Origin of the sequence: Ferrigenium kumadai (assembly GCF_018324385.1) — a bacterium.
Taxonomy (GTDB): domain Bacteria; phylum Pseudomonadota; class Gammaproteobacteria; order Burkholderiales; family Gallionellaceae; genus Gallionella; species Gallionella kumadai.
The window spans coordinates 739737-794447 of the sequence record NZ_AP019536.1 but is presented as its reverse complement, the minus strand read 5'-3'; the positions used below and the strand labels follow the sequence as shown (position 1 = coordinate 794447).

The window sequence follows — 54711 nt, the reverse complement described above, 5'->3', positions numbered from 1 at the left end:
CGCGTCGGTTAGATCAGATGCAGTCATAAGTCATTCCCTCATTCCTCGGCCAGGTGCAACCTCGGCATTTTTAACTGCCTACAGAAACCCCCGTCCAAATAAGGGTCGTATTGTGCCACGTTCGGCACAGAAAAATCCGGCGTCAAAAAAACAAAACTCCCGCACGGGCGGGAGTTTGCAGGGCGAAACGGTGCGGATTAATGCAACAGCAAGGACTGCTGCACCGACACGGCGCAAACCGACATCAGCGCGCCAGGCAACAGACCAAGCAACAGCACACCCAGGGAGTTGACGCTGATCAGCAGCGCGGTGTCCTGGCCGACGGCGATCGGGGCATGGCTCTCCGGCGCGTCGAAATACATCAGCTTGACGATGCGCAGGTAGTAGAACGCACCGATCAGCGAGAACAGTACGGCGACGACGGCCAACCACAGATGGCCCGCCTGCACCACCGCGTTCAGCACCGAGAACTTGGCGTAGAAACCCACGGTCGGCGGTACGCCCGCCATGGAGAACATCAGCAGCAGCATCATGAAAGCGAGCCATGGGCTGCGCTGGTTGAGTCCCTTGAAGTCGTTGATCGTGTCGGCCTCGAAGCCTTCGCGCGACAGCAGCATGATCATGCCGAAAGCGCCCAGAGACATCAGCACATAGATCACGGCATAGAACATGGAAGAGCCGTAGCCCTCGACGCCGCCGGAGAGCAGGCCGAGGAGCAGGAAGCCCATGTGTGCAATGGTCGAGTAGGCCAACATGCGCTTGAGGTTGGTCTGCGCGATCGCGGTGATGTTGCCGATGGCCATCGAAGCGACGGACAGGATGATCAGCATGCCGGACCAGTGCTGCACCAGCGGCTGCAGGCCTTCCACCAGGATGCGCGCGGTGAAGGCGAAGGCGGCCAGTTTGGGCGCGGAGCCGATGAACATGGTCATCGCCGTGGGCGCGCCGTGATAGACGTCCGGCACCCACATGTGGAACGGTACCACGCCGAGCTTGAATGCCAGGCCGGAGACCACGAACACCAGGCCGAACACGAGCAAGTTCTTGTCGACGACGCCGTACTGGATCGCGTTGGCCACGACGCCCAGCTCCAGCGAACCGGTCGCGCCGTACAGCATCGACATGCCGTACAGCAGCAGACCGGAAGCCAGGGCGCCCAGGATGAAGTACTTCATCGCGGCTTCGGTGGCGACGGCGGAATCGCGTTGCAACGCGACCATCGCGTACAGCGACAGCGACAACACTTCCAGGCCGAGGTAGAGGGAGACGAAGTGGTTGGCGGAGATCATCACCATCATGCCCAGCGTGGCGAACAGCGTCAGCACCATGAACTCGCCGGTGAACAGGCCGCGCACGGTGAGGTACTGGCGGGAATACACCAGCATCATGGACACCGCCAGGAAGGTCAGCAGCTTCAGCACGTCGGACATCAGGTCGTCCACGAACATGTTGTGGAAGGCGTATACAACGCCGTTCTCATGCGTGCCGACAGTGACCAGCGAGCAACCCAGCAAGGTGATCTGCACCAGCATGTAGGTGACCATCCTGCCGCTCTGCTTGATCAGCAAGTCCGCGATCAGGATCGCACTCACCATGACCAGCAAAAAGACTTCCGCGCTGGCCGGCATCAAATTCGTCATCAAATCCATGTTCATATTCACCTCAAGTCAGCGGCCTACAACGGCAGCTTGGAACGTGCCACGTGTACCAGCAGGTCGTTCACCGATACGTGCATGATTTCGCTGAACGGCAGCGGGTACAGGCCCATGCCCAGCACGGTGACCGCTAGTACCGCGAAGATCAGCTTCTCGCGCAGATTCATGTCGGTCAGTTCGGCGACATGCGGATTCGCCACTGCGCCGAAGATCACGCGCTTGTACATCCACAACGTATAGGCCGCGCCGAAGATCAGCGTGGTCGCGGCAGCGAAGGCGTACCAGAAGTTGGCCTTGACCGCGCCCAGGATCACCATGAATTCGCCGACGAAGCCGCTGGTGCCGGGCAGACCGCTGTTGGCCATGGCGAACAGCATGAAGAACGCCGCGAACACCGGCATGGTGTTGACCACGCCGCCGTAGTCGGCGATCTTGCGCGAATGCATGCGGTCATACAGCACGCCGATGCACAGGAACAGCGCGCCGGACACGAAGCCGTGCGAGATCATCTGCAGCAGCGCGCCTTCCATACCGTACGCGTTGAAAATGAAGAAGCCCAGCGTGACGAAGCCCATGTGCGAGATGGAGGAATACGCCACCAGCTTCTTCATGTCGCTCTGGGTCAGCGCCACCAGGCCGATGTACACCACCGCAATCAGCGACAGCGCGATCATCACGCCTGCCAGCTGGTGGCTGGCATCCGGCACGATGGGCATGGAGAAGCGCAGGAAACCGTAGGCACCCACCTTCAGCATGATCGCCGCCAGCACCACCGAGCCGCCGGTGGGCGCTTCAACGTGGGCGTCCGGCAACCATGTGTGCACCGGGAACATCGGCACCTTCACCGCGAAGGCGAAGAAGAACGCGATGAAGATCAGGATCTGCGCGTTCATCGGGATCGCGGTCTGATGGAAGTCCAGGATAGAGAAACTGCCACCGGACTGGTTGTACAGGTAGATCAGCGCCACCAGCATCAACAGCGAGCCGAGGAGCGTGTACAGGAAGAACTTGAGTGCCGCATACACGCGGTTCGGGCCGCCCCACACGCCGATGATCAGGAACATCGGGATCAGCATGGCTTCCCAGAATACGTAGAACAGGATGGAATCGAGCGCGGCAAACACGCCGATCATGATGCCGGACATGATCAGGAAGGACGCCATGTACTGCGCGACGCGCTTCTCGATCGACTGCCAGCCGGCCAACACCACGAGGGGCGTGAAGAACGCGGTCAGCAGGATGAACAACACCGAGATGCCGTCCACGCCGAGGTAGTAATGGATGTTGAAGCGGGTGATCCAGTCGTGCATCTCGATGAACTGCATCTGCGAGGTGTCGCGCACGAAGCCGGTGTAGAGCGGGATCGTCACCAGGAAGCCGAGCACCGAACCGACCAGTGCAAGGATGCGCGCCAGCGGGGCGTTCTTGTCGTCGCCGGTGGCCAATACCAAGACACCGAAAATGATCGGCAGCCAGATCGCAACGCTAATTACAGGTAAGCCAAAAATCATGCTGTCATTCCTTATTCAAACCAGTTGCGCACACTCAGCAGCACGAATACGCCGATGATCATGGAAAACGCGTAGTGATAAATATAGCCGGACTGGAGGCGGCGGACGACGCCGGAGAACATGCCGACCATCTTCGCCGAGCCGTTCACGATCAGGCCGTCGATCAGCTTCACGTCGCCGAACTTCCACAGGAAGCCGCTGGCGCCGCGCGCGCCGCCGGCGAAGAACCAGTCGTTGAATCGGTCGAAATAGTACTTGTTGTCCAGCACGGTGTAGATGAACTGGAACTTCTTCTGGATCATCGCGGGAATGTCCGGACGCTTCATGTAGAAGAACCAGGAGGTTGCTACACCGGCAATCGCCAGCCACAGCGGCAGGGTCAGCAGCGAATGCAGCGCCATGGCGGCCGCGCCGTGGAATTCCTCACGCATCTCGTTCATCGCGTGGTGGTGTTCGGCGGTGAAGATCGCGTTGCCGAAATAGCCGCCGTAGAGCATCGGCTCGATGGCGATGTAACCGATCAGCACGGAGGGCACCGCCAGCAGAACCAGCGGCAGCCACACCACCCACGGGGTCTCGTGCGGCTTCTGGCCGTGAGCGAGGCCATGGTGATGATCGGAGGATACTTCCTCGTCGTCGTGGTCGCCGTGGTGGTCATGATGGTTCTTGCCGAAGCGCTCCTCGCCATGGAACACCAGGAAATACATACGGAACGAATAGAACGCAGTCACGAACACGCCGGCCACAACCGCGAAGTAGGCGAAACCGGAACCCGGCAGGTTCGACAGCGCGACCGCCTCGATGATGCTGTCCTTCGAGTAGAAGCCGGAGAAGAACGGCGTGCCGATCAGCGCCAGCGAACCGATCAGCGAGGTGATCCAGGTGATCGGCATGTATTTCCTCAGGCCGCCCATGTTGCGGATGTCCTGATCGTGGTGCATCGCGATGATCACGGAACCGGCACCGAGGAACAGCAGCGCCTTGAAGAAGGCGTGCGTCATCAGGTGGAAGATCGCCACCGAGTAGGCCGATGCGCCCAGCGCGACGGTCATGTAGCCCAGCTGCGACAGCGTCGAGTAGGCGATCACGCGCTTGATGTCGTTCTGGATGATGCCGAGGAAGCCCATGAACAGCGCGGTGATCGCGCCGATGACCATGATGAAGGACAGCGCGGTCTCGGACAGTTCATAGAGCGGCGACATGCGCGCCACCATGAAGATACCGGCAGTCACCATGGTCGCGGCGTGGATCAGCGCGGAGATCGGGGTCGGGCCTTCCATCGAATCGGGCAGCCACACATGCAGCGGGAACTGCGCCGACTTGCCCATTGCGCCGATGAACAGCAGGATGCCGATCGCGGACATCAGGCTCACCGACATGCCGGGGATCGGCGCGACGTCGTTCACATGAGCGGCGGCACTGGCGAACACGGCGGCGTAATCCAGCGTGCCGAACACCATCAGCACCAAGCCGATGCCGAGCAGGAAGCCGAAGTCGCCGACGCGGTTCACCAGGAAGGCCTTGAGGTTGGCGTAGATCGCCGTCGGACGCGTGTACCAGAAACCGATCAGCAGGTAAGACACCAGGCCCACCGCTTCCCAGCCGAAGAACAGCTGCATGAAGTTGTTGGCCATCACCAGCATCAGCATAGAGAAGGTGAACAGCGAGATGTAGCTGAAGAAACGCTGATAGCCGGGATCTTCTTCCATGTAGCCGATGGTATAGATATGCACCATCAGCGACACAAAGGTCACCACCAGCATCATGGTGGCGGTGAGCTTGTCGATCAGGAATCCGACCTGGAAGCTGGTGTCGCCGGAGGTCAGCCATGTGTAGACCGGGCCGTTGAAGGTGTTGCCGGCCAGCACGTCGTTGAAGATCTCGACCGATGCGCCAAATGCCACCGCCACCATCGCGATGGTGATGCGGTGCGACCAGTCGCGGCCCAGCCATTTGCCAAACAGACCCGCGGCGATCGCGCCGAACAGCGGCGCCAGCGGAACCAGCAGATACAGACTTTGCATACTCATGCCCATTACCCCTTCAGGCTATCGAGGTCGTCAACGTTGATGGTGTTCAGGTTACGGAACAGCACCACCAGGATCGCCAGGCCGATGGCGGCCTCGGCGGCGGCCACGGTCAGGATGAAGAACACGAACACCTGCCCGGCAGCGTCATTCAGATAATGCGAGAACGCCACGAAGTTGGTGTTTACCGCCAGCAGCATCATTTCGATGGCCATCAGCAGCACGATCAGGTTCTTTCGGTTCAGGAAGATGCCGACCACGCTGATCGCAAACAGCACGGCACTGAGCACCAGATAATGGGAAAGGGTCAACATATTGTTCTTCTCGCTCCCTGGAATTAGTTTGTCGCAGAATCTTTACGTTCGGCCTTCATGGGCACGATGCGCAAACGATCCGCCTTCTTGACCGCGATCTGGTCGGGCACCACCTGCGACTTCGAGTCCTTGCGTCGACGCAGGGTCAGCGCGATCGCGGCCACCATCGCAATCAGCAGCAACACCGCAGCCAGTTCGAACGGGTACACGTAATCGGTATAGATCAGGCGGCCCAGCTCCTTGGTATTGCTGTAATCCGCCGCATGCTTGACGGCCTGGATGCCGCCGGCCGTTTCGGTGGAGCCCAGCACCCAGATCATCTCGAACGCCATCAGCCCGGCCAGCGCCGCGCCGAACGGCAGCCAGCGCCAGAAGCCTTCGCGCAGACGCACCAGGTTGATGTCCAGCATCATCACCACGAACAGGAACAGCACCATCACGGCCCCGACGTACACCAGCACCAGCGTGATAGCGAGGAACTCGGCTTCCAGCAGCAGCCAGATACCGGACGAGCTGATGAAGGCCAGCACCAGGAACAGCACAGCATGCACCGGGTTGCGCGCGGTGATCACGCGCAGCGCCGCGAATATGGTGAGCGCGGCAAAGATATAAAACACGATGGTTTCGAAATTCATCTGACGGTCCTCTTATCGGTACTTGGCATCCGCCGCACGGTCTTTGGCGATCTGCTCTTCATGCTTGTCGCCGTTCGCCAGCAGCATGGCCTTGGTGTAGTACAGGTCGCCGCGCTTCTCGCCGTGGTACTCGAGCACGCGAGTCTCGACGATGGCGTCCACTGGGCAGGATTCCTCACAGAAACCGCAGAAGATGCACTTGAACAGGTCGATGTCGTATTGCGTGGTGCGGCGCGTGCCGTCCTCGCGCTCCGCCACTTCGATCTTGATCGCCAGCGCGGGGCACACCGCTTCGCACAGCTTGCAGCCGATGCAGCGCTCTTCGCCATTGGCGTAGCGACGCTGGGCGTGCAGGCCGCGGAAGCGGAAGCTCTGCGGAGTCTTCTCTTCGGGGAACTGCACGGTGATCTTGCGCGCAAAGAAGTAGCGCCCGGTCAGGGCCATGCCCTTGACCAACTCGTACAGCAAAAACGTCTTAAAGAAATTCTTGATAGCTTGCATATTCTTCTCCTCCGCCCCTTACCAGACCCAGAGCGGCGTCTGCATCCACGCGGCAACCACGACCACCCACACGATGGTCAGCGGGATGAACACTTTCCAGCCCAGACGCATGAGCTGGTCATAGCGGTAACGCGGGAAGGTCGCGCGGAACCACAGGAACAGGAACAGGATGAAAGAAACCTTGGCCAGCAGCCAGACGAAGCTGTCCGGCAGGAACGGCACCGGCGACAGCCAGCCGCCCAGGAACATGATCGAGGTCAGGAAGGAGACCAAGATCATGTTGGCGTATTCGGCCAGGAAGAACAGCGCGAACGCCATGCCGGAATATTCCACGTGGAAGCCGGCAACGATCTCGGACTCGCCCTCGGCCATGTCGAACGGCGCGCGGTTGGTCTCGGCCACGCCGGAGATCACGTACACCAGGAACATCGGGAACAGCGGGATCAGATACCAGTTCAGCAGGCCGTAGCCGCCCTTCTGACCATTCACGATGTCGCCCAGGTTCATGCTTTGCGAGGCCAGCAGCACACACACCAGCGCGAAGCCCATGGCGATCTCGTAGGACACGATCTGCGCCGCGGAACGCACCGCGCCGAGGAAGGCGTACTTGGAGTTGGAAGCCCAGCCCGCGATGATGATGCCGTACACCGAGAGCGAAGTCAGCGCGAGGATATACAACAGGCCGGCGTTGACGTTGGACAGCACCATACCGTCGCTGAACGGCACTACCGCCCAGGCCGCCAGCGACGGGGCCAGCGCCATGATCGGCGCGAGGACGAACAAGGCCTTGTTCGAACTGCTCGGGACGATGATTTCCTTGAACAGCAGCTTCACGCCGTCGGCGATCGGTTGCAGCAAACCGAAATAACCGACGCGGTTCGGACCGATGCGCACCTGCATCCAGGCGATGACCCAGCGTTCGGCCAGTGTCAGGTATGCCACGGAGAGCATGATAGGCACCACGATGGCCAGGATCTTCACCACGGTCCAGACCGGCAACCAAGCCGGGCCGAGCAGGTCTAGTCCCGTCTGTTCCAGGATTTGCAGCAATTCCATCATGCGCGCTCCACTGTAATCGTTCCAAACATCGCACCCAGTTCCGCCGTAGTTGCATGGCCGGCCGCGACGCGCGCCACACCGACGGGCAGTCCGTCATCCGCGCGTGCCACGAGGCGCACGCTGGCGTTGCCCTGCGTCACCTTCACGGTGTCGCCCGGTTGCACGCTCAGCTTCTGCAGCTCGCTGCCGCGCATCGCCACAGTGGGTGTTGCCGCATCGCGGGTCTTTTGCAGCGAAGCGGCGCGGCGCACCAGTGCATCGGCGGAGTACAGCGGCACATCGGCCACGCGCTGCGTGCCTTGTGCTGCCCCGCCCGCTACGCCTTGCAGCGCGACATCCAGATGGTTGTCCAGCTTGCCCTGCGCGGCGATCGCTTCGTCGCGCACTGCTTCGCTGGAGTCGTAATCGAAACCCTGCACGCCGAGCAGGTTGCCCAGCACGCGCAGCACCTTCCAGGCCGGACGGGTATCGCCCAGCGGCTTGACCGCACCCTTGAAGCTTTGCGAGCGGCCTTCGGTACTCACGAAGGTGCCGGAGGTCTCGGTGAACGGAGCGATGGGCAGCAGCACGTCGGCGTATTCCGTCGCGTGATGCTTGAATGCGGACATCGCCACCACGAGATCGGCGGCCTGCATCGCGGCCATCGCCTGCTGCGGGTTGGCGCAATCCAGTTCCGGCTCGACGTTCAGCAGCACATAGGCCTTGCGCGGGGAAGCCAGCATCTGCGCGGCATTCATGCCCTTCGCGCCGGGCACGGCACCGGCGAGATAGCCGCCGACGCTGTTCGCCGCCTCGCCGAGGAAGCCGAACTTGCCGCCGCACAGCGCGGCGATCTTTTCGGCCAGCACGGCGAGTTGTGAAGCTTGCGGGTGTTGTTGCGCGAAGTTGCCGAGCAGCACCGCGACGCGTTCGCCGCTCGCCAGGCTCTTCGCGATGGCGGCAGCCTCGCTGCCGACCGTGACGTTCTCGACGCCCTGCGCGCTGCCCTGCTTCTCGGCCGCAAGCGCCTTCAGGATCTGCGCCATCACGTTGACCAGTTCGCTCGGCGCGGCGATGGCCTTGTTGGCCACCGGCATCAGCAGGTCGTCATCGCTCGAGTGCACGATATTGGCTTGCGCGCCCTTCTTGACTGCCTGGCGCACGCGGTGTGCCAGCAGCGGATGATCCTTGCGCAGGAAGCTGCCGACGACCAGCAGGCGGTCGCGAGATTCGATCTCTGCAACGGGCATGCCCAGCCACGGCGCGCCGGCCTGCTTGCCGTCCGCGCTGAAGTCGGACTGGCGCAGACGGAAATCGACGTTGCCGCTGCCCACGCCGCGCATCAGTTTCTGCAACAGATAGAGCTCTTCCAGCGTGCTGTGCGGCGTTGCCAGCGCGGCGATGTGGTCGGCCCCGGCGCCATTGGCGACCTGGCGCAGACCGTTCGCCACATACTCCAGCGCAGCTTGCCATTCGACTTCGATCCACTTGCCGTCCTGCTTGAGCATCGGCTTGGTCAGTCGCTCGGGCGAATTCAGACCTTCATAGCTGAAGCGGTCCTTGTCGGACAGCCAGCACTCGTTGATCTCTTCGTTCTCGATCGGCAGAACGCGGAACACCTTGTTGTCCCTCACGTTCACCGCCAGATTGGAACCCAAGGCGTCGTGCGGGCTGACCGAGCGGCGTCGCGACAGCTCCCAGCTGCGCGCCTTGTAGCGGAACGGCTTGCTGGTCAGCGCGCCGACCGGGCACAGGTCGATCATGTTGCCGGACAGTTCGGAATCCACCGTGCTATCCACGAACGACATGATCTCGGCGTGCTCGCCGCGGAAGGCCATGCCCAGTTCCATCACGCCGGCGATCTCCTGGCCGAAACGCACGCAGCGGGTGCACTGGATGCAGCGACTCATCTCTTCGGTAGAGATCAGCACGCCGACGTCCTTGTGTTCCACCACGCGCTTTTCTTCGTTGTAACGCGAGGCGGATCCGCCGTACCCCACCGCCACATCCTGCAGCATGCATTCGCCGCCCTGGTCGCAGATCGGGCAATCCAGAGGATGGTTGACGAGCAGGAACTCCATCACGCCCTTCTGCGCCTTGACCGCCATCTCGGAATGCGTCTTCACCTTCATGCCTTCCGCGGCCGGCGTCGCACAGGCCGGCAACGGCTTGGGCGCCTTCTCCACTTCGATCAGGCACATGCGGCAGTTGGCCGCGATGGACAGTTTCTTGTGGTAGCAGAAATGTGGGATATAGACACCGGCCTTGCGCGCCGCATCCATGACCGTGGAACCGCGCTCGGTCTCTACTGACTTGCCATCAATTTCGATATTGATCATTGCTCACCTCACCCTTACACCAAGCAGCGCTTGTGTTCGATGTGATATTCGAATTCGTCGCGGAAATGCCTGAGCATGCCCTGCACCGGCCAGACTGCGGCTTCGCCCAGCGCACAGATCGTGCGGCCGGCGATGTTCTCGCCGATGCTCAGCAACAGGTCCAGGTCTTCCGGCTTGCCCTCGCCGTGCTCGATGCGGTGCACGATTCGATACAGCCAGCCGGTGCCTTCGCGGCAGGGCGTGCACTGGCCGCAGGACTCCTCGTAGTAGAAATAGGACAGACGCTCCAGCGCTCGCACCATGCAGGTCGTCTCGTCCATCACGATCACCGCGCCGCTGCCCAGGCCGGAGCCCGCCTTGGCGATGGAGTCGTAATCCATGGTCACGTCCATCATGATCTCGCCTGGCAGCACCGGCATCGAAGAACCGCCGGGGATCACCGCCTTGAGCTTGTGGCCGTTGCGCACGCCGCCCGCCATCTTCAGCAGTTCGCTGAACGGCGTGCCCATCGGCACTTCGAAGTTGCCGGGGTTGTTCACGTGGCCGGATACCGAGAACAGCTTGGTGCCGCCGTTGTTGGGCTTGCCCAGCTCCAGGAACTTCTGTCCGCCGTTATTGATGATGTACGGGATGCTGGCGAAGGTCTCGGTGTTATTGATGGTGGTCGGCTTGCCGTACAGGCCGAAGCTCGCCGGGAACGGCGGCTTGAAGCGCGGTTGGCCTTTCTTGCCCTCGATGGATTCCAGCAGCGCGGTCTCTTCGCCGCAGATGTAGGCGCCGTAACCGAGGTGGTTATGCAGGTCGAAGCTGAAGCCCGAGCCGAAGATGTTGTCGCCGAGGTAACCGGCGGCGCGCGCCAGTTCACAGGCCTCTTCCATGCGCTCGTAGGCTTCGAATATCTCGCCGTGGATGTAGTTGTAACCGGTCTTCACCCCCATCGTGTAGGCGGCGATGGCCATGCCTTCGATCAGCAGGTGCGGGTTGTACAGCAGGATGTCCCAGTCCTTGCAGGTGCCCGGCTCGCCCTCGTCGGAATTACAGACGATGTACTTGTCGCCCTCGTAATTTTTGGGCATGAAGCTCCACTTCAGGCCTGTCGGGAAGCCCGCGCCTCCGCGTCCGCGCAACGCCGACTGCTTGACCTCGGCGATGATGGTATCGGGAGAAATCTTCTCGGTCAGCACCTTGCGCAGTGCCTGGTAACCGCCGACCTTGAGATAGTTCTCCAGCGTCCACGGCTGGTCGAAATCCATCGTGGTGTAAATGACCGGGCCTCTCATGATTTGTCCAGCTCCGCCAAAATTTGATCGATCTTTTCCTGGGTCATGCGGCTGCAGATCTTCTTGTTGTTCAGGGTAAGCAGCGGCGCATCCTTGCACGCCCCCATGCACTCGCCCTCGCGCAGGCCGAACTTGCCGTCAGCCGTGACTTCGCCCAGCTTGATGCCCAGTTTGGACTCGATATAGGCCACGGTATCCAGCGCACCGCACAGGGTGCAGGACAGGTTGGTACACACGGTGATGGTGTGCTTGCCCATCGGCTTGAGGTTGTACATGTGGTAGAAGGTCGCCACCTCGTACACCGCGATCTTCGGCATGCCGAGGTAATCTGCGACATCGGCCATGTCGCCGTTGGATATCCAGCCCTTTTCGTCCTGCACGAAACGCAAGGCGGCCATCACCGCGGACTGCTTCTGGTCCGCCGGATATTTCTTCAACTCGCGGTTGATCTGCGCTTGTATTTGTTCGGATAACATCAGCGGTCCACCTCTCCAAAAACGATGTCCTGCGTGCCGATGATGGTCACCACGTCGGCGATCATGTGGCCGCGGCACATCTCGTCCAGCGCCGCCATATGGGCAAAGCCGGGGGCGCGGATCTTCATGCGATAAGGCTTGTTCGCACCGTCGGAAACCAGGTAGATGCCGAACTCGCCCTTGGGATGCTCCACCGCGGCATAGGCCTCGCCGACCGGCATGTGCATGCCCTCGGAGAACAGCTTGAAGTGGTGGATCAGTTCTTCCATGTTCTGCTTCATCGCCTCGCGCTTGGGCGGAGAGAACTTGAGATTGCCCGACATCACCGGGCCGGGATTCTGGCGCAGCCAGGTGATGCACTGCTTGATGATGCGATTAGCCTGGCGCATCTCTTCGACGCGAACCAGGTAACGGTCGTAGGAGTCGCCGTTGGTGCCGACCGGGATGTCGAAATCGAGCTGGTCGTACACTTCGTAGGGCTGCTTCTTGCGCAAGTCCCACTCGATGCCGGAACCGCGCAGCATCGGGCCGGTGAAGCCCAGCGCCAGCGCGCGCTCCGGCGACACCACGCCGATGCCGACGGTACGCTGCTTCCAGATGCGGTTGTCGGTCAGCAGCGTCTCATATTCGTCCACGTAGGCCGGGAAGCGATTGGTGAAGTCCTCGAGGAAATCGAGCAGCGAACCCTGGCGATTCTCGTTCAGCTTCTTCACTGCTGCAGCATTGTGGATCTTGGATGCCTGGTACTGCGGCATCGTGTCCGGCAGGTCGCGGTAAACGCCGCCCGGACGGTAATATGCCGCGTGCATGCGTGCACCGGACACCGCCTCATAGGCATCGAACAGGTCTTCGCGCTCGCGGAAGGCATACAGGAACACCGTCATCGCGCCGATATCCAGCGCGTGCGCACCCAGCCACAGCAGGTGGTTCAACACGCGGGTAACCTCGTCGAACATAACCCGGATGTACTGCGCGCGCAACGGCACGTCGAGGCCGGCCAGCTTCTCGATCGCCATCACGTAGGCGTGCTCGTTGCTCATCATCGACACATAGTCGAGGCGGTCCATGTACGGCACGGATTGCAGATAGGTCTTGTGCTCGGCGAGCTTCTCGGTGCCGCGATGCAGCAGACCGATGTGTGGGTCGGCGCGCTCGATGACTTCGCCGTCCAGCTCCAGCACCAGACGCAACACGCCGTGCGCCGAGGGGTGCTGCGGCCCGAAGTTCATGGTGTAATTTTTTATCTCTGCCATGACCGTATCCTCAATTGCAACCGTAGTTTTCTTCGCGAACGATGCGCGGCGTCACTTCTCGCGGCTCGATCGACACCGGCTGGTACACCACGCGCCGCTGATCCGGGTCGTAGCGCATCTCCACATGACCGGAAAGCGGGAAATCCTTGCGGAAAGGGCTGCCGACGAAGCCATAGTCGGTCAGGAGACGGCGCAGATCGGGATGGCCGGTGAACACGATGCCGTACATATCGAAGGCCTCGCGCTCGTACCAGTTCGCGCAAGACCAGATGTCCGCAACGGATTCCAGCACGGGGAAGTCATCGTCCTCTGCGAAGATGCGCACGCGCAGGCGAACGTTGCGCGCAACGGAAAGCAGGTGGTAGACGATGGCAAAGCGCTTGCCGTCCCACGCCCCGTCACCGTAGGTGGAGTAATCCATCCCGCACAGATCGATCATCTGGTCGAAGCCGGCACCATCGCGCAAGCGAGTCAGTACATCCAGCATATCGGCAGCCTTGACCACGACGGTCAACTCTCCCAGCCTCTCGTCCACGCTGGCCAGCTTGTCACCAAACAAACCGGTCAGATCGGCACGCAACACACTCAAATCAGCAGCCATAATTCACCCTAGCGCGCGATGGTATTGGTTCGTTTGATCTTTTTCTGCAACTGAATGATGCCGTACAGCAAAGCTTCGGCAGTCGGGGGACATCCCGGCACATACACGTCCACCGGGACGATGCGGTCGCAGCCGCGCACCACAGAGTAGGAATAGTGATAGTAGCCGCCACCGTTAGCGCACGACCCCATGGAAATCACCCAGCGCGGCTCGGCCATCTGGTCGTACACCTTGCGCAGGGCCGGAGCCATCTTGTTGCACAGCGTACCCGCCACGATCATCACGTCGGACTGGCGCGGACTGGGACGAAACACGACACCGAAGCGGTCCAGGTCATAACGCGCCGCGCCGGCATGCATCATCTCAACGGCGCAACAGGCCAGACCGAAGGTCATCGGCCACAGCGAACCGGTGCGGGTGTAATTGATGACGGTATCGAGCGTCGTGGTGACGACACCCTTCTCCAGAATGCCTTCTATTCCCATTCCAGGGCCCCTTTCATCCATTCGTAGATAAAGCCAACCACGAGGATGGCCAAAAAGATCATCATGGAAACGAAACCGAAAGTACCGAGTTCCTTGAGTACGACCGCCCAGGGAAAGAGGAATGCGATTTCCAGATCGAAGAGAATGAAGAGGATGGCGACAAGGTAATAGCGCACATCGAACTTCATACGCGCATCCTCGAATGCCTCGAAGCCGCACTCGTACGGAGAAAGCTTTTCGCTATCAGGACGATTGGGAGAGACCAGCTTGCCCAATACCACAGGCACAACCCCCATTGCGATGCCGATACAGACAAACAACAGCACCGGAAAATAATTTTCCAACATTGAGCTTCTCCCCTCTCTGCTTGGCTAACTATGATTCGCGGATTGCCCGGAACCACTTTGTAATCGTTATTTAATCGTACCGGCGCACTGTGCGCCGGGCTTACTTCCTGAATCTGGTGCGGATGGGGAGACTCGAACTCCCACGCCCTTTCGGGCACAAGCACCTCAAGCTTGCGTGTCTACCAATTCCACCACAACCGCGCTACTACTGAAAAACTATCTCGGAATCTCCTTGGATTTCGAGTCATCGGCGGGATTGACCACGGGGGCAACAGGCGCTGCGGGCGCAGCAACCGGACCAACCCTATCCATCACCCCTTGCTGCTGCGCGGGATGCGAGTAGATGTAAGTCAGCGCCAAACTGGTGACAAAGAACACCGCCGCAGCCACTGCCGTGCTGCGACTCAGAAAATTAGCGGAACCGCTGGAACCGAACAGACTGCCGGCCGAACCGGAACCGAATGCGGCACCCATGTCGGCGCCTTTGCCATGCTGAATCAGCACCAGACCGATCAGCACTACCGCCGTCACCACATGCACCACCCAAACCAATGTTTCCACTCAACCGCTCCAAAAACTAAATCAAACCTGCCCGGCGCGACAAATCGCCAGGAACTCTTCCGCCACCAGGGAGGCACCGCCGATCAGACCGCCGTCGATATCCGGCATCTCGAACAACTCAGCCGCATTGTTCGCCTTAACGCTGCCGCCGTAGAGTATACACAACCCAGCCGCAGTTTGACCATCCTGAGCCGCAACCCGCTGGCGAATGAATGCATGCACCACCTGCGCCTGCGACGAGCTCGCCGTTTTCCCTGTACCGATCGCCCATACAGGCTCATATGCCACGACGGCGTTGCGCAATGCCTGCACCCCACCCAAGCCGATCACTGCATCCAGCTGCTCGGCGACCACCGCCTCGGTCACGCCGCTTTCGCGCTGCTCCAGCGTTTCGCCCACGCACAGGATGGGCGTCAAACCAGCCTGCTGCGCCGCAAGGAATTTCTCGGCAACCAGGCGACTGCTCTCGCCGTAATAGGCGCGACGCTCGGAGTGCCCGACGATCACGTAGCCGCAACCAAAATCGCACAACATCGAGGCGGAAACTTCGCCCGTGTATGCCCCCTTGTCCAACTGGTGCACATCCTGCGCACCCCACTTCACGTTGCTGCCGGACAGCTTCTGCTGAGCCTGGAACAGATAAGGAAACGGAACACAAACCGCGCAATCAACATTTGGTACCGAAGCCATCCCGTCGCGCACCGCATCCAGCAGCCCCGCGTTCTGGGCCAGCGTACCGTGCATCTTCCAATTTCCGGCAACCAATTTGCGTCGCATCGTCATCAAATCCGTAAAGCATGAAAGCGCGCAATCCTACCTGCGAAAGGATGAACGGTCAACGGAACGGGGGAGAAAACTGCACGGCCGGACAACCGGCCGTGCAGTTATGCGGCCTGGACAGAGATTTGTTCGCGCCGTGCGACGATGCGATTGTGCTCGTCCACATAGACGAGCTGGGGATGGAATTGCTGCAACTCCGCTTCGGAATATATCGCGAAGGTGGCGATGATGAGGATGTCGCCGGGATCGGCCTTGTGCGCCGCCGCCCCATTGACCGAGATCACCCCGGAGCCTCGCTCCGCGCGGATGGCGTAGGTGGTAAAACGCTCGCCGTTGGTCACGTTATAGATATCGATCTGCTGGTATTCCTTGATATCGGCCGCTTCCAGCAAGTTGTCATCGATCGCGCAGGAGCCCTCGTAATGCAGCTCGGAGTGCGTGACGCGCACCCGGTGCAACTTGGATTTAAGCATGGTTCTCTGCATGGGACACCTCTCGTTTCAATTGCGGCGTTTCAATGGGGCGCGGATTATATAACAGCCAAGCCACCCGGCAATCAGTCGGCCAGAGTGACCTCGACATTGTCGAGCAAGCGGGTGGCACCCAACCTGGCCGCAGCCAGGATCACCCACTCGCGCTGCCCCCGGCCGGCCGGCAGCAAGTCGGACTGGTTGCGCACCTCCACATAATCAACCTGCCACCCCCTTGCCACGAGGGCTGAGACCACATCTTGTTGCAAACGTTCAATATCGCGTTCACCCTGCAGGATGGCCTGGCGCATGCCCTGCAGGGTCCGCGACAGGAACACCGCCTCGGCGCGCTCAGCGTCGTTCAGGTACTGGTTGCGCGAACTCAGCGCCAAGCCATCCTGGGCCCGTACTGTCTCGCCGCCGACGATGTGAACCGGCAGGTTCAGTTCCGCGACCATGCGGCGGATGATGTGCAGCTGCTGGTAATCCTTCTTGCCGAACAGCGCCACCTTCGGCTGCACGATGTTGAGCAGCTTCAGCACCACCGTCGCCATGCCGCGAAAGTGGCCGGGGCGCGCCGCCCCGCACAGCTCGCTGGCAATAGGGGGCGGCTCGACGAACACCGACTGCCGCGCCGGGTACATCTCATCGACCGAGGGAGCGAACACCACATCGACCAACCCCTGTAGCTTGGCGCAATCCGCCTCCAGTGTGCGCGGGTATTTGTCGAAATCCTCGCTCGGCCCGAATTGCAGCGGATTCACAAAGATGCTCGCCACCACACAGTCTCCATGCTCACGCGCCATGCGCATCAGATTGAGATGCCCCTCATGCAGGTTGCCCATGGTCGGCACGAAGGCAACAGCCCTCTCTTTCGCCAAGCGCGTGCGCAATTCAGCAATGGTCGAAATAACTTGCATCAGAAACTATGCTCCTGCGACGGGAATTCGCCGGACTTTACCTCGGCGACATAACGGGAGATCGCGTCGGCGATCGAAGCCGCGCCCTGCATGTAATTCTTCACGAAACGCGCCTTCTTGCCGGGATAAATGCCCAGCATGTCGTGCAGCACCAGCACCTGGCCGGAACAGGCCCCGCCGGCGCCGATGCCGATGCTGGGGATGGTCAGCGCGGCGGTGACCTCCGCGGCCAGCGCGGCGGGCACGGCCTCCAGCACCAGCATGCCTGCGCCGGCCTCTTGCAGCGCCAACGCGTCGCGCAGCAGGCGCTGCGCAGCCTCGTCGCCCTTGCCCTGCACGCGGTAGCCGCCGAGCTGGTGCACCGATTGCGGCGTCAGACCGAGGTGTCCGCACACCGGAATGCCGCGCTCGGTGAGGAAACGTATCGTCTCCACCATCGCCGAGCCGCCCTCGATCTTCACCATCTGCGCGCCCGCTTCCATCAGTTGCGCCGCATGCACAAAGGTCTCACGCGGACTGACCTGGAATGTACCGAACGGCATGTCAGTGATGATGAATGCCTGCCCTGAGCCGCTCGCCACACAGGCGGTGTGGTAAGCCATGTCATTCAGGGTGACGGGCAAGGTGGTCTCGCGCCCCTGCAGCACCATGCCTAGCGAATCGCCCACCAGCAGCACATCCGCTCCATTGGCTTCGAGCAGCGCTGCGAAGCTGGAGTCGTAGCAGGTCAGCATGGCGATCTTCTCGCCCTTGTTGCGCATGGCTTGCAGTGCGGTCAGCGTGGTTCGCATCAGGTCCCCCGGCTAAAAAATTCGCGCGGTCCGCGCATCTGCTCGATGCGTTTCAACAGCAGTGTGAAATCCTCGTCACCATCGACGAAGTTCAGATGCTCGCTGTTCACCATCAGCACCGGCGCCGCGTCGTAATGATAGAAGAAATCGCTGTAGCTCTGCACCAGCCGCATCAGGTAGGCATCGGAGATGCTTTGCTCATAGGGCTTGGCGCGCCGCCGCACCCGTTCCACCAGCGTCTGCGGCTCGGCCTGCAGATAGATCACCAGATCCGGTGCTGGAACCTGCAATTGCAGCGAGTGGTATATCTGCTGGTACAGCGCAAACTCCTCCTCGTTCAGGTTCAGGCGGGCGAACAGCATGTCCTTGTCGAGCAGGTAGTCCGCCACGGTAGCCCCCTGGAACAGATCCATCTGCGCAAGTTCGCGCACCTCGTCGCCGCGCTGGAACAGGAAGAACAGCTGCGTCGCCAGTGCATGGCGCGCCGGGTCCTGATAGAACTTCGCGAGGAACGGATTCTCGTCCGGCTTCTCCAGCAGCGTCGAGGCGCCGAGGTGCTGCGCGAGCCGGCGCGCAAGACTGGTCTTGCCCACGCCGATCGGCCCTTCGACCACCACATAGCGATATTTATTGAGCGACATCCTGCATCCGTTCCAGTACCTGTCCCGCACACGCGTGCAACGCCTGCTCCGCGCTGCCGACGCCCGGGATGACGCAATCCGGCGCGATCTCCAGCAGCGGTTGCAGCACGAAAGCGCGCAGATGCATCTGCGGGTGCGGGATGGTCAGCCCGTGCTCATGAAGTTGAAGATCGTCGTACAGCAACACGTCCAGGTCCAGCGTGCGCGGGGCGTTGCGGAACGTGCGTTCGCGGCCGTGATCGTGCTCGATCTGCAATAGCGCCTGCAGCAACTCATGCGGCGTGAGCGCCGTCTCGATCTTCGCCACGGCATTGACGAAATCCGGCTGATCCAGATAACCGACGGGAGCGCTGCGGTACAGCGAAGATCGCTGAAGCAAGCGCGTGCCCGGCAAACGATCGAGATCGGAGAAGGCGTGCTGCAACTGGCTGCCGGGGTCTTGCAGATTGCTGCCCAGCCCGACAAAGGCGATGTGCGGCATTATGCAGACGGCTCTTCCGTTGCGGCGGCCGCCGGTTTCTTGCGCGGCTTGCGGCGGCGACGCTTCTTTTCGCCCGCACCTTCCGGCTGCAGCATCTCGGCGCGACGCTCGGTACTGGCCTCCTGGAACTCATCCCACCACAACCCCAACTCCTGATCCACTTCACCGCTGGCGCAGCGCAACAGCAGGAAGTCGTATGCGGCGCGGAAACGCGGCTGCTCCAGCAGGCGGAACGGCCGCTGCCCGGCGCGCTGTTCGAAGCGCAACTGCAACAGCCAGATCTCTTTCATTACCGCATCGTGGCGATGCGGGATCGCAAGCTGCGCGCGCTGTTTCGCCAGAACATCGTCCATCGCCGCATGCATCGCGGGGATCGGGCGCTCGCCCTGCTTCTGGTAAGACTGCCACGCAGTCAGCACTTCATGCCACAACAGCGCGGCAAACAGAAACGCGGGAGAAACCGGCTTTTCCTGACTGAGCCGCTCGTCGGTGTTGCGCAACGCCAGCATCACGAACTTCTCGCCCACGGGCTGCTCCAGGATCACATCGAGCAGCGGCAGCAGGCCGTGATGCAGATGCATCTTGCGCAGATGCTGGATGCACTCGACCGAATGGCCGGACAGCAGCATCTTCAGCACCTCGTCGAGCAAACGCGCCTCCGGCACGTTGTCGAGCAGGCCCTTCAGCTTGCCGATCGGCGCGGCCGTTGCCGGCTCCAGCTTCATGCCCAGCTTGGCTGAGAGCCGCACCGCACGCAGCATGCGCACCGGGTCTTCGCGATAACGCGTGGCCGGGTCGCCGATCATGCGCAACAACTGGTTGCGCGTATCGTCGTAGCCGCGATGGAAATCGTGGATCTCCTGGGTGGACGGATCGTAGAACAGCGCATTCGCGGTGAAATCGCGCCGCGCCGCATCCTGCTCCTGATCGCCGAACTGATTGTCGCGCAGCAGGCGGCCATGCTCGTCGGTCTCGGCATCTTCAGCCTCGATCATGCTGCGGAATGTGGATACCTCGACCACCTCTTCGCCGAACATCACATGCACCAGGCGAAAACGCCGCCCGATGATGCGCGAACGGCGGAACACGCGGCGAACCTCCTCAGGCGTGGCATCGGTCGCCACATCGAAATCCTTGGGAATGCGGTCCAGCAGCAGGTCGCGCACCGCACCGCCCACCACATACGCCTGATAGCCCGCCGCCTGTAGGCCGTCGGTGACCTTTTGCGCGCCGTAGCTGATCTGCTCGCGCGCCACGCCATGCAACCCGAACGGAATCACCTGCGCATTACCCACCGTTTTGGTCCTGGCCGGTTTGCGGAATACGCGCTTGAGGAATTTTTTAATCATGCCTTCTTCATTAGTGGGCGCCACGCCGGCGCGAAAAGAGCGCGGATTATACACCGCATCGATTTCACCGCCCCCAACGAAAAAACGCGCCTTGCGGCGCGTTTTTCATCAGGAACATGCTGGCTAACCTTTCAGGCAGGTACTCATGAACGACTTGCGCTCATCAGCTTTCAGCCCTTTGGTCTTGGCTTCGGCACTGCACGCCTTCATCTTGTTCTGCTGCGTGGCTGCAGCTGCTGGTGCGGTCGGGGCAGCAGGCGCGGCCGGTGCCGCAGGAGCTGCCACGGCGGTACCGGACTTCAGTTGATAATCCTTGGACAGGCACTTCTTCATGAACGCCTTGCGCTCATCTCCCTTCAGCGTCTTTTCCTTCGCTTCCTTGTTGCAACCCTTCATCTTGTCCTGTTGCTCCCCGGCGAAAGCCGGGGATGAAACGGCGAAAGCGAAACCCAGACCAACCAGTGCAATCAGCTTTTTCATGGAAACCTCCTTGAGTTAAGTGACGACGGCAGAACGGGACAGGCACAGCAATCCCGCAGCGCACCGTACTCCGCACCCCACAGAGGGTCAATATGCCGGATTGTCTAGATAATTCGGCCTAGGTATCCCGTCTATCCACTTGGCATAGAGCCGTTCCGCAACCTGCTGCAGACCCGGCAACTCATCCGCCATTTGCCGTTGCATCGCATCAGCAGACTGCACCGCAGGACTGGCCTTGGCGGCAAAAAGTTCGTCCGCACCGATCTCACACCAGGACGCGATCATCCCGGCAGTCATCTCGACGTGGCATTGCAGCGCAAGGTGTTTGCCGATGGCCCATGCCTGGTTGGCGCAGTGCGCGCTGGAAAGCAAGCGCACAGCGCCTTGCGGCGGGGTGAAGGTCTCGCCGTGCCAGTGGAAGACATTGAAGTGCCGCACATCGCCGAACCATGCGCGCGCGGTATCGTTGTCCGCCACCGCGACTTCGCCCCAGCCGATCTCCTTCACCGGGTTGCGCAACACCTTGCCGCCCAGCGCCTTGGACATCAGCTGCCCGCCGAGGCAATGCCCCAGCACCGGGATGTCGCGCGCCACGGCATCGCGGATCAGCGCCTCGACCGGCGCGATCCACGGCAGATCGTCGTTGACGCTCATCGGCCCGCCCATAAACGCCAGCCCGGAAAACGCCTCGACCGAATGCGGCACGGCATCGCCCGCGTCGATGGCGATCAGCTTCCAGGGAATGCGGTGAGCGTCGAGGAAGTCGGCGAGATAGCCGGGACCTTCGGCGGGGGCATGGCGGAAGATGGCGACGGGTTTCATGTCATGTAGGGGCGCGATTCATCGCGCCCTGTTTTTTGACCGCGCATGGGCGCGATGAATCGCGCCCCTACAGGGTCTTATCGCGTTCGATAAGCGCATAAGCCGAGTGGTTATGAATCGATTCAAAATTTTCCGACTCGACGATGTAGGCATCGATGCGCTTGTCCGCATTCAGCGCGGCAGCAACGTCGCGTACCATGTCCTCGACGAACTTGGGATTGTCATAGGCGCGTTCGGTGACGAATTTCTCGTCGGGACGTTTCAGCAAGCCGAACAGTTCGCAGGACGCCTGTTCTTCGGCGATGCGGATCACGTCCTCGACCCAGACGAACTCGTTGGTGCGCAAAGTGAGCGTGACATGGGAACGCTGGTTGTGCGCGCCGCGCTCGGAGATCTTCTTGGAGCAGGGACACAGGCTGGTGACCGGCACCACCACTTTCATGGTGACGCGCGCCTTCCCGTCGACGACCTCGCCGATGAAGGTCACGTCGTAGTCCAGCAAGCTCTGCACACCCGACACCGGTGCGGTCTTGTTCACGAAATACGGGAAGTTCATCTCGATGTAGCCGGACTGAGCCTCCAGGCGAACCACCATATCACGCAGGATGGTCTCGAACGACTCCACCGAAATCTCGCGCTCGTGCTCGTTGAGTATCTCGACGAAGCGCGACATGTGCGTGCCTTTGAAGTTGTGCGGCAGGTGCACGTACATGTTGAAGGTGGCGACGGTATGCTGCACGCCGACGCTCTTGTCCCTCACCTTGATCGGATGGCGGATGCCCTTGATACCGACCTTGTTGATCGCCAGGTGGCGCATATCGGCGGAGCTTTGCACGTCGGGAATAGGGTGTTTCTGGGCGTTCATGGCAGACTTTCTGAATTCTTGACTGAAGGGATTATAACCAAGCCCGACCGAATCACTCGGCCAGCCTGTTCCGGATGGCGGCGGCGATCCCTGCGGCATCCAGGCCGCAATCCGCCAGCATCTGGGCATGCTCACCCTGCTCGATGAAACTGTCCGGCAAACCGAGATGCAGCACCGGCACGGTGACGCCGTGCCGGTGCAGGCATTCCGCCACCGCGCTGCCCGCGCCGCCCTCCACGGCGTTCTCTTCCACCGTGACCAGCAGGCCATGCTCACGCGCAAGCTTCAATACCAGTTCCTCATCCAGCGGCTTGACGAAGCGCATGTTGGCCACGGTCGCATCCAGCTGCCCGGCGGCAGCCAGCGCGGGCGCCAACAGCGAACCGAACGCGAGGATGGCGACTTGCTTGCCGCTGCGGCGGAGTTCGCCCTTGCCCAGCGGCAAGGCATGCATCGACGGCTTAGTCTCCACGCCCGGGCCGCGCCCGCGTGGATAGCGCACTGCGCTCGGCGTATCCAGCTGAAAGGCGGTATAGAGCATCTGGCGGCATTCGTCTTCGTCCGCCGGCGCCATCACCGTCATGTTCGGGATGCAGCGCAGATAGGAAAGGTCGAAACTGCCCGCGTGGGTCGCGCCGTCCGCACCGACCAGTCCGCCGCGGTCTATCGCCAGCACCACCGGCAGGTTCTGGATGGCGACGTCGTGGATCAGCTGGTCGTAGGCGCGCTGCAAAAAGGTCGAGTAGATCGCCACCACCGGCTTGTAGCCGTCGCAGGCCAGCCCCGCGGCAAAAGTCAGCGCGTGCTGCTCGGCGATGCCCACGTCGAAGTAGCGTTGCGGAAATTCCTGCGCGAACTCGACCATGCCGGAGCCTTCGCACATCGCCGGCGTGATGCCGACCAGCCGCTCGTCCTGCGCCGCCATGTCGCACAGCCATGCGCCGAACACCTCGGTATAGGTAGGCTTGCCCGACTGCTGCGGGGTGATGCCGCTGGCCGGATCGAACTTGCTCACGCCGTGATACAGCGTGCAGTCCTCCTCAGCATGCGCGTAACCCTTGCCCTTCTGCGTGACGATATGCAGGAACTGCGGGCCTTCGAGCTTGCGGATGTTGCTCAGGGTATCCAGCAGAACATTGATGTCGTGACCATCGATGGGGCCGATGTAGTTGAATCCGAACTCCTCGAACAGCGTGCCCGGCGTGACCATGCCCTTGACGTGCTCCTCGGCGCGCTTGGCGAATTCCAGCACCGGCGGCATGCCCTTGAGCATCTTTTCGCTGCCGCGCCGCATCGCTGCATAGAAGCGGCCGGACATCAGCTTGGCCAGGTAGTTGTTCAGCGCGCCTACCGGCTGCGAGATCGACATGTCGTTGTCGTTGAGGATCACCAGCAGGTTGGCGTCCATCGCCCCAGCGTTGTTCAGCGCCTCGAACGCCATGCCGCCGGTCATCGCGCCGTCGCCGATGATCGCCACCGAACGCCGCGCGCTGCCTTCCAGTTTCGCAGCGACCGCCATGCCCAGCGCGGCGCTGATTGAGGTGCTCGAATGCCCGGTGCCGAAAGTATCGTAGGGACTTTCCTCACGCTTGGGGAAGCCGGCGATGCCGCCCGCCATGCGCAACCGGCTCATCGCCTCGCGCCGCCCGGTAAGGATCTTGTGCGCGTAGGTCTGGTGGCCGACGTCCCACACCAGACGGTCGTCCGGCGTATTGAATATGTAATGCAGGGCCATGGCCAGTTCGACCGTACCGAGATTGGAAGATAGGTGACCGCCGGTCTTGCTCACCGACTCGACGAGGAAGGCGCGCAGCTCTTCGGCCAGTTGCGGCAACTGTGCACGCTCCAGCTTGCGCAGCTCTTCCGGATCGTTGATGGAGGAAAGCAGCGGGAACATCAATATTTTCTCAGCACGATGAAGTCGGCCAGTTCGCGCAGACGTCGCGCCGCTTCGCCGAATTCGACCAGCGTTTCCAGCGCCTCGCGATGCAGGCGCTGTGCCATGTCGCGCGCGCCCTCGATACCGAGCAGGCTGACATAGGTGGGCTTGTCGTTGTCGGCGTCCTTGCCCGCAGTCTTGCCCAAAGTCGCCGTGTCCGCCTCGCAATCGAGCACGTCGTCCACCACCTGGAAGGCGAGGCCGATCAGCTTGCCGAAGTGGTCGAGCTTGTCGAGTTGCGGCTGGCTGATGTTGCCGCAATGAGCCCCCAGCAGGATCGCCGCGCGGATCAGTGCGCCGGTCTTGTGGATGTGCATGAATTCCAGTTCGGGCAGCGTGAGCGGCTTGCCCACGCTGGCAAGGTCGATCGCCTGGCCGCCCGCCATGCCGCGCGAGCCGGAAGCCACTGCGAGCAGCTTGACCATCTCCAGTTGTCGCGCCGCATCGCCGCTCAGGCGGTGTTCCGCGAGCAACTGGAATGCGAGGGTCTGCAAGGCGTCGCCGACCAGCAGCGCGGTCGCCTCGTCGTATTGCACATGGCAGGTCGGCTTGCCGCGGCGCAGCACATCGTCGTCCATGCACGGCATGTCGTCATGCACCAGCGAATAGGCATGGATCAGTTCGACTGCGGCAGCGGCGACATCCAGCCGTGCCTGTTCCGCCCCTGCCAGCTCGCCCGCAGCGAAGGCCAGCAGCGGGCGCACGCGCTTGCCGCCGTCCAGCACCGCATAGCGCATCGCCTCGTGCAGCCGCTGCGGCGCGACGTCCGCCTGCGGCAGCAATCCGCGCAGCACGTTTTCGAAATGGGATTGCCGGGCCGCGACCCAGCTTTGGAAATCGGTATGCATATCAGTTCGTTCCGGTCTCGCCGCTGGCGGAAAAATCCTTCAGTACGCCGTCTTCCAGCACGCGCACCTGCTGCTGCGCATCTTCCAGCCTGGAACGGCAGAAGGTCAGCAGTTCCGCGCCGCGCTTGTAGGCCGCCAGCGAATCTTCCAGCGACAGCTTGCCCGCCTCCATGTCGGAGACGATCTGCTCCAGTTCGGCCATCGCCGCCTCGAAACCCACCGTTTTCTGCGATTTACCCGCCATGTCCGTCTCTGTTTACCAAAGACGGGCATTTTACCCAACGGTTCCTGGCCGAGCCAATTTTTGTTGCCCCGCCCAAAAAATTCGGGGACAATCCCGCTCCTACTCTCGCACCGTATTCTCTAATTGCAAGGATGATGTGGGTATGTCCGATATCGCCCAAATGAACCATCTGACACCGGCTCAGGTACAACCTCCGATGAGCTGGTATTTCGATCCCAAGATGCTGGAGCTCGAGCAGCGCCTGCTGTTCGACCAGGGGCCCAAGTACGTCGGTCACGAACTGATGGTGCCCAATCTGGGCGACTATCATGTGTTGGACGGCGAGGCACAGATGCTGGTGCGCAACCCGAACGGCGTGGAGCTGTTGTCCAACATCTGCCGCCACCGGCAGGCCACGATGCTGCAGGGGCGCGGCAACGCGCAGCACATCACCTGCCCGCTGCACCGCTGGACCTACAAGACCGATGGCGAACTGCTCGGTGCGCCGCATTTCCCGCAGAACCCCTGCCTGCACCTGAACAAGACGCCGCTGCAGAACTGGAACGGCCTGCTGTTCGCGGGCAAGCGCGACATCGCGAAGGACCTCGCCAATATGGGCGTGATGAAGGATCTGAATTTCTCCGGCTACATGCTGGACCGCATCCAGGTGGACGAATACGCCTTCAACTGGAAGACCTTCATCGAGGTGTATCTGGAGGACTATCACGTCGTGCCGTTCCATCCCGGCCTCGGCAACTTCGTCGATTGCGACCAACTTCAGTGGCAATTCGGCGAACAGTACAGCGTACAGACCGTCGGCATCAGCAATGCGCTGCGCAAGGTCGGCAGCCCGGTGTACGGCAAATGGCAGGAGCAGGTGCTGCGCTACTACGGCGACAAACTGCCGAAGTACGGCGCGATCTGGCTGACCTATTACCCGAACATCACGGTCGAGTGGTATCCGGGCACGCTGGTCATCAGCACCCTCATCCCGCGCGGCCCCGAGGCCTGCACCAATGTGGTCGAGTTCTACTATCTGGAAGAGATCGCGATGTTCGAGCGCGAATACGTCGAGGCCGAACAGAAGGCCTATAACGAGACCGCGGTCGAGGATGACGTCATTTGCGTGCGCATGCATCAGGGCCGCAAAGCGCTGTACCAGCAGGGCATCGAGGAGCATGGTCCGTACCAGTCGCCCACCGAGGACGGCATGCTGCACTTCCACGAGTATCTGCGGCGCAACCTGTCTGGACACCTGAAGTAATTCCACCCTGAAGCAATCTCACTTGGGTTCACTGTGGATGCTGGCAGCCGGATTCCTGTTCGGCTGCATGGGCGTTTTCGTCAAGCTGGGCGCTGCACATTTCTCCCACGTCGAACTGGTGTTCTACCGCTCGTTCTTCGGCCTGCTGCTGGTGTACGCGATCCTGCGCCACCAGCGCGTGAGCATCGCCACTCCGCACTGGCGACCTCACCTGTGGCGCGGGCTATCCGGCTCTGTGGCGCTCGCGCTGTTCTTCTACTGCATCACCGTACTGCCGCTCGCCACCGCCGTGACGCTCAACTACACCGCGCCGCTGTTCCTCTCCATCCTCACCATGCTGGTGTTCAAGGACAAGTTCCACCTGCCGCTGACCTTCGCCATCGCACTCGGTTTCTGCGGCGTGGTGCTGTTGCTGCACCCGACGCTAGAACGCGACCAGTTGCTGCCCGGTCTCCTCGGTCTGACCTCCGGCTTCCTCGCTGGGGTCGCATACCTCAACGTCAAGCAGCTCGGCCTGAGGGGCGAACCCGCGACGCGCGTGGTGTTCTATTTCAGCCTGATCGCTACCGTCGGCAGTGGCGTGTGGATGATGTTCGACAAAGTGCATTCAGTCACGCCGCAAGGTTTCGCCATCCTGCTCGGGCTCGGCGGCAGCGGCACACTGGCGCAACTCGCGATGACGCAAGCCTACCGTGTCGGCAAGACGCTGGCAGTCGGCAGCATGGCCTACAGCACCATCGTGTTCGCCAGCCTGTTCGGCATGCTGCTGTGGAATGAAGTCCTGGCACCGAGCAGTTGGCTCGGCATGGCGCTCATCGTCGCCAGCGGTGTGCTAAGCTTGCGCCTATCACCAAAGCATCAGGAAGAATAACAATGATCACCATCGAACAGACCGCCAACCTCGTCAACGCCGCCGTCATCGGCGAATTCACCCTCGCGGATTTCAAGACCTTCGAGGAGCAATCCCTGTACAAACTGAAGTCCCCCGGCCCGCTGAACCTGCTGTTCGACCTGCGCGGCATGATCGACTACACCGTCGACGTCGCCTGGGAAGAGATCAAGTTCTTCAGCCGCGAGCACAACCACGACTTCAGCAAGATCGCCGTCGTCACCGACGACCAGTGGATCACCTGGCAAGCCTGGCTGTCGCGCCTGTTCGTGGACGCGGACGTCCGCGTATTCGCCGACTACAACGAGGCAAAAGCCTGGGCGACGGCCTGATACATTCGCAACCATGCTGTCATGATCGCCCCGCACAATCGCGGGTCGATTCATTTCAGGAGTTGCTCAGTGGAAAACCCCTCGAACTTCGCTTTGACGCTGGACATCAGTTATTCGGCTGAGGTGAAGACTGCGATCTTGCCCTTGCCGCCATTCTTTGCCACATACATGGCACTGTCTGCTGCCGTCAACAAGGCATCCGTCTCATCTGCGTGGGAGGGGAATTCGGCGACACCTATGCTCGCGGAGATATCCGAAATGGTCTTTTTTCCAAACTCGTAAGAAGCTTTCAGCGTTCCCAGCACCCGGTTCGCCACGGCCAGCGCCCTGTCGAGATCCGACTCCGGCAACATCACGACGAACTCATCCCCTCCCAGACGGGCAGCCGTATCCCCTTCCCTGAGGCACGACATCAGCCGTTCTGCGACCTCTTTTAATAGCCGGTCGCCGATATTGTGGCCGTAGGTATCGTTGACGGGCTTGAACCCGTCGAGATCGATAAAAAGCAGGGATATCTTGCGCGATGCACGGCTGGAGGCGGAGATAGCCTGGTTCAGGCGGTCCAGCAACAGCGTGCGATTCGGCAGGCCGGTCAGCTGATCGAAATGCGCCAGATCAAACAGATATTTTTGTTTCATGCGCGTCATCTCATTGAGCAGGTCATAACCATTGGCCATGCCTTGATAGCGCTTTTCCCTGGTGATGATGAAACCGCTCACCATATGCTCGATCCCCGCATCCAGGATGATGCGTGCGACGTCCTGGATACTGGTGCTCCGATCGACGATGACCGGCTTGTTATCCATGAGCATGGATATCGGTTTCTTGCCTTTCAGCTCTTTGGCGTACTGCTTGCTGAAGAATTCAGTGAGATCCTGCCGCACGATGATCCCCACCGGCCTGTCTTTGTCGTTCACCACCGGCAGGGCGTACAGTTTTTTCTCTTCGTGGAACAGCCCAAGCACCTTGATGCAGCTGGTCGACTCGTGCACGGACGGCACCTCCCTTAGCAGGTGCTCTACGGTTGCGTCTGGCGCTTCAGGGGCATTCGGGCTGTCTGTCATCGCTGGGCCTCTGCTGACTTGCAGGAGTCCAGTCTAAGTGAGTTTTGTTGCACTTTTATGATAAAGCCCATTCAGGGGAAGCCGATACGGGTTGCACTTTCCCAAGGAGGAATAGGCCCTCCCTGCTGCCGGGACACGCCCGCCATCACAGGTCAGATCGATCCATCCATCAGAAACGACGACACCAGCCCGCAGGCCAGCGTGATGGTCAGGATGAGCGGCAGCACGGCCAACTCCACGAGCTTAGCCCCCCTGTCGAACTCATCCTGCAGGCGCTGCAAACGTTCTTTCGTCTGCGCTATTTCGAGAGTGCGGTACCACCCTTCCTGTTCGGTTTGCATAGCCGCGCGCTGCGCCTGTGCATACTTGTCGCCAAGCAGCTCGCTCTTCTGTTCCTCGCTGAAAAAATGCTCAGTGAAAAATCTCATGGTGTCCTCCAGTTAGAGTCATCGTCGAGCAGCCCCCGGCTGCCTCAGGTTGCCAATCTAAACCGCGAACGTTGCAAAGCCATTAACTTATTTTTAATCATTTGTTTCAATGGGGAGCACTCGGTATTCCCCGCTACGCTTGTGTGCGTAATAAATCCGTCACGGTTCATGGGTAGCATCAGGCGGTTAGACAATCTGAACCAAGGGAAGGCAGGATGAGCAACAGCAAACACACTTCGAGGCAATTCGACACCGAACTCGAGGCCGTGCGCGAGCGCGTGCTTATGATGGGAGGATTGGTGGAAAGCCAGATCCGTCTCGCCTTGGAGGCACTGATCGGCAACGACATCGCCCTGATGAACCGCGTCATCGCCGACGACCACCGCGTCAATGCCCTCGAGGTGGAGATCGACGAGCAGTGCACCCGGATCATCGCGCGCCGCCAGCCGGCCGCAAACGACTTGCGCATGGTCATGACGATCATCAAGACCATTGCCGACCTGGAACGCATCGGCGACGAGGCGAAAAAGATCGCCTACATGGCCAGGGATCTGTCGCACCGGGAGCATATCCACCTGCCGCGCTATACCGAGATCAGGCATGCCGCCAAGCTGGTGCTGGATATGCTGCACAAGTCGCTGGATTCCTTCGCCAGGCTCGACCTGGCCTCAGTTGCTCATGTGGTGCGCCAGGACGAACTGGTGGACAACGAGTTCCGCGCCATCCTGCGCTACCTGGTCACTTTCATGATGGAAGACCCGCGCACCATCTCAAACGCGCTGGAAATCCTGTTCATCGCCAAGGCGATCGAACGCATGGGCGATCATGCACAGAACATGGCCGAATATATGGTGTACATGGTCAAAGGGCGCGACGCACGCCATATCAGTGCGGAAGAAATCGAACGCGAGATTCAGGAAGAAACAATGCCTTGATAACGTGAAAAACAGGCGTCAAAACAATAAAGCCCGCGAAAGCGGGCTTTATTGTTTTGCAGCGAATCCAAGCCGGATTACTTCAGCTTGGTTTCCTTGTACATCACGTGCTTGCGTGCCACCGGATCGAACTTCTTCATTTCGATCTTTTCCGGAGTGGTCTTCTTGTTCTTGGTCGTGGTGTAGAAATGACCGGTACCGGCACTGGATTCGAGTTTGATCTTTTCGCGCATTTCTCAGCTCCTTAAACGTTTTCGCCGCGTGCGCGCATTTCGAACAACACTGCATCGATACCGTTCTTGTCGATGGTACGCAGCGCAGCATTGGTCAAGCGCAGGCTGACCCAGCGGTTTTCACTTTCAACCCAGAAGCGGCGGCGTTGCAGATTCGGCAAAAAACGACGCTTGGTTTTGTTATTGGCATGGGAAACGTTGTTCCCGACCATCGGGCCTTTCCCCGTCACTTGACATACACGTGCCATGGTTCTACTCCAACCGATTTTCAAAAGAGCGCGGATTCTACCGAAGGAATCCGGAATATTCAACCAGATTTTTAGGGGGCCTCCCTGCAACCAATCCGCAACAACGGCGTAACCCGGCTGAAACATACGGGAACTATGCTGCCGCGCATGTCATACCTAATAGGACAGCCACGATGAGAACGCTCCAGGACATCTTGAATCAACGCACCCTCTCCGCCATTTTTCAGCCGATCATGGATTTTTCCAACGGCTCATTCATCGGCTTCGAGGGGCTGATCCGCGGCCCGGCCAACAGCCCGATGCATTCTCCCGCCAACCTGTTCGGCGCGGCACGACAACAGGGATTATCCCTGGAAATCGAGATGCTGAGCAGACAAATCGTGCTGGAAACCTTTGCCGACCAGGGCTTGCCCGGCAAGCTGTTCCTGAACGTCAGCCCGGAAACCCTGACCCACCCCAGCTTCAAGAACGGGCAAACGCTGGTCTATCTCGAAAACCTTGGCGTCGACCCGAAGCGTGTCGTCATCGAGATCACCGAGAACCAGCCCACCTTCGATTTCGACGCGATGCGCAATGCGCTGCTGCACTACCGCGGCATGGGCTTCCAGATCGCGATGGACGACCTGGGCGCTGGCTTCTCGAGCTTGCGCCTGTGGTCTGAACTGCGCCCGGAGTATGTCAAGATCGACATGCACTTCGTCCAGGGCGTCAACAGCGACCCGCTCAAACAGCAGTTCCTCAAGTCGATCCAGCAGATCGCAAAAAGCTCCGGCACGCAAGTCATCGCGGAAGGCATCGAGACCGATGCCGAGTTCCGCGTGATACGCGACATCGGCATCGCCTGCGGGCAGGGCTACTTCATTGCCCGCCCCAGCCCCACCCCGCCGCTGAACGCCCACGCCCAGGTCGGTTGCCTGATCAATACGAACAACGTCGTTGAACAACCATATAGCAGCACACGCAACGTCACCGTCGGGTCGATCCAGCGTTATGTCGAATCGTTCCCGCCCGAAACGGCGGTCGAGCAAATATTCGTCCACTTCACCGAGAACCACAACTTGCGGTCCATTCCCGTCGTCAAGCATGGCCGCCCCGTTGGCCTGATCAACCGCCACGAGTTCCTGGACAACTTCTCCCAGCCCTTCCGCCGCGAACTGCTCGGCAAGAAACCCTGCACAGAACTGATGAATGCAGAGCCTCTGCTGGTGGAAAAATCGACGCCCATCCACGAGTTGAGCGGATTCTTGAGCGAATCCGAGATCAAGCACTTCACCGACGGCTTCATCATCACCGAACAGGGCCGCTACATCGGGGTCGGCACCGGCCAGGACCTGCTGCGCGAAGTCACCAAGGCGCAGATCGAAAACGCGCGCTACGCCAACCCGCTCACCATGCTGCCGGGCAACGTGCCGATCAACGAGCATATTGAGCACCTGCTACAAAACGACAAGTCCTTCGCGGTCTGCTATGCGGATCTCGACAACTTCAAGCCGTTCAACGATGTGTACGGCTACCGCAAGGGCGACGAGGCCATCCAGTTCACCGGCAAGCTGCTTGCCAACGTCTGCGATCCGAAATACGACTTTATCGGACATATCGGCGGCGACGACTTCATCCTCGTCCTGCAAAGCGCCGACTGGGAACAGCGCTGCAACCGTGCGCTCGCCGCTTTCGCGCGCACCTCCCCAGTGTTGTTCGACGAAGAACATCGCTCGATCGGCGGCTACCTGACTGCCGACCGCCAGGGCCGCATCGTGCGCCACCAGCTGCCCACGCTGTCGATCGGCGCCATCTGGGTCTCCCCGGAGCTGTTCAGTTCGCACCATGAGGTAGCGGAAGCGGCCACGGCGGCGAAGAAATTGGCGAAGGGCAAACCCGGCAACAGCCTGTTCATCGAGCGCCGCCGGCTGCCCCATCAGGAACAGCAGCACGAGGCGGCCGCACTTTATTTCGGCTAGCCCCTGGCAAACACCCCAACATAACAGGCCAAGGAAACAAAAATGTCATTGCAAGCACAACTACGCCTGATCGCCGCGATTACCGCCCTGAGCATGCTTGGGGTCATCGTCTTCAGCATCGTCCAACTCGGCACGCTGCGCAGCGAATTCAGCCAGTACCAGTCCCGGCAGACTTTCGCCGGCAATCTGGCACAGATCAAGAGCATCGCGCTATCGGCCTCCCGCTCGGATCCCATCCTGGCGGAAACCGAAGCCAGGCTTGCTTCTGCCGACAAAAACATCCAGTCCCTGCACCAGGGCGCAGCAGCCGTCGCACCGGCCGAGATCGACAGCAAGCAACTGAAGCAGATCGCCGAAGCATGGAACGATTACATAAAAGGCTTCAACGGCGCCATCAAGATCGCCAGCACCAGCCCGAATGACGCGCTGCAGATCCCGGACGCCCTCTATCAGATGAAACTGGAACCGATGATCACGAACATCGACCAGCTGATTGCGCTCAACCGCGATGGCGAAACGCTGGCACGGGATAACATCAGCCGCGCGGTCGGCAATATCCTGTGGATCATCGTCCTGCCACTGGTCGCCGCGGCGCTGGTCGTGGTCGCCTTCCAGTCCGTGTTCAACGGCCGGCTGAAAAGACGCATAGACGGAATCATCAACGTCATCTCCCATCTCAGCGCGGGCGACCTGAGCCACCGCCTGCCGCAAGGCCCGGCGGACGAGATCGGCGTTATGGTCCGGACGATCAACGAATTCATCGGCCGCATCGAATCCGTCCTGCATGACGTGAACAGCTCGGCCGACCAGTCGAAGACCACCGCCCACAAGGTCAATGCGATGACGCAGAGCGTCAGCAGCAATGCACAGGCGCAGTCGGAAAAGATCTTCAACGTGATGTCGGCCATCGAAAAAATGGGCCATACCATCACAGAGATCGCCGGCAACGCAACCCATGCCGCAGGCACCGCCAAGACCACCGGCGCCAAGATCAACGAGGTCAGCATCGTCGGCCAGGAGACTTCGGCCATCCTGCAACAGCTGGATACCACTGTGGAATCCTCGTCGCAGACCATGCGTGAGTTCGACCTTACGCTCCAGCGCATCGGCAGCATCAGCAACATCATCAGGGGCATCGCCGAACAAACCAACCTGCTGGCGCTGAATGCCGCCATCGAGGCCGCCCGCGCGGGAGATCAGGGCCGCGGCTTCGCCGTCGTAGCCGACGAAGTGCGCTTGCTGTCGGAGCGCACCTCCGCTTCCGCCCGGGACATCTCCGACTTGCTGAACGAGGTCCAGGGATCGGCCCGCGAGGCAATTTCAGCCATGGACGCGACGCGCAGCAGCGTCCGCACCGGCGTTGAACACGGCGAACGGATCAGCAATGTGCTGGCCGAGGTCGATGCTTCCATACAAATCGTCGCGGACATGATGCAGCAGATCGCATTGGCCACCGAGACGCAATCGCAGGAAGGCCGACAGATCGCCACACATATCGCAGACGTGACGCACATCACCACCTCCACCACAAGGGAGATCGAGACCACGCGCAACGAAATGGCAGTACTGGCCCAGACCTCAGAGGTTCTGCAGCGCATGGTTTCACAGTTCCGCCTCTCCGCCTTCAAGCCGGCCGCATGAACATCTACCCGATGGCCGTGATCCGGGGTTGCCGCGTCGCCCTGCACCTTATATATGGCGCGCTGCTGGCGCTCTGTTACCCGCACCTCGACCGCGCAAGGCAGCTGCGCATGCTCAGGAAATGGAGCAAGCAGTTGCTGGGCATCCTCAACATCCGGATCGGAGCCGACTGTCACCTGCAGCCGAGCGGCTGCCTGATGGTCGCCAATCACGTCTCCTGGCTGGATATCTTCGTGCTGAACACGATCCAGCCTGCGCACTTCATCGCCAAGGCGGAAGTGCGCGGCTGGCCGCTCATCGGCTGGCTGTGCAAACGTAGCGGAACGATCTTCGTCGAGCGCACGCTGCGCCGCGACGCCGCCAAAGTCAACCAAAGCGCGGCGACCCTGCTCCGGCAGGGAGCCTGCGTCGGACTGTTTCCGGAAGGCACCACCACGGACGGCAGCCGGGTGGGGCATTTCCACTCGGCGCTGGTGCAATCGGCGATCGATGCGGAGGTGATGCTATGCCCCGTCGCCCTGCGCTATCTGGATGCAGAGGGCAAGCCCGCCACCGCCGCCGCATTCACCGGCGACACATCACTGGCACTATCCCTCTTGCGCGTCCTGTGCTGCCGGCAAATCAACGTGTCGGTCGCGTTCCCCCCGGCATTGCCCGCCGCCAACGGCAACCGCCGGATGCTGGCGAGAATGGCGCAGGAATCCATCGCGCACAGCCTGCAAACCTCCCCGCCGCGACTTCAGCCCGAGCCCGTGCCATCCGCCGCCATCCCGCTGCTCTCGACGCAGTCTGCCTATGTTCTGCTGCTCGACCCCGTCATCAACCAACTGGCCAGGTAACCCTTCACATTTCCTTCATATTCACGTCATCGCATTGCAACAGCCATCCCCTAAGCTGCCTACATCTCAATTAACGGGAGAAATGCAATGCTGGAACTCCACCGACAAGCAGAACATGCCACCCAACGCCGCCTGACCACCAGCCTGGCACGCAGCGAAGCGGAAGTTATGGAAGCGCAGCGCCTGCGCTACAAGGTATTCGCCGAAGAAATGGGAGCCAACCTGGTCAGCGCGGATGAAGGCATCGACCGCGACATCTTCGACAAATACTGCGAGCACCTGCTGGTGCGCGAAAACAATGAAAACAAGGTAGTAGGCACTTACCGCATCCTGTCGCCGGACCAGGCGCAGAAGATCGGCGGCTATTATTCGCAGACCGAATTCGACATGACCCGGTTGCTGCACCTTCGCGAGCGCATGGTGGAAGTGGGACGCTCCTGCGTGCACTGGGACCATCGCGACGGCGCGACCATCACCCAACTGTGGGGTGGCCTCGCCCAATACATGCAGCAAAGCCACTACGAATACATGATCGGCTGCGCCAGCATCAGCATGGGTGATGGCGGCCACGTTGCGGCCAGCCTCTACCGCAAGCTGCACCGCATCTACGCCGCCCCGGCCGAATACCGCGTGTTCCCGCGCTGTCCGCTGCCGCTGGAAGCGCTGAACCAGTATCTCGATGCCCCGGTCCCGCCGCTGCTCAAGGGTTACCTGCGTCTCGGCGCCTACATTTGCGGCGAACCGGCGTGGGATCCAGAGTTCAACACCGCCGACCTGTTCATCCTGCTGCCGATGTCGCGCCTGAGCAGCCGTTATGCAAAACACTTCCTTAAAGTGTAATAATCCTGTCACACAAGACACCTACCATAGCACCGCCTCAAAGAGCAGTTGATTAACGTTATATACAAAGCAACCCCTCATAAAACGGAGAGACCATGAACAGCAAGCTCAAGCAACTCGTCCTCGGCATCGCCGCCGCTTCCGCAATGGCCTTTGCCGGCGTCAGCCAGGCCACCGACATCACCGGTGCGGGCGCGACCTTCCCCTACCCGATCTATGCAAAGTGGGCTGAAGCCTACAAGGCGCAGACCGGCGCGGGCATGAATTACCAGTCCATCGGTTCCGGCGGCGGCATCAAGCAGATCCAGGCCAAGACCGTGGACTTCGGTGCAACCGACGCTCCCCTGAATCCGAATGAGCTGGGCCTTGCCGGTTTGACACAATTCCCGACCGTAGTCGGCGGCGTGGTGCCGGTGATCAACGTGGAAGGTGTCGCTGCAGGTCAATTGAAGCTGAGCAGCGCAGCGCTGGCTGACATCTATCTGGGCAAGATCAAGAAGTGGAACGACCCGCAAATTGCCGCCGACAACAAGGGCGTCAGCCTGCCCGATCAGGCCATCACCGTGGTGCACCGCGCCGACGGCTCCGGCACCTCCTTCATCTTCACCACCTACCTCGCTCAAGTCAGCCTGGAGTGGAAGCGTAGCGTGGGCGCCGACAAGGCCGTGGCATGGCCAACCGGCACCGGCGGCAAGGGCAACGAAGGCGTGGCTTCCTACGTGCAGCGCATCAAGGGCTCCATCGGTTACGTGGAATACGCCTACGCCCTGCAGAACAAGATGAACTACGTGCAACTGAAGAACCGCGAAGGCCAGTTCGTTGCGCCTAGCGACGTCAGCTTCAAGGCTGCAGCCGCCAATGCAAAATGGGACGCTGACAAGGGTTTCTACGAAATCCTGACCAACGAGCCGGGCAAGGACAGCTGGCCCATCACCGGCGCCACCTTCATCCTGATCCACAAGACCCAGGAAAATGCGGCGAACGGCAAGGAAGTGCTGAAGTTCTTCGACTGGGCTTTCACCAACGGCGACAAGATGGCCTCCGACCTGGACTACGTTCCGCTGCCGGAGAACGTCACCAAGATGATCCGCGGCGCATGGAAGGCACAAGTCAAGGATGCCAAGGGCGCAGCGCTCTGGAAGTAACCATCGTTTGAACGTGCTGAACTAAGCACATATACACGATATAATTCAAAGGGGGCGCAATGCCCCCTTTCGATTAACAACACACCAATAAATAACTATGTCTATCTTGCGCGATGCGCATCTCAAGCGCCAAATCTGGCTGGATATGCTGTTCCGCGGCGTGACGCGGCTGTCCGCCTTCGGGGTGCTCGCCCTGCTGGCAGCCATTCTCGGCTCCCTGGTGATCGGCAGTATGCCCGCCATCCATGCGTTTGGCTTCAATTTCCTCACCAGTGCCGAGTGGAACCCGGTCACTGATGAATACGGTGCGCTCGTGCCCATCGTCGGCACGCTGGCCACCTCCGGCATCGCCCTGCTGATCGCCATTCCGGTCAGTTTCGGCATCGCGATCTTCCTGACTGAGCTGTCGCCGCGCATCCTGCGCCGCCCGCTCGGCATCGCCATCGAGTTGCTGGCGGGCATCCCCAGCATCATCTACGGCATGTGGGGGTTGTTCGTGTTCGCCCCGCTGTTTGCCGACCATATCGAGCCCTGGCTCAGCGACAACATCGGCGCGATGCCCTATCTCGGCCCATTCTTCATCGGCCCTCCGATGGGCATCAGCGTGCTGACTGCCGGTATCATCCTCGCCATCATGGTGATCCCGTTCATCGCCTCGGTGATGCGCGACGTGTTCGAAGTCGTGCCCGCCCTGCTGAAGGAGTCCGCCTACGGCCTGGGCGCGACCACCTGGGAGGTGGTATGGAAAGTCGTGCTGCCCTATACCCGCATCGGCGTGGTGGGCGGCATCATGCTGGGACTCGGTCGCGCGCTGGGCGAGACCATGGCGGTCACTTTCGTCATCGGCAACGCGCATGAATTGAGCCAGTCGCTGCTGATGCCTGGCAACAGCATCTCCTCGTCGCTGGCCAATGAATTCACCGAAGCGGTCGGCGAGCTCTACACCTCGTCCCTGATCGAGCTCGGCCTGATCCTGTTCTTCATCACCTTTGTGGTCTTGTCGCTCGCGCGCTACATGCTTTTCAAGCTGGGCAAACGCGAGGGACAGCCTTCGTAACCATCATGCTGAACCTCTATACCCGCCGCCGCATCGTCAACGCCACCGGCCTGCTGGTCTCCATGCTGGCCATGGCATTCGGCCTGTTCTGGCTGATCTGGATACTCTGGACGCTGTTTGAGCACGGCCTGACTGCACTGGGGCCTGTCGTGTTTTCTCAAATGACCCCGCCGCCCGGCAGCTCCGGCGGCCTGCTCAACGCCATTGCCGGCACGCTGATGATGACACTGGTCGGCACGCTGGTCGGCACGCCCATCGGCATCCTGGCCGGCACCTACCTGGCTGAATTCGGCCACCGCGGCTGGCTGGCGCCCGTCACGCGCTTCATCAACGACGTGCTGCTGTCCGCGCCCTCCATCGTCATCGGCCTGTTCGTGTATGAGGTCTACGTCGTCCACGTCAAGCATTTCTCCGGCTGGGCGGGCGCCATCGCGCTGTCCATCATCGTGATCCCCATCGTGATCCGCACCACCGAGAACATGCTGCGCCTGATCCCGAACACACTGCGCGAGGCGGCCGCCGCGCTCGGCGCGCCGCAGTGGAAGATCGTCAACTTCGTCACCCTGCGCGCAGCCCGCGCCGGGATCATCACCGGCGTGATGCTGGCCATCGCCCGCATCAGCGGCGAAACCGCCCCGCTGCTGTTCACCGCGCTGAACAACCAGTTCTGGAACAGCGACATGGACAAGCCGATGGCGAACCTGCCGGTGGTGATCTTCCAGTTCGCCATGAGCCCCTATGAAGACTGGCAGCAACTCGCCTGGGCGGGTGCGCTGCTGATCACGCTGAGCGTGCTGACGCTCAACATCCTGGCTCGTGTACTGTTCCGCCAAAGCGCCACTACTCATTAACAAGGTCCGCATATGAACACCGAAAACATCACCAACCCCAAAGTGGTCGTCAAGGACCTGAACTTCTTTTACGGCAATTACCGCGCGCTCAAGGACATCAACCTGAACATCGCGGAAAAGATGGTGACCGCCTTCATCGGCCCGTCCGGCTGCGGCAAGTCCACACTGCTGCGCACCTTCAACCGCATGTACCAGCTCTATCCCAAGCAGAAGGCCACCGGCCAGATCATCCTGGACGGCGCCAACATCCTCGACGCCAAGCAGGACCTGAACATGCTGCGCGCCAAGATCGGCATGGTGTTCCAGAAGCCCACCCCGTTCCCGATGTCGATCTACGACAACATCGCCTTCGGCGTGAAGCTCTACGAGAACCTGAAGAAGCATGACATGGACGAGCGCGTCGAATGGGCGCTGAAGAAGGCCGCGCTGTGGACCGAAGTGAAGGACAAGCTCAAGCAGAGCGGCACCGGCCTTTCCGGCGGCCAGCAGCAGCGCCTGTGCATCGCCCGCGCCATCGCCGTCAAGCCGCAGGTGCTGCTGCTGGACGAGCCGACCTCCGCGCTCGACCCGATCTCCACCGCGCACATCGAGAAGCTGATCGACGAACTGAAGGAAGACTTCACCATCGTCATCGTGACCCACAACATGCAACAGGCCGCGCGCGTCTCCGACTACACCGCCTACATGTACCTGGGCGACCTGATCGAATTCGGCGACACCAGCACGGTGTTCACCAACCCCAAGCGCAAGGAAACGGAAGATTACATTACCGGTCGCTTTGGTTAAGCGACCGGTAATGTAACGGCGAAGACTTACCTTTAGGTTAGTCGGAGCCACTACATCACTGGACGTCGTGGTTAAGCAGTAGCAATCAAAAAGTAGCGCTATCGACAAAAAGGCAGGTCTGATGACCTGCCTTTTTCTTTGGCTCGCCGCGGCCCATTGTGCCGGGGCATGTCGGCTAATTTAATGCGAGGGCGTCCGGCATGATGGCTCCGAAAATATTGCGCCCCTCCTTTTTTAATTCTCCTTTAATTCTAGCGGCAGCCAATTACTCAGATCGGCATCGCTGTCTTGTCTACCGCCCGACGTAATACAAAACTGGAGTGCACGCCAGTCACCCCTTTAATGCGGGTGATATGGTTGAGTAGCAGATCCTGATACGAATCCATGTCCTTTACTACCACCTTGAGTTGGTAATCCGCATCCTGCCCGGTTATCAGCAGGCATTCCAGCACCTCAGGGATTTCAATTATCTTCGCCTCGAAGTTGGCAAGGCGCTCCGGCGTATGTTGGTCCATCGAAATCAGGATCAGCGCCATCAACGACAATCCAAGTTTTTTCGCATCGAGCATAGCGCGGTAGCCAACGATCAGACCCGATTCCTCAAGGGTGCGTAACCGGCGCAGGCAGGGAGAAGGAGAAAGACTGATGCGATCAGCCAAATCCTGATTGCTGATGCGGCCATCTTCCTGCAATACACGCAAAATCTGTAAATCGTAACGATCAAGTTGCATAAATCGCCTCTAAATCAACGCCATAATTTTGATGCTGCTAATATACATTATTTATGAGCAATAATATTGCGCCGACCGCAGTTTCCACACTAGAAAACGCAACAATATGCCCGCCCACCCAGACTACCATTTCGCTCATCCAAATCGCAAAGCGCGCTAATGCGTTTGAGCAGCACAGACCGATGTCTGCTTGTTCCTCAATTTGAAAGTTAAATAGCCATGGCAAAAGATACCGATCAATTTGATGTGTCAACACACTTCGACGAAAGCCTTGCGGCAAAATACGACCACAAGATTCGTCAATTCTGTCCGGGCTACGATGCCTTGCACCAGATGATTGTGCCGTGGCTGCAAAACCTGCCAGAGCATTCGGCATTTCTGTCCGCAGGGGCAGGCACGGGGGTTGAAATAATCACCCTCGGCAAGCGCTTTGCATCCTGGCGCTTTGCCGCTGTCGATGTCTCGGCTGACATGCTTGGCGCCTGTCAGCGCTGGGCTGCCGAAGTGGGAATGGTCAACCGGGTCAGTTTCTTTAACGGTCGGTTGCAGGAGTATCAAGCGCCGGCCCTGTTCGATGCTGCGTCCTCTGTTTTCGTTTCCCATTTCATCAAGGGTCGAGAAGAGAAGCTCGCCTATTTCCGTTCGATAGCGGAGAGCCTGAAGCCGGGCGGGGTGTTTGTTCTTGCCGATCTATACGGTGACAAAGGCTCGCACGCATTTGAGCGGTTATTCGATGCATGGCTATTGTCTTATGCGGCCCACGGGATTTCCGCAGAAGAATTGTCCCAGGATCGCACGCACATCGAGAGAGACCTGGCTTTTATCCCCGAGAGCGAATTGGTTGAACTGCTGCGCGAAGCGGGGTTCGCCACTCCGGTTAGGTTCTACCAAAGCTTCCTGTTCGGCGGCTGGGTGGCCACCAAAGATGTTTAGCCCTTACGATATGCAAAGGAGAAGACATGTCAGACTGGAATGTGAATTTATACTTGCAATTCGGAACCGAACGTACTCAGCCCGCCATAGACCTCATCTCAAGAATAAACATTGCCAACCCGAACAAGATTATCGACCTGGGTTGCGGGCCGGGTAATAGCACGGAATGTCTGCGGCGGCGCTGGCCTGAGGCAACCATCACAGGCCTCGATAGCTCGCCCGAAATGATCAATTCATGCCGAGAAAATTATCCCGATCAGGAATGGATTCTGGCCGATGCCGCCGGTTGGCAACCATCCTCTGCCTGCGATATTGTATTTTCCAATGCCGTATTTCAGTGGATGCCGCAGCATGACCGCTTGCTCGGGCACTTATTTGCTTATGTTGCTCCGGGCGGGGTGCTCGCTTTCCAGATTCCGGCGCGCATCTATTCAGCACTTCAGCAACTCATTATTGAAGTCGCAAACGAGCCGGAATGGATTCATTTGATGGAAGGGCCAAAGAATACGTTTACGATTGAAAGCCCCGCTTACTACTATGATGCTTTAGCCGGTACAGCCTCGAAACTCGACATCTGGGAAACCGAATACTGGCATGTGATGGAAAACGCACAGGCAATTATTAGCTGGATTACCAGCACGGGTTTGCGTCCATTTTTGGCGGCTCTGGAAACCGAGACTCAAAAGCAGCGCTTCGTCAAAATCCTCGGTGAGCGGGTGGCTGAAACATATAGAGCGCAGGCCGATGGAAAAGTATTGTTTCCCTTCCGGCGGCTTTTTGTCGTGGGTTACAAATGATGCCAGCCGACCACCTCTGCCTGCGGTGTGAACGCGCCTGCATTGAAGTTTCTCACCCACACAAGCAAAATGTCTGCCTTGCAGGCCATCTCGGGAGAACGAGCAGTGGGCAAGCCAAGATTCTTCATCACCGACGTATTCACCAGCCAGCGCTACGGCGGCAATCAGCTCGCCACCTTCGTGGACTGCGAGTCCCTGTCCGACCGGGAGATGCAGCAGATCGCAAAGGAGATCAATTTCTCCGAGACGACCTTCATCACCTCGCGCCAGCCGCGGGACGGCGGCTTCGATGTCCGCATCTTCACGCCGAATGCCGAGGTCGAATTCGCCGGCCATCCTACCTTGGGTACGGCGCACATCATCCGCAACCGCCTGCGCCTGACGGAGGCCATCGAAGTCGCACTCAATCTGCGTGTCGGCAAGATACCGGTCGCCTTTGCCGAAACGCCCGCCAAGGCATCCTTGTTGTGGATGAAGCAGATGCCGCCCACATTCGGCAAGCGACTCGATGCCGGCGCGCTGGCACGAGTATTGGGTGTCGAACCGTCCGACATCGATCAGGACTTCCCAATCGTGGAAGTCTCGACCGGCTTCCCTGCCGTCGTTGTGCCTCTGAAGAATCTGGACGCCCTCAGGCGCGCCAGGATCGACAAGGAGGCGTACTTCGCCCTGGTGAACGATGCATGGGCCAAGCTCATCCTGGTATTCAGCACAGAAGGATATGAAGCTGCTCAGAACGTGAGCGTGCGAGTGTTCGCCGATTACTACGGCATCCCCGAAGACGCCGCCACAGGCAGTGCCAACGGCTGCCTTGCCGCGTACCTGGCGTGCAACAAGGTATTCGGCTCGCCGAGTATCGACGTATTGGCCGGGCAAGGCTACGAAATGGGACGCCCTTCCACTCTGGCATTGCGCGCGAACGAAACTGATGGCGAGATCGAAGTCTCTGTCGGCGGGAGCGTGGTCGATGTAGCGGAAGGCGTGTGGGGCTAACTCAATACCCAAGCGAAAAACCAGATCGGAATCCCCACATGAAAACCATCTACGAACTCAGCGACAAGCACATCGGGCAATTACATCAGCTTTATCAAAATGAGTGGTGGTCGAAAGCGCGCACGCTGGAAGATTCGCGCAAGTGTGTCGCAAACTCGCAACTATGCGTTGCTCTCGTAGATTCGCAGGACAACTTGGCAGGCTTTGCCCGTGTTCTGACAGACTTCACGTTCAAAGCGCTTATCTTTGATGTCATCGTCTGTGAAAACCAGAGAGGAAAAGGTCTTGGCGGTAAGCTTATAGGCCTAATCAAGTCACATGAAAAATTGAGTGCTGTAACGCATTTTGAACTTTATTGTCTGCCGGGCATGAATGACTTTTACGCAAAGTACGGCTTCACCACTGAAGTCGGCAGCATACAGCTAATGAGATGTGACAACGCCTAACCATTCACTACTACGGGATGACCAATCAGGATCATAAGAAAGCGCCCGATCGTGTCCATTGCAATTTGACCACAAGACATTTCACCTCCCCTCGAGCTGCCGGATAACCGGCAAGGTGAGCTCGTTGAAAAGCTGTTCGACATCGTCCATCGCGCACCCGTTGACCGCATCCACCCACCATGCCAGCAACTCGACGAGTGCGCCGGCAATGTAGCTGACGCCGGCATCCCGTCGCCACCCGGCAGCGACAAGGTGCGCAACATCCTCTTCGACAAGCTGGCTCACCATTTCCCGGAAACGCTTCTGTACGGCATGTCCGCTACGCCTCCCGATGATGGCTCTGAACAATATTCGCTGCTCATATGCGTGCTCGATCAATCCGCGCACAAATGGCAATGACCCGGATGCCCCGGTATTTGCGATGACAGCCTGGGCACGCAGAGCCGCGCGCAGATCGTCAAATCCGCTGACCAACAACTGATCCTTGCTCTGGAAGTGCATGTAGAACGTCGAGCGCCCCACATCCGCTCGCTCGCACAGTTCCTGAATATTGATGTCGTCCCAGCCGCGCTCCACCAACAGCGAGATCAGTGCGTCCCGTAACGAACGGCGGGTACGCTGCACCCGCCTGTCTATGGATTGCGTTTCATCGGCCACAATATTTCCTTTCCGGACAAAAATCATTCATCTGTCTGAAACTGCGCATTCGTCGCCTCAGTGCTCTTCTCGACCTTGAGTCTGCTCGCCATGATAGACACGTGTCCAATCCAGAACAAGGTATCCACATGATCAAACTATCGGGCGTCAAAAAAGTTTTCCCGGGTAGTAACGGAAGTTTCACGGCACTCGACAACATCGACCTGCACCTTGCCGCCGGCGAATTCGTCGCCATCGTCGGCAAATCTGGCAGCGGCAAGTCCACACTGCTGAACATGCTCACCGGCATCGACCATCCGGACAGCGGTGTGGTGACCATCAATGACACCCGGGTTCATACGCTTCCCGAAAGCCAGCTCGCAAAGTGGCGGGGCGCCAATATCGGCATCGTCTTTCAATTTTTCCAGCTCATCCCCACGCTCAGCATTCTGGAGAATCTCCTTCTTGCCATGGATTTTGTAGATGTCATTCCGAAGCCGAAACGGGCGCAGCGCGCCAGAAGCTTATTGAACCTGGTTGGAATCGAACAGCACGCCGACAAATTCCCCGCGGCATTATCCGGCGGCGAGCAGCAGCGTGCCGCCATCGCCCGCGCGCTGGTCAACGCCCCGCCCATTCTTGTCGCCGACGAACCCACCGGAAATCTGGACAGCAAGAATGCCAGTGAGATTCATGCCCTCTTCCGGCAATTTTCCAGGAGTGGAAAGACTGTCATTGTGGTGACTCACGAAGATGTGTCGGCATCCGGATATGACCGGATCGTTACCCTGCAGGATGGCGCCCTGGTCAGCGATGAGAGGGGTGCCGCGTGAATCTCAGATTAAGAAAAGCCGTCAATGACTTGTGGGCGAATCCTGGCCGCACCCTGCTTGTCATCTTCGCGCTTACCATTGGACTATGGGGCGTCGGGTCGATCCTGGTCTCGTACTTCATCCTGAAGAGCGACCTTAACGAGAATTTCACCAGAACCTATCCATTTCATGTGGCGTTGACGTCAAAGGATTTTGCCAAGCTCGATCTTTCCTCATTCAGGCAACGTCCGGAAATAGAGAGGGCGGAGTTCCGCGACCTTTCGTATCAGCGGATCGAGGTTTTTCCGGATCAGTGGCTGCCGCTGTGGCTCTTCGGCCTGAATGATTTCGAAATATTCCACCTCGCTCGCGTATACCATGAAGACGGGCCAGTAACGCCGCCCCGCGGGACGATATTGGTGGAACGGAACGGGCGGCTGGTGTCGAATCTGACGACCGGCTCCGTTGCTCGTATACGCGCCGGCGGAAAAATACTGCGAGTTCCCGTTTCCGGTATCAGCTTTGACCCGGCACAGGCGCCCTCCACGCAGGACGCCTTTATCTATGCCTATGCCGACAAGCGCACATTTACCGAAATCACCGGCGAACCTGCCAACCAGCGACTGATCTTCCGGTTAAGGAATGCAGGTACCAAACAGGAGATTCAAACGGCCGCGAATACGATTGTGGAAGATCTTCGTGCCCGCGGAATCGCCATCGACAACATTAACATCCCCAAGCCGAACCAACATCCCCACCAGTGGCAGTTGAACACTTTGCTTGCATTTCAGGGAAGCATCGGTTTGCTGGCTTTTCTGATGGGGGCGGTCCTGGTATCGCAGTTGATCGGGGCCATCCTTGCGCAACAGGTCAGGCAGATCGGCGTGCTCAAGGCCATCGGCGCCACGCAGTGGCAGGTTTTCAGCATCTATCTGGCCATGGTACTTACGCTGGGCATACTGGCGAGCATCGTCGCCATTCCGCTGGCGGTGATCTCCGGTTATGGCTTCGCCGCATTCGTTGCGAAGATACTCAATTTCAATATTCTCACCAAGGAACTTCCGCTCTCGCTGTATGCCGGCCTGATTGCTTGCGGATTGCTGCTGCCCATCCTGTTTGCTCTTCCTGCCCTGTTGAGGGGAGTCGGCATCTCCGTGCAAAGCGCACTGTCCGACTATGGCATAAGCCTGGGCTCTGCATCCGGGAAGAAGGTGGCAGCCGCGCGCTGGCCTTTGCCTTATGGCTTCCGGCTGGCTTTGCGGAATGCCCTTCGACGCAAGAAACGCCTGGCGACAACAGTAGCCACCATTGCGCTGGGAGTGGCGATCTTCAGTGCGGGCTTTAACGTGCGTGAATCGCTGATCGAATTCCTAGCCGACACAAGATACGCCATGAAATATGACGTTCAGGTTGTCCTGAAAGAGCAGATACCACGCGAGAAAGCGCTGGCACCGTTCCAACATCTAAGTAACGTCCAACACATCGAAACATGGAATGGGGGACGTGGCAGATTGCAATCTTCAGTGATATCGACGAACAATGGTATCGGCATCGTCGCCCTGCCCCACGACACCGATCTCGTAAAGATGGACGTCACCAAAGGCCGCTGGCTGTCCCCCTCGGATGGCATCGAGATCGTGATGAACCAGGGAGCGGTAGAACAGTTCGGCGAGCCCGTTGAACCGGGCAAGCTGTACCGGATCAACCTCAACGGCAAACCGGTTCAGGCCAAACTCGTAGGCATAGTCAAAGAATTCGATGTGGCGAAGATATACATCGACAAAGAGCAATACGACAGGACCGCCAACCCTGAACATCTGGTCAACAGTCTGATGTTCGCCACCGAAGACAGGAGCTTCGACAACGTCGTCAAACTGAAGAAGGATATCGAAAGAGTCATCAGCCGGACGGACCTTAACGTCTTTTATGTCATGTCCCAGGCTGAGCGCGCGAAGATCATCTACGACCATCTCAGCATCATCCTTACGCTATTCACCTTCCTCTCTGCGCTGGTGCTGGTGATCAGTACGCTGGGCATGGCTGCATCAACCGGCACCAACATCATGGAGAGAACCCGCGAAATCGGTGTCATGCGTGCGATCGGCGCGACTCCTTCGATCATCTATCGCCTGTTCGTTGCCGAAGGTGCCGTGGTCGCTTTCGTTGGCATCGTTTCAGGATTCCTTCTGAGCTTGCCGCTCAGCCTTTACGCCTCAGAGTTCTTCGGCGAACTCATCCTGGGTCATGGCGTATCGCTCCATTTTGCATTCAGCCAGATTGGTTTCGTGGTCACCCTGGCGATCACATTGGTCTTTGCGTGGCTGGCAAGCCGGTTGCCGGCTCGTAAAGCGATTTCAATATCAAACAGAGAGGCCCTGTCGTATGAATAAGATATTTATGGCATCAATCCTGATTCTGCTTTCACAGAACTGCTTTGCCGACGACTCATCCGGGAACCTGACAATCCAGGTGCGCGGCCTGCTCCATGAGCGCGGGCAAGTGATCGCCAATCTATTCCGTGAAGGAGACGACGTCATGCAGATCGAGAAAGCCTATCTTCGCACGCAAGGAAATATCAGCGGCAATCAAACTCGGCTCGTCTTCCAGAATCTCAAATATGGGAAGTATGCGGTCAGCGTATTTCATGATGGAAACGGCAATGGCAATCTGGATCACAACCTGCTGAGCCTGCCCGCCGAACCGCTCGGATTTTCAAATGGTTTCCAACTGGGGCTGTTCTCCGGTCTGCCCAGTTTCGAGAAACTTCAGTTCGTTTTTGGGCCGGGCGCAGACACGATTGAGATCACGGTCAAATAGAATCTATGTTCATCCGACTAACTTAAGCAGATGAGGGAATCATAATGCTTGGCGTTCGGGCGCGGATCGACGGTGCACATATCCTATTGGCCGAAGACAACGAACTCGGTCAAGAGGCGATAACAAGGTTCCTGGAACTGGCAGGGGCGAAGGTATGGTTGGCCAGGAATGGGAAGGAGGCACTGGATTTGTTGCATCATGCGCATTTTGATTGTGTGTTGATGGATGTGCAGATGCCTGTAATGGACGGCCTTGAAGCCACCAGGTTGATCCGATCAACGAATGCATTTGCCGGGATACCGGTAATTGCGATGACAGGCGATGCATCGAACGAGTCTCGTCAGCGTTGTCTTGCAGCAGGCATGGACGATTTCATCCCCAAGCCATTTATGCCAGGCAAGTTTTTGGACGAATTAAGCAAATGGTTGCCGACCAGGAAGACATGAAGCCGAGCTTGAGGAGAATGCTCATGACGGAGCTGTCAAATGAATAACGGTTATGCATCAAGATAAGTAGCTATGGAATCAATCCACAACATCTCAATTCATCCTCCCCTTAAAGGGGAATGGAAGGTCATGAGGCCGCCGGGGCACCATCCTTATGCTGTCGACTTTATACAGCTGGATGATGAAAGAAAGTCTCCACATGAGGGGAGCGGATTACGCTTCTACGTAAACCATATCCCGTCAAAGAACTACTTTTGCTGGAACAAACCTGTTTTCGCACCGATTGACGGAACGGTGATTCGTGTTGGAAACGGATGGGGCGATCACGAATACACCAGTATCTGGAAAACAGTTTTGCTCTGGTATAACGCAACTTTCAAATTTCGCCCCAAAGAAGAAGACGGCAGATTGGATATCAGGCCAAATGCCGGAAATTACATCATGATACGGGCCAAGGAAGGCTATATCGTTTTTCTCGCTCACCTCAAGAATCAGTCAATACGGGTTGCCGAAGGCGCCCTAGTGCGGCGGGGAGAAATAGTTGGAATGGTAGGCAACTCGGGTAATTCGACAATGCCTCACCTTCATATCAATTTATTCGACCAAATGGAAAATCCTTTTAAAGCAAAAGTACTTCCATTTGTGTTCAGCGACTATGAAACATTGGATAGCAATGGACACTGGGTTCAGACTGGACCAGCGCTGCCAAGCGCAGGTGCGCTTGTGAGGTTTCATGCATGACAACACCATCAACACGCACGTCCATTTCTCGCCTGATAGGCGATTCACGAGGAGATCTGAATGGCATCATCACCATCAATAACGCCCCACCCCCCTTACTACGCCGTGATCTTTACCTCTGTCCGGCAAGATGGCGATAACGGCTATGCCGAAGCTGCGAAACAAATGTTGGAGCTTGCCTCCGAGCAACCGGGCTTTCTTGGCTTCGAGAGTGCAAGGCAAGAAATCGGAATCTCCGTTTCATATTGGGTGAGCCAGGAAGCAATAAAGGCCTGGAAAGAAAACGCAATTCATCGCCAAGCCCAGAGCCGCGCAAAGGATTGGTATAAAGCTTTTCGAGTTCGCGTGTGTTGTGTGGAACGCGAGTATGGTTTTTAGTCTGCAGGCCCCCTTAGCGTCGTTACCCCTTTCTCCGAGGAGTATCCTATGAACAAAGCAAAGCAATCTGCTCTCTGCCTGATAGCTTTCACCACCCTTGCTTACGCGGGCGAGACAACTACGCCGAATCAATACGTCGGTCAAGAGTCGAGGGCGATAAAGGCTTTATCAGCCGATGACGTTGAGAGCTATCTTGCCGGTAAGGGCATGGGTTTGGCCAAAGCAGCAGAGCTAAACGGCTATCCTGGCCCTTCTCATGTATTGGCGCTTGCCGGCGAACTGAACCTGTCGCCCGCGCAAAAGCAACAGACTGAAGCGCTATTTAGGGCAATGGAAGCCAAGGCCAAGCAAATCGGCGGCGCCCTCATTGATGAGGAGCGAAAGCTTGATCGATTGTTCGCTTCGAAAGCAGTTACGGCGGAAAGTCTTACGCAGACGCTAAGGCGAATCGGCGAGTTGCAGGCCCAAGTGCGGCAGGCCCATCTTGAGTCCCATCTGGCTCAGACAGAGATCCTTACTCCCGAGCAAGTGACGACCTACATGAAGCTGCGAGGGTACGGTAGCCCAGTGAAGAATGACGAACACTCAGGACGTGGGCACTCAAAGGGCTAACCCTACGGTCAACCGGACCCGCGCCGCTGTTGGGTTCCCTCCGGCCGTCTATTTCCGGCGGCCGGTTACCTCCACGCTAGGCTTTTTAGAGAGTTGCCAATCAGGCGTCTCGTTTCCGAGTTACCGAGCCTCAACCAGCACAAGCAAAAATATCATGCGTGCATTGACACTCTGTTTTGCAGAGTCTTATACTCTGCAAAACAGAGTTAATCCTTTCCGGAGGAACCGAAACAAGTGGCGGCTGCTGCAAATCATTTTTCGCGGGGCATGGACGATTTCATCCCTAAGCCATTTATGTCTAGACGAACTAGGCAAGTGATTGCCGGGCAGGGAGTTATGAGATCGATCTTAAGGAAGAATGTTCGTGTCCGTATTATCAAATACATGTCCGGACAGATCCGTCATATGAACAACTGTAGAGAACACACTAAGGAGAGTCATTATGCTTAAGCAATATGTACTGCTTGCGGTTGTTGCCATGGGTCTGTTTGGCTGTGCGTCGGTGCCGATGGGAGATTCAAATAAAGACGCGGCTCTGAAGACGTTCGGTGGGAACTCTGATATTGCTGGCGTATATATTTATCGCAATGAGTCCTTGGGGCCCGGTCTTCGCATGATCGTCCAAGTTGATGGAAGACCTCTTGGACAAACGGCGCCTAGAGTTTACCTCTACACGGAAATTTCTCCCGGGAAACATGTGATCACTTCGACAACACTAAATCCGTTTACGGGAAATTCAGAAAATGAGACTGATAGCCTCGAATTCGAAGCGATTGCGGGTAAGCGCTATTACATATGGCAGGAGGTGAAACCTGACTGGAATCCCTTGGCATTTGTTCTCCCTTTGCCCTGGATATATCTCCCGCATCCCAAGCTCCATTTAGTTGATGAACCTGAAGGGCAAAAAGGGGTTCTCGAAACTAAACTTGCGGTTTCTCAGTAGCGCCAACTATGCAGCGCAATAAAAGAACGGAATCTATATATACTCCCCTTGCCTCGAAAACGAAGCGACGATAGAGAATTCAGATAGATTGAGCAAAGGCGAATGTTTCAACCCAGGCTGCGAAACGAATCAGCGATGCTGATATCTCCCGACCAGTTCTGCCCGGGCAATGACATGCCCCTGCATCGCCTGTTCCAGCATGGCGCTGGTGGGCTGATTGAGATTGGGCAGCACGACATTCAGCGCGAACAGCTTGAAGAAATAGCGATGGTTGCCGATCGGCGGACACGGCCCTCGGTAGCCGGCTCGCTGCCAGTCGTTGATGCCCTGTAGCGTCCCCTGCGGCAAGGCCGTGGCCGCCACTCCTTCGGACACCCCGTGCGTGTTGGGAGGCATGTTGTAGAGCACCCAATGCACCCAGGTCCCGCGCGGATCCGCCGGGTCTGGCGCATCCGGATCATCGACGATCAGCGCCAGGCTTTTCGTTCCTTCGGGCACGTTATCCCAGGCAAGCGCAGGGGAAACATTCAATCCGTCGCAGGTGTGGCGCGCCGGAATCGCGCCATTGTTGGCGAAGGATGCCGAGGTAAAAGCCAACGCGGCAAGAGTCAAAGCCATGTTGTTCTCCCTGTCGCAGCGATCAAGATATACGCACCGTCGTGCCAGATGCGACAGCAGACTTGGGCACGCGGACGGTCAGCACGCCGTTGCGGTAACTCGCCTCTGCCTGGTCGGCATCGACATTGCGCGGCAACGGGATGGCGCGCTGAAATGAGCCGTAAGCACGCTCCATGACGTGGTAGGTGCTGTCGCTGGTCTCGCGCTCGATGCGCTTTTCCCCGCTCATGTAAAGCATGTTGCCTTCAATGCTGACGTGGCAGTCTTCTTTTTCCAGGCCGGGAAGCTCTACTCGCACCAGAATATCTTTCGCGGTTTCTTCCACTTCGCCCGCCAGCAATCCCCAGCGTGGAAAGCGTGCGAGATCGCTGCCGGTAACTGCCGCCTCTTCCTTGCCGCGGGAGAAATGCGTCAACGCGTTGCTGCTCCGGCTGAGCAGTTCGCGCCAACCTTCCGACAAGCTCTCCCAGGCGCGGTTGATTTCGCGACCGATGTTCATCCCTGCCTGTTTCAACGAATCCAGCATGATCGGTCTCCTTGTTCTGGTAACCAAACCGGCCCGTTCAACCCGCCCGCAACCCGGCGCCTTCTCCCCGTTGCTTCGGCTCATGGGTTTTGACGTCGCCGCGAAATTTGCGCACATAGTCCTCAAGCTGGCGTTTCGCTGCGTCGAAGGCATCACGCAAGGCGACATAGACATCCTCGTTCATGTCGCGGTTGACCACGATCTCATGGCCGGGTACGCCGATGTCGATACGCACGTTGTACATCTTGCCCTGATGCTGGTGTTTGTGCGGGATCTCCACCACGACGCGACAGGAGGTGATGTGCTCGAAGAATTCATCGAGCTTTCTCGCCTTGTTGCGGATATGCGTTTCCAGCTCTTCGGAATGGGCCGCACCGCGGATGGTGATCTGCAACGGGATCTGCATGGTGCTCTCCTTGGGACAAAGGGTTAACGGCGGCTCCTCGCCTCTTTTTGCTGCTCCAACTTGACCAGTTTGGAGATCGCAAGCAATTCTTCCGACAACAATTCCAGCAAGTCATCCAGGGCAAGAATGCCCACCAGGCCATTGTGTGCATCCACCACCGGCAGACGGCGCACCCCCTTGCTGCGCATGTACTGGATCGCCTCGAACACGCCGGTATTTTCCCTGACCGTGACCAGTTCGCCCCCCATGATGTCGCCCACCGTGATGGCCGCCGGACCGAGTCCGGGGGCCATGATCTCCACGACGAGATCGCGGTCGGTCACGATGCCCACCGGCTCCTTCCTGCCCGTGCGCTCTTCAACTACCAGTACATCGCCGACATGATGCTGGCGCATCAGCCTGGCGGCATCCAGAGCGCTCTCGTTGCGCCCCAGGATGACGACCTCGCGATTACAGATTTCACCAATGGCCATGATGCCTCCGTTTCCGGTAAATGATTGACTCATTCCAGCGCCAACCGGAACTCATCCCGCCCAGCCGTCTTGTCCATGAGATGTCGCCATGACTTTAGCCAGGGACACCGCCTTGAATTTCTTGTTGTTCCTGACCTCGACCATGGTGCAAAAATCGAGCAGGTCCACAGGTTGGGTGCTCATCGCCACCAAGCCGGTTTCGTCCAGAAAATGCTCCAGTGAAAAATCCGGATGGAATCCAAGCTGCCTGGACAACGGCACAAGCAGGCTCTCGATACCGCCCACCACAGGATTGCTGCTGTGGGAGTGATTCACAAAAAACAGATGGCCATTGGGTTTGCATACCCTGCGCATCTCGGCTACCAGCCGTTCCGGATGCGGCACGACGGATGCGACATGCATGGCAACCACCCTGTCGAAGCTGTTGTCCTCGAACGCCATCTCCTCGGCATCCATCAGGGACAACGACACCACGTTATCCAGTTGCTCTCGTATTTTCCTGGCATGAGCCTGGGCCAGCATGTCACGGGAAATATCGATCCCGGTGACCGTTACATCCTTGGGATACAGCGGCAGGGAAAGGCCCGTACCGACACCGACTTCAAGGATCCGCTCTCCCGGCGCACAGGCCATGCGCTCGACGATGGCCTTGCGCCCGGGCTGGAAGATCGCCCCGAAGAAGAGATCGTAGAATCGCGCATACCGCCGGTAGGCACGCTCTATGGCGCCGTTATCCAAGTGGCCACCTCGCCGGAAGGTCAGGCGGTCAGTCGCAAACAGACCGCCACGATTGAACAAGCCATAATCGGCCTTCATATCACGAAACGGTGAGTTCCTTGACGCCACCCCCGGACTTCTTGGGCAACATGATCTCCAGCACCCCATCGTTATATTTCGCCTGGGCTGAGGCCTCGTCGACTTCGTGGTCGAGGGTGAAGCTGCGGAAGGTCTTGCCATAGCTGCGCTCGCAGCAGATCAGCCGCTCGCCCTCCTTCTCTTCCTTTTCCTGCTTGACCTCGGCGCTGATGGAAACCCGGTTTCCCTCGATGGACACATGGATGTCTTCCTTCTTCACCCCGGGAATCTCCGCCTTGACCTTGTAAGCGCCCTCCACTTCCGACACTTCCATTTTTATCTGGGGCTCCATGCTCATTTCGCGGAGCATGGGCCGCATCATGAATCCCTTCATCATGTCATTCATATCTCTGAAGGGCTCGAAACGCGTCATCTCGCTGAACGGGTCGAAACGGGTGAGGTTGGC

Annotated in this window: 65 protein-coding genes and 1 tRNA gene (2 of these 66 running past the window's edge); 24 read left to right on the top strand and 42 right to left on the bottom strand. The window is 59.1% G+C overall.

Going from position 1 to position 54711, the window contains the following annotated elements:
• The 30 genes from FGKAn22_RS03835 to FGKAn22_RS03690 all read right to left on the bottom strand — a co-directional run.
• Nucleotides 1-27 carry the 5' end (the start) of a flagellar assembly protein A gene (locus tag FGKAn22_RS03835; protein ID WP_212786661.1) on the bottom strand. 1938 nt of this gene lie to the left of the window's left edge, so only the first 27 of its 1965 coding nucleotides appear in the window; it begins with the start codon at nucleotides 25-27; its stop codon lies beyond the left edge, outside the window.
• Between the two features lie 170 nt (nucleotides 28-197).
• Complete coding sequence (gene nuoN / locus FGKAn22_RS03830) at nucleotides 198-1649, bottom strand: NADH-quinone oxidoreductase subunit NuoN (RefSeq protein ID WP_212786660.1); 1452 nt, start codon at nucleotides 1647-1649, stop codon at nucleotides 198-200.
• A 26-nt stretch (nucleotides 1650-1675) separates the two neighbouring features.
• On the bottom strand, nucleotides 1676-3166 hold the full coding sequence (locus FGKAn22_RS03825; RefSeq protein WP_212786659.1) for an NADH-quinone oxidoreductase subunit M: 1491 nt from the start codon (nucleotides 3164-3166) through the stop codon (nucleotides 1676-1678).
• An 11-nt stretch (nucleotides 3167-3177) separates the two neighbouring features.
• The gene (nuoL, locus tag FGKAn22_RS03820) at nucleotides 3178-5196 is read right to left on the bottom strand and encodes an NADH-quinone oxidoreductase subunit L (protein WP_212786658.1); all 2019 of its coding nucleotides are present in this window, start codon (nucleotides 5194-5196) and stop codon (nucleotides 3178-3180) included.
• Between the two features lie 5 nt (nucleotides 5197-5201).
• Nucleotides 5202-5507 (bottom strand): NADH-quinone oxidoreductase subunit NuoK, encoded by a 306-nt coding sequence (gene nuoK, locus FGKAn22_RS03815; RefSeq protein WP_212786657.1) that lies wholly within the window; start codon nucleotides 5505-5507, stop codon nucleotides 5202-5204.
• Between the two features lie 23 nt (nucleotides 5508-5530).
• Nucleotides 5531-6142, bottom strand: coding sequence for an NADH-quinone oxidoreductase subunit J (locus FGKAn22_RS03810; RefSeq protein WP_212786656.1), 612 nt, complete (start codon nucleotides 6140-6142; stop codon nucleotides 5531-5533).
• Between the two features lie 12 nt (nucleotides 6143-6154).
• The gene (gene nuoI, locus FGKAn22_RS03805; RefSeq protein ID WP_212786655.1) at nucleotides 6155-6643 is read right to left on the bottom strand and encodes an NADH-quinone oxidoreductase subunit NuoI; all 489 of its coding nucleotides are present in this window, start codon (nucleotides 6641-6643) and stop codon (nucleotides 6155-6157) included.
• An 18-nt stretch (nucleotides 6644-6661) separates the two neighbouring features.
• Nucleotides 6662-7702, bottom strand: a complete 1041-nt coding sequence (nuoH, locus tag FGKAn22_RS03800) for an NADH-quinone oxidoreductase subunit NuoH (RefSeq protein WP_425513850.1) — start codon at nucleotides 7700-7702, stop codon at nucleotides 6662-6664.
• Nucleotides 7699-10020, bottom strand: coding sequence for an NADH-quinone oxidoreductase subunit NuoG (nuoG, locus tag FGKAn22_RS03795; RefSeq protein ID WP_212786654.1), 2322 nt, complete (start codon nucleotides 10018-10020; stop codon nucleotides 7699-7701). Before nuoG ends, nuoH begins: the two co-directional genes overlap by 4 nt.
• Nucleotides 10021-10034: 14 nt before the next feature.
• Nucleotides 10035-11273 carry an NADH-quinone oxidoreductase subunit NuoF gene (gene nuoF, locus FGKAn22_RS03790; RefSeq protein ID WP_425513855.1) on the bottom strand — a complete coding sequence of 413 codons (1239 nt, stop codon included), beginning with the start codon at nucleotides 11271-11273 and terminating at the stop codon, nucleotides 10035-10037.
• A 23-nt stretch (nucleotides 11274-11296) separates the two neighbouring features.
• Nucleotides 11297-11776: an NADH-quinone oxidoreductase subunit NuoE gene (nuoE, locus tag FGKAn22_RS03785; RefSeq protein ID WP_212786652.1), complete on the bottom strand. Its 480-nt coding sequence runs from the start codon at nucleotides 11774-11776 to the stop codon at nucleotides 11297-11299.
• Nucleotides 11776-13029, bottom strand: coding sequence for an NADH-quinone oxidoreductase subunit D (locus FGKAn22_RS03780; protein ID WP_212786651.1), 1254 nt, complete (start codon nucleotides 13027-13029; stop codon nucleotides 11776-11778). Before FGKAn22_RS03780 ends, nuoE begins: the two co-directional genes overlap by 1 nt.
• A 10-nt stretch (nucleotides 13030-13039) precedes the next feature.
• On the bottom strand, nucleotides 13040-13630 hold the full coding sequence (locus tag FGKAn22_RS03775) for an NADH-quinone oxidoreductase subunit C (RefSeq protein WP_212786650.1): 591 nt from the start codon (nucleotides 13628-13630) through the stop codon (nucleotides 13040-13042).
• Nucleotides 13631-13638: 8 nt separating this feature from the next.
• Entirely contained in the window at nucleotides 13639-14115 is a 477-nt protein-coding gene (locus FGKAn22_RS03770; RefSeq protein WP_212786649.1) for a NuoB/complex I 20 kDa subunit family protein, read from the bottom strand.
• Nucleotides 14106-14462: an NADH-quinone oxidoreductase subunit A gene (locus FGKAn22_RS03765; protein WP_212786648.1), complete on the bottom strand. Its 357-nt coding sequence runs from the start codon at nucleotides 14460-14462 to the stop codon at nucleotides 14106-14108. Before FGKAn22_RS03765 ends, FGKAn22_RS03770 begins: the two co-directional genes overlap by 10 nt.
• Nucleotides 14463-14576: 114 nt before the next feature.
• Nucleotides 14577-14663, bottom strand: a tRNA-Leu gene (locus FGKAn22_RS03760).
• 15 nt (nucleotides 14664-14678) lie between these two features.
• Nucleotides 14679-15023, bottom strand: coding sequence for a preprotein translocase subunit SecG (gene secG, locus FGKAn22_RS03755; protein WP_212786647.1), 345 nt, complete (start codon nucleotides 15021-15023; stop codon nucleotides 14679-14681).
• Nucleotides 15024-15044: 21 nt separating this feature from the next.
• Nucleotides 15045-15800 (bottom strand): triose-phosphate isomerase, encoded by a 756-nt coding sequence (gene tpiA / locus FGKAn22_RS03750; protein ID WP_212786646.1) that lies wholly within the window; start codon nucleotides 15798-15800, stop codon nucleotides 15045-15047.
• 107 nt (nucleotides 15801-15907) lie between these two features.
• Entirely contained in the window at nucleotides 15908-16288 is a 381-nt protein-coding gene (panD, locus tag FGKAn22_RS03745; RefSeq protein ID WP_212786645.1) for an aspartate 1-decarboxylase, read from the bottom strand.
• A gap of 71 nt (nucleotides 16289-16359) precedes the next feature.
• A complete protein-coding gene (gene panC / locus FGKAn22_RS03740) occupies nucleotides 16360-17193 on the bottom strand; it encodes a pantoate--beta-alanine ligase (protein WP_212786644.1) in 834 nt (277 codons plus the stop codon).
• Nucleotides 17193-17984: a 3-methyl-2-oxobutanoate hydroxymethyltransferase gene (gene panB, locus FGKAn22_RS03735; RefSeq protein ID WP_212786643.1), complete on the bottom strand. Its 792-nt coding sequence runs from the start codon at nucleotides 17982-17984 to the stop codon at nucleotides 17193-17195. Before panB ends, panC begins: the two co-directional genes overlap by 1 nt.
• Nucleotides 17984-18625, bottom strand: coding sequence for a deoxynucleoside kinase (locus FGKAn22_RS03730; protein WP_212786642.1), 642 nt, complete (start codon nucleotides 18623-18625; stop codon nucleotides 17984-17986). The genes panB and FGKAn22_RS03730 overlap by 1 nt, the downstream gene beginning before the upstream one ends.
• Nucleotides 18612-19106 (bottom strand): 2-amino-4-hydroxy-6-hydroxymethyldihydropteridine diphosphokinase, encoded by a 495-nt coding sequence (gene folK, locus FGKAn22_RS03725; protein WP_212786641.1) that lies wholly within the window; start codon nucleotides 19104-19106, stop codon nucleotides 18612-18614. Before folK ends, FGKAn22_RS03730 begins: the two co-directional genes overlap by 14 nt.
• Nucleotides 19106-20455 (bottom strand): polynucleotide adenylyltransferase PcnB, encoded by a 1350-nt coding sequence (gene pcnB / locus FGKAn22_RS03720; protein ID WP_212786640.1) that lies wholly within the window; start codon nucleotides 20453-20455, stop codon nucleotides 19106-19108. The genes folK and pcnB overlap by 1 nt, the downstream gene beginning before the upstream one ends.
• A 123-nt stretch (nucleotides 20456-20578) precedes the next feature.
• Entirely contained in the window at nucleotides 20579-20935 is a 357-nt protein-coding gene (locus tag FGKAn22_RS03715; RefSeq protein WP_212786639.1) for a PsiF family protein, read from the bottom strand.
• A gap of 87 nt (nucleotides 20936-21022) precedes the next feature.
• A complete protein-coding gene (locus FGKAn22_RS03710) occupies nucleotides 21023-21757 on the bottom strand; it encodes a type 1 glutamine amidotransferase (protein WP_212786638.1) in 735 nt (244 codons plus the stop codon).
• Between the two features lie 67 nt (nucleotides 21758-21824).
• The gene (gene folE2 / locus FGKAn22_RS03705; protein ID WP_212786637.1) at nucleotides 21825-22622 is read right to left on the bottom strand and encodes a GTP cyclohydrolase FolE2; all 798 of its coding nucleotides are present in this window, start codon (nucleotides 22620-22622) and stop codon (nucleotides 21825-21827) included.
• Nucleotides 22623-22674: 52 nt separating this feature from the next.
• Nucleotides 22675-24519, bottom strand: coding sequence for a 1-deoxy-D-xylulose-5-phosphate synthase (dxs, locus tag FGKAn22_RS03700; RefSeq protein ID WP_212786636.1), 1845 nt, complete (start codon nucleotides 24517-24519; stop codon nucleotides 22675-22677).
• Nucleotides 24519-25409 (bottom strand): polyprenyl synthetase family protein, encoded by an 891-nt coding sequence (locus FGKAn22_RS03695; RefSeq protein WP_212786635.1) that lies wholly within the window; start codon nucleotides 25407-25409, stop codon nucleotides 24519-24521. Before FGKAn22_RS03695 ends, dxs begins: the two co-directional genes overlap by 1 nt.
• A gap of 1 nt (nucleotide 25410) precedes the next feature.
• Nucleotides 25411-25653: an exodeoxyribonuclease VII small subunit gene (locus tag FGKAn22_RS03690; RefSeq protein ID WP_212786634.1), complete on the bottom strand. Its 243-nt coding sequence runs from the start codon at nucleotides 25651-25653 to the stop codon at nucleotides 25411-25413.
• 142 nt (nucleotides 25654-25795) lie between these two features.
• Here FGKAn22_RS03690 and FGKAn22_RS03685 point away from each other — a divergent pair, with 142 nt between their 5' ends.
• Genes FGKAn22_RS03685 through FGKAn22_RS03675 form a run of 3 tightly spaced genes read left to right on the top strand, consistent with a single transcriptional unit; the run spans nucleotide 25796 to nucleotide 28117 of the window.
• Complete coding sequence (locus FGKAn22_RS03685; RefSeq protein ID WP_212786633.1) at nucleotides 25796-26896, top strand: aromatic ring-hydroxylating oxygenase subunit alpha; 1101 nt, start codon at nucleotides 25796-25798, stop codon at nucleotides 26894-26896.
• Between the two features lie 22 nt (nucleotides 26897-26918).
• Nucleotides 26919-27767, top strand: coding sequence for a DMT family transporter (locus tag FGKAn22_RS03680; RefSeq protein ID WP_246487450.1), 849 nt, complete (start codon nucleotides 26919-26921; stop codon nucleotides 27765-27767).
• 2 nt (nucleotides 27768-27769) lie between these two features.
• Nucleotides 27770-28117: a SpoIIAA family protein gene (locus tag FGKAn22_RS03675; protein ID WP_212786632.1), complete on the top strand. Its 348-nt coding sequence runs from the start codon at nucleotides 27770-27772 to the stop codon at nucleotides 28115-28117.
• A gap of 110 nt (nucleotides 28118-28227) precedes the next feature.
• Here the strand turns inward: FGKAn22_RS03675 and FGKAn22_RS03670 are convergent, their stop codons facing one another.
• Nucleotides 28228-29181 carry a GGDEF domain-containing protein gene (locus tag FGKAn22_RS03670; protein WP_212786631.1) on the bottom strand — a complete coding sequence of 318 codons (954 nt, stop codon included), beginning with the start codon at nucleotides 29179-29181 and terminating at the stop codon, nucleotides 28228-28230.
• Nucleotides 29182-29333: 152 nt separating this feature from the next.
• Nucleotides 29334-29609, bottom strand: coding sequence for a hypothetical protein (locus tag FGKAn22_RS03665; RefSeq protein WP_212786630.1), 276 nt, complete (start codon nucleotides 29607-29609; stop codon nucleotides 29334-29336).
• Between the two features lie 215 nt (nucleotides 29610-29824).
• Between FGKAn22_RS03665 and phoU the strand changes: the two genes are divergently transcribed.
• The gene (gene phoU, locus FGKAn22_RS03660; protein WP_212786629.1) at nucleotides 29825-30544 is read left to right on the top strand and encodes a phosphate signaling complex protein PhoU; all 720 of its coding nucleotides are present in this window, start codon (nucleotides 29825-29827) and stop codon (nucleotides 30542-30544) included.
• A 77-nt stretch (nucleotides 30545-30621) separates the two neighbouring features.
• On the opposite strand, the gene rpmG is transcribed toward phoU, so the two are convergent.
• Together rpmG and rpmB are read right to left on the bottom strand one after the other, a co-directional pair.
• On the bottom strand, nucleotides 30622-30777 hold the full coding sequence (rpmG, locus tag FGKAn22_RS03655; RefSeq protein WP_212786628.1) for a 50S ribosomal protein L33: 156 nt from the start codon (nucleotides 30775-30777) through the stop codon (nucleotides 30622-30624).
• Nucleotides 30778-30788: 11 nt separating this feature from the next.
• Nucleotides 30789-31025 (bottom strand): 50S ribosomal protein L28, encoded by a 237-nt coding sequence (gene rpmB, locus FGKAn22_RS03650; protein WP_062625411.1) that lies wholly within the window; start codon nucleotides 31023-31025, stop codon nucleotides 30789-30791.
• Nucleotides 31026-31198: 173 nt separating this feature from the next.
• Between rpmB and FGKAn22_RS03645 the strand changes: the two genes are divergently transcribed.
• From FGKAn22_RS03645 to pstB, 8 genes are all read left to right on the top strand, one after another.
• Entirely contained in the window at nucleotides 31199-32983 is a 1785-nt protein-coding gene (locus FGKAn22_RS03645) for a GGDEF domain-containing protein (RefSeq protein ID WP_212786627.1), read from the top strand.
• A gap of 42 nt (nucleotides 32984-33025) precedes the next feature.
• Nucleotides 33026-34624 carry a methyl-accepting chemotaxis protein gene (locus tag FGKAn22_RS03640; protein WP_212786626.1) on the top strand — a complete coding sequence of 533 codons (1599 nt, stop codon included), beginning with the start codon at nucleotides 33026-33028 and terminating at the stop codon, nucleotides 34622-34624.
• Nucleotides 34621-35463, top strand: a complete 843-nt coding sequence (locus FGKAn22_RS03635) for a lysophospholipid acyltransferase family protein (protein ID WP_212786625.1) — start codon at nucleotides 34621-34623, stop codon at nucleotides 35461-35463. The genes FGKAn22_RS03640 and FGKAn22_RS03635 overlap by 4 nt, the downstream gene beginning before the upstream one ends.
• An 87-nt stretch (nucleotides 35464-35550) precedes the next feature.
• Entirely contained in the window at nucleotides 35551-36303 is a 753-nt protein-coding gene (locus FGKAn22_RS03630; protein ID WP_212786624.1) for a GNAT family N-acetyltransferase, read from the top strand.
• A 95-nt stretch (nucleotides 36304-36398) separates the two neighbouring features.
• Entirely contained in the window at nucleotides 36399-37448 is a 1050-nt protein-coding gene (gene pstS, locus FGKAn22_RS03625; protein ID WP_212786623.1) for a phosphate ABC transporter substrate-binding protein PstS, read from the top strand.
• 97 nt (nucleotides 37449-37545) lie between these two features.
• Nucleotides 37546-38505 carry a phosphate ABC transporter permease subunit PstC gene (gene pstC, locus FGKAn22_RS03620; RefSeq protein ID WP_212786622.1) on the top strand — a complete coding sequence of 320 codons (960 nt, stop codon included), beginning with the start codon at nucleotides 37546-37548 and terminating at the stop codon, nucleotides 38503-38505.
• 5 nt (nucleotides 38506-38510) lie between these two features.
• Nucleotides 38511-39356 carry a phosphate ABC transporter permease PstA gene (gene pstA, locus FGKAn22_RS03615; RefSeq protein WP_212786621.1) on the top strand — a complete coding sequence of 282 codons (846 nt, stop codon included), beginning with the start codon at nucleotides 38511-38513 and terminating at the stop codon, nucleotides 39354-39356.
• A gap of 12 nt (nucleotides 39357-39368) precedes the next feature.
• Nucleotides 39369-40142 (top strand): phosphate ABC transporter ATP-binding protein PstB, encoded by a 774-nt coding sequence (gene pstB / locus FGKAn22_RS03610; protein ID WP_212786620.1) that lies wholly within the window; start codon nucleotides 39369-39371, stop codon nucleotides 40140-40142.
• Between the two features lie 269 nt (nucleotides 40143-40411).
• On the opposite strand, the gene FGKAn22_RS03605 is transcribed toward pstB, so the two are convergent.
• Nucleotides 40412-40873 (bottom strand): Lrp/AsnC family transcriptional regulator, encoded by a 462-nt coding sequence (locus FGKAn22_RS03605; protein ID WP_212786619.1) that lies wholly within the window; start codon nucleotides 40871-40873, stop codon nucleotides 40412-40414.
• A 219-nt stretch (nucleotides 40874-41092) separates the two neighbouring features.
• On the opposite strand from FGKAn22_RS03605, the gene FGKAn22_RS03600 reads away from it, so the two are divergent.
• From FGKAn22_RS03600 to FGKAn22_RS03585, 4 genes are all read left to right on the top strand, one after another.
• Nucleotides 41093-41806 (top strand): SAM-dependent methyltransferase, encoded by a 714-nt coding sequence (locus FGKAn22_RS03600; protein WP_212786618.1) that lies wholly within the window; start codon nucleotides 41093-41095, stop codon nucleotides 41804-41806.
• A 26-nt stretch (nucleotides 41807-41832) separates the two neighbouring features.
• The gene (locus FGKAn22_RS03595) at nucleotides 41833-42603 is read left to right on the top strand and encodes a methyltransferase domain-containing protein (protein WP_212786617.1); all 771 of its coding nucleotides are present in this window, start codon (nucleotides 41833-41835) and stop codon (nucleotides 42601-42603) included.
• A gap of 105 nt (nucleotides 42604-42708) precedes the next feature.
• A complete protein-coding gene (locus FGKAn22_RS03590; RefSeq protein ID WP_212786616.1) occupies nucleotides 42709-43596 on the top strand; it encodes a PhzF family phenazine biosynthesis protein in 888 nt (295 codons plus the stop codon).
• Nucleotides 43597-43634: 38 nt separating this feature from the next.
• Nucleotides 43635-44042: a GNAT family N-acetyltransferase gene (locus FGKAn22_RS03585; RefSeq protein WP_212786615.1), complete on the top strand. Its 408-nt coding sequence runs from the start codon at nucleotides 43635-43637 to the stop codon at nucleotides 44040-44042.
• Between the two features lie 81 nt (nucleotides 44043-44123).
• On the opposite strand, the gene FGKAn22_RS03580 is transcribed toward FGKAn22_RS03585, so the two are convergent.
• A complete protein-coding gene (locus FGKAn22_RS03580; protein WP_212786614.1) occupies nucleotides 44124-44699 on the bottom strand; it encodes a TetR/AcrR family transcriptional regulator in 576 nt (191 codons plus the stop codon).
• Nucleotides 44700-44800: 101 nt separating this feature from the next.
• Here FGKAn22_RS03580 and FGKAn22_RS03575 point away from each other — a divergent pair, with 101 nt between their 5' ends.
• From FGKAn22_RS03575 to FGKAn22_RS03540, 8 genes are all read left to right on the top strand, one after another.
• Nucleotides 44801-45511: an ABC transporter ATP-binding protein gene (locus FGKAn22_RS03575; RefSeq protein ID WP_212786613.1), complete on the top strand. Its 711-nt coding sequence runs from the start codon at nucleotides 44801-44803 to the stop codon at nucleotides 45509-45511.
• A complete protein-coding gene (locus FGKAn22_RS03570; RefSeq protein WP_212786612.1) occupies nucleotides 45508-47880 on the top strand; it encodes an ABC transporter permease in 2373 nt (790 codons plus the stop codon). The genes FGKAn22_RS03575 and FGKAn22_RS03570 overlap by 4 nt, the downstream gene beginning before the upstream one ends.
• Before the next feature lie 7 nt (nucleotides 47881-47887).
• Nucleotides 47888-48307, top strand: a complete 420-nt coding sequence (locus tag FGKAn22_RS03565) for a DUF2141 domain-containing protein (protein WP_212786611.1) — start codon at nucleotides 47888-47890, stop codon at nucleotides 48305-48307.
• 44 nt (nucleotides 48308-48351) lie between these two features.
• On the top strand, nucleotides 48352-48753 hold the full coding sequence (locus FGKAn22_RS03560; RefSeq protein WP_212786610.1) for a response regulator: 402 nt from the start codon (nucleotides 48352-48354) through the stop codon (nucleotides 48751-48753).
• Nucleotides 48754-48825: 72 nt separating this feature from the next.
• Nucleotides 48826-49494 carry a M23 family metallopeptidase gene (locus FGKAn22_RS03555; RefSeq protein WP_212786609.1) on the top strand — a complete coding sequence of 223 codons (669 nt, stop codon included), beginning with the start codon at nucleotides 48826-48828 and terminating at the stop codon, nucleotides 49492-49494.
• Nucleotides 49495-49554: 60 nt separating this feature from the next.
• Nucleotides 49555-49872, top strand: coding sequence for an antibiotic biosynthesis monooxygenase family protein (locus tag FGKAn22_RS03550; protein ID WP_212786608.1), 318 nt, complete (start codon nucleotides 49555-49557; stop codon nucleotides 49870-49872).
• Nucleotides 49873-49920: 48 nt separating this feature from the next.
• Complete coding sequence (locus FGKAn22_RS03545; protein ID WP_212786607.1) at nucleotides 49921-50484, top strand: Spy/CpxP family protein refolding chaperone; 564 nt, start codon at nucleotides 49921-49923, stop codon at nucleotides 50482-50484.
• A gap of 442 nt (nucleotides 50485-50926) precedes the next feature.
• Nucleotides 50927-51427, top strand: a complete 501-nt coding sequence (locus tag FGKAn22_RS03540) for a DUF2846 domain-containing protein (RefSeq protein WP_212786606.1) — start codon at nucleotides 50927-50929, stop codon at nucleotides 51425-51427.
• Nucleotides 51428-51556: 129 nt separating this feature from the next.
• Here FGKAn22_RS03540 and FGKAn22_RS03535 read toward each other — a convergent pair whose 3' ends face one another.
• The 6 genes in view from FGKAn22_RS03535 to FGKAn22_RS03510 are tightly spaced (at most 51 nt apart) and all read right to left on the bottom strand, a layout consistent with a single transcriptional unit that may run on beyond the window.
• Complete coding sequence (locus FGKAn22_RS03535) at nucleotides 51557-52045, bottom strand: YbhB/YbcL family Raf kinase inhibitor-like protein (protein WP_212786605.1); 489 nt, start codon at nucleotides 52043-52045, stop codon at nucleotides 51557-51559.
• A 22-nt stretch (nucleotides 52046-52067) separates the two neighbouring features.
• Complete coding sequence (locus tag FGKAn22_RS03530; protein WP_212786604.1) at nucleotides 52068-52571, bottom strand: Hsp20/alpha crystallin family protein; 504 nt, start codon at nucleotides 52569-52571, stop codon at nucleotides 52068-52070.
• Nucleotides 52572-52608: 37 nt separating this feature from the next.
• Nucleotides 52609-52977 carry an HPF/RaiA family ribosome-associated protein gene (locus tag FGKAn22_RS03525; RefSeq protein ID WP_212786603.1) on the bottom strand — a complete coding sequence of 123 codons (369 nt, stop codon included), beginning with the start codon at nucleotides 52975-52977 and terminating at the stop codon, nucleotides 52609-52611.
• Between the two features lie 23 nt (nucleotides 52978-53000).
• A complete protein-coding gene (locus tag FGKAn22_RS03520; RefSeq protein WP_212786602.1) occupies nucleotides 53001-53450 on the bottom strand; it encodes a CBS domain-containing protein in 450 nt (149 codons plus the stop codon).
• Between the two features lie 51 nt (nucleotides 53451-53501).
• Nucleotides 53502-54266 (bottom strand): class I SAM-dependent methyltransferase, encoded by a 765-nt coding sequence (locus FGKAn22_RS03515; protein ID WP_212786601.1) that lies wholly within the window; start codon nucleotides 54264-54266, stop codon nucleotides 53502-53504.
• Nucleotide 54267: 1 nt separating this feature from the next.
• Nucleotides 54268-54711: the 3' portion of an Hsp20/alpha crystallin family protein gene (locus FGKAn22_RS03510; RefSeq protein WP_212786600.1), read on the bottom strand. Its footprint extends 3 nt past the window's final position; 444 of the gene's 447 nt are visible here — the last part of the coding sequence; the start codon falls outside the window, past its right edge; it ends in the stop codon at nucleotides 54268-54270.

Coding starts and splice junctions, on each gene's coding strand:
- nuoN (WP_212786660.1), bottom strand. CDS start 1,649: ATGGATTTGATGACGAATTTGATGCCGGCCAGCGCGGAAGTCTTTTTG.
- FGKAn22_RS03825 (WP_212786659.1), bottom strand. CDS start 3,166: ATGATTTTTGGCTTACCTGTAATTAGCGTTGCGATCTGGCTGCCGATC.
- nuoL (WP_212786658.1), bottom strand. CDS start 5,196: ATGAGTATGCAAAGTCTGTATCTGCTGGTTCCGCTGGCGCCGCTGTTC.
- nuoK (WP_212786657.1), bottom strand. CDS start 5,507: ATGTTGACCCTTTCCCATTATCTGGTGCTCAGTGCCGTGCTGTTTGCG.
- FGKAn22_RS03810 (WP_212786656.1), bottom strand. CDS start 6,142: ATGAATTTCGAAACCATCGTGTTTTATATCTTTGCCGCGCTCACCATA.
- nuoI (WP_212786655.1), bottom strand. CDS start 6,643: ATGCAAGCTATCAAGAATTTCTTTAAGACGTTTTTGCTGTACGAGTTG.
- nuoH (WP_425513850.1), bottom strand. CDS start 7,702: ATGATGGAATTGCTGCAAATCCTGGAACAGACGGGACTAGACCTGCTC.
- nuoG (WP_212786654.1), bottom strand. CDS start 10,020: ATGATCAATATCGAAATTGATGGCAAGTCAGTAGAGACCGAGCGCGGT.
- nuoF (WP_425513855.1), bottom strand. CDS start 11,273: ATGGATTTCGACCAGCCGTGGACGCTGGAGAACTATCTCAAGGTCGGC.
- nuoE (WP_212786652.1), bottom strand. CDS start 11,776: ATGTTATCCGAACAAATACAAGCGCAGATCAACCGCGAGTTGAAGAAA.
- FGKAn22_RS03780 (WP_212786651.1), bottom strand. CDS start 13,029: ATGGCAGAGATAAAAAATTACACCATGAACTTCGGGCCGCAGCACCCC.
- FGKAn22_RS03775 (WP_212786650.1), bottom strand. CDS start 13,630: ATGGCTGCTGATTTGAGTGTGTTGCGTGCCGATCTGACCGGTTTGTTT.
- FGKAn22_RS03770 (WP_212786649.1), bottom strand. CDS start 14,115: ATGGGAATAGAAGGCATTCTGGAGAAGGGTGTCGTCACCACGACGCTC.
- FGKAn22_RS03765 (WP_212786648.1), bottom strand. CDS start 14,462: ATGTTGGAAAATTATTTTCCGGTGCTGTTGTTTGTCTGTATCGGCATC.
- tpiA (WP_212786646.1), bottom strand. CDS start 15,800: ATGCGACGCAAATTGGTTGCCGGAAATTGGAAGATGCACGGTACGCTG.
- panD (WP_212786645.1), bottom strand. CDS start 16,288: ATGCAGAGAACCATGCTTAAATCCAAGTTGCACCGGGTGCGCGTCACG.
- panC (WP_212786644.1), bottom strand. CDS start 17,193: ATGCAAGTTATTTCGACCATTGCTGAATTGCGCACGCGCTTGGCGAAA.
- panB (WP_212786643.1), bottom strand. CDS start 17,984: ATGCGAACCACGCTGACCGCACTGCAAGCCATGCGCAACAAGGGCGAG.
- FGKAn22_RS03730 (WP_212786642.1), bottom strand. CDS start 18,625: ATGTCGCTCAATAAATATCGCTATGTGGTGGTCGAAGGGCCGATCGGC.
- folK (WP_212786641.1), bottom strand. CDS start 19,106: ATGCCGCACATCGCCTTTGTCGGGCTGGGCAGCAATCTGCAAGACCCC.
- pcnB (WP_212786640.1), bottom strand. CDS start 20,455: ATGATTAAAAAATTCCTCAAGCGCGTATTCCGCAAACCGGCCAGGACC.
- FGKAn22_RS03715 (WP_212786639.1), bottom strand. CDS start 20,935: ATGAAAAAGCTGATTGCACTGGTTGGTCTGGGTTTCGCTTTCGCCGTT.
- FGKAn22_RS03710 (WP_212786638.1), bottom strand. CDS start 21,757: ATGAAACCCGTCGCCATCTTCCGCCATGCCCCCGCCGAAGGTCCCGGC.
- folE2 (WP_212786637.1), bottom strand. CDS start 22,622: ATGAACGCCCAGAAACACCCTATTCCCGACGTGCAAAGCTCCGCCGAT.
- dxs (WP_212786636.1), bottom strand. CDS start 24,519: ATGTTCCCGCTGCTTTCCTCCATCAACGATCCGGAAGAGCTGCGCAAG.
- FGKAn22_RS03695 (WP_212786635.1), bottom strand. CDS start 25,409: ATGCATACCGATTTCCAAAGCTGGGTCGCGGCCCGGCAATCCCATTTC.
- FGKAn22_RS03690 (WP_212786634.1), bottom strand. CDS start 25,653: ATGGCGGGTAAATCGCAGAAAACGGTGGGTTTCGAGGCGGCGATGGCC.
- FGKAn22_RS03685 (WP_212786633.1), top strand. CDS start 25,796: ATGTCCGATATCGCCCAAATGAACCATCTGACACCGGCTCAGGTACAA.
- FGKAn22_RS03675 (WP_212786632.1), top strand. CDS start 27,770: ATGATCACCATCGAACAGACCGCCAACCTCGTCAACGCCGCCGTCATC.
- FGKAn22_RS03670 (WP_212786631.1), bottom strand. CDS start 29,181: ATGACAGACAGCCCGAATGCCCCTGAAGCGCCAGACGCAACCGTAGAG.
- FGKAn22_RS03665 (WP_212786630.1), bottom strand. CDS start 29,609: ATGAGATTTTTCACTGAGCATTTTTTCAGCGAGGAACAGAAGAGCGAG.
- phoU (WP_212786629.1), top strand. CDS start 29,825: ATGAGCAACAGCAAACACACTTCGAGGCAATTCGACACCGAACTCGAG.
- rpmG (WP_212786628.1), bottom strand. CDS start 30,777: ATGCGCGAAAAGATCAAACTCGAATCCAGTGCCGGTACCGGTCATTTC.
- rpmB (WP_062625411.1), bottom strand. CDS start 31,025: ATGGCACGTGTATGTCAAGTGACGGGGAAAGGCCCGATGGTCGGGAAC.
- FGKAn22_RS03645 (WP_212786627.1), top strand. CDS start 31,199: ATGAGAACGCTCCAGGACATCTTGAATCAACGCACCCTCTCCGCCATT.
- FGKAn22_RS03640 (WP_212786626.1), top strand. CDS start 33,026: ATGTCATTGCAAGCACAACTACGCCTGATCGCCGCGATTACCGCCCTG.
- FGKAn22_RS03635 (WP_212786625.1), top strand. CDS start 34,621: ATGAACATCTACCCGATGGCCGTGATCCGGGGTTGCCGCGTCGCCCTG.
- FGKAn22_RS03630 (WP_212786624.1), top strand. CDS start 35,551: ATGCTGGAACTCCACCGACAAGCAGAACATGCCACCCAACGCCGCCTG.
- pstS (WP_212786623.1), top strand. CDS start 36,399: ATGAACAGCAAGCTCAAGCAACTCGTCCTCGGCATCGCCGCCGCTTCC.
- pstC (WP_212786622.1), top strand. CDS start 37,546: ATGTCTATCTTGCGCGATGCGCATCTCAAGCGCCAAATCTGGCTGGAT.
- pstA (WP_212786621.1), top strand. CDS start 38,511: ATGCTGAACCTCTATACCCGCCGCCGCATCGTCAACGCCACCGGCCTG.
- pstB (WP_212786620.1), top strand. CDS start 39,369: ATGAACACCGAAAACATCACCAACCCCAAAGTGGTCGTCAAGGACCTG.
- FGKAn22_RS03605 (WP_212786619.1), bottom strand. CDS start 40,873: ATGCAACTTGATCGTTACGATTTACAGATTTTGCGTGTATTGCAGGAA.
- FGKAn22_RS03600 (WP_212786618.1), top strand. CDS start 41,093: ATGGCAAAAGATACCGATCAATTTGATGTGTCAACACACTTCGACGAA.
- FGKAn22_RS03595 (WP_212786617.1), top strand. CDS start 41,833: ATGTCAGACTGGAATGTGAATTTATACTTGCAATTCGGAACCGAACGT.
- FGKAn22_RS03585 (WP_212786615.1), top strand. CDS start 43,635: ATGAAAACCATCTACGAACTCAGCGACAAGCACATCGGGCAATTACAT.
- FGKAn22_RS03565 (WP_212786611.1), top strand. CDS start 47,888: ATGGCATCAATCCTGATTCTGCTTTCACAGAACTGCTTTGCCGACGAC.
- FGKAn22_RS03560 (WP_212786610.1), top strand. CDS start 48,352: ATGCTTGGCGTTCGGGCGCGGATCGACGGTGCACATATCCTATTGGCC.
- FGKAn22_RS03555 (WP_212786609.1), top strand. CDS start 48,826: ATGGAATCAATCCACAACATCTCAATTCATCCTCCCCTTAAAGGGGAA.
- FGKAn22_RS03550 (WP_212786608.1), top strand. CDS start 49,555: ATGGCATCATCACCATCAATAACGCCCCACCCCCCTTACTACGCCGTG.
- FGKAn22_RS03545 (WP_212786607.1), top strand. CDS start 49,921: ATGAACAAAGCAAAGCAATCTGCTCTCTGCCTGATAGCTTTCACCACC.
- FGKAn22_RS03540 (WP_212786606.1), top strand. CDS start 50,927: ATGCTTAAGCAATATGTACTGCTTGCGGTTGTTGCCATGGGTCTGTTT.
- FGKAn22_RS03535 (WP_212786605.1), bottom strand. CDS start 52,045: ATGGCTTTGACTCTTGCCGCGTTGGCTTTTACCTCGGCATCCTTCGCC.
- FGKAn22_RS03530 (WP_212786604.1), bottom strand. CDS start 52,571: ATGCTGGATTCGTTGAAACAGGCAGGGATGAACATCGGTCGCGAAATC.
- FGKAn22_RS03525 (WP_212786603.1), bottom strand. CDS start 52,977: ATGCAGATCCCGTTGCAGATCACCATCCGCGGTGCGGCCCATTCCGAA.
- FGKAn22_RS03520 (WP_212786602.1), bottom strand. CDS start 53,450: ATGGCCATTGGTGAAATCTGTAATCGCGAGGTCGTCATCCTGGGGCGC.
- FGKAn22_RS03515 (WP_212786601.1), bottom strand. CDS start 54,266: ATGAAGGCCGATTATGGCTTGTTCAATCGTGGCGGTCTGTTTGCGACT.